The following is a 57671-nucleotide window of genomic DNA, read 5'->3' as shown; positions in this document are numbered from 1 at the left end:
ATGGGTTATCAAACGGCCTTTTTCCATGGGGCGGCAAACGGCTCGATGGGTTTCCAGGGCTTTGGCAATATCCTTGGATATAAAAACTATTACGGGCGTACAGAGTATAATAATGATGCTGATTTTGACGGCATCTGGGGTATTTGGGACGAGCCGTTTTTCCAATTTATGGGTCGTACTATCGGCACACAAAAACAGCCGTTTTTAGCAACGCTGTTCAGCCTGTCGTCACATGATCCTTTCCAGATCCCTCAAAAATATAAGTCCCGCTTTAAAGGCGGACCGCTGCCGATTGATAAATGTGTGCAGTATTCAGACAATGCTTTGCGCCGGTTTTTCAACTACGCCAAAACCCAGCCCTGGTACAATAACACTATTTTTGTAATCACTGCCGATCATACAAGTCAAACTTATTATCCCGAATACAGCAAATCCATTAATCGCTTTGCTGTGCCTATCCTGTTCTTTAGCCCAAACCCAGCTTATGGATTAAAAGGCGTGCGTACAGATCTGGCGCAGCAAATGGATATTTATCCTTCTATTGTAGATTTGATAGGCTACCATAAACCATTCCGCTCATGGGGTCGTAGTTTAATCAGCAACCTGCCAACAGAAACACCGCGGGTAATCAATTCAACCGGTAACATCTGCCAGTTTATGCAGGGCAATTACATTTATTTGTTTGATGGGAAAAACATCACAGGCATTTTCGCTGCAAAGGATAAAGGGCTGGAGAAAAACCTGCAAAATGGCAACATCAACGCTGAAATGAATAAAGGTATGGCCGATTGTAAAGCCCTGATACAGGATTATGCGGATAGGATTGTGAATAAGAAGCTGAATCCGTAGGCTAATCAAGCTTAAACTAACCAAGGGACGACTCACCCCGAACATCGCTGCGCTCGTTCTCGCCCCTCTCTCCGACTGCGTCGCATAGAGGGGCGAGAAACAATTTTTCACCCTCTTTGCGGCTTGCCGGAGAGGAGGATCAGCCATCCGCTAAACAGCGGAGTAAAGCCGGGGTGAGTCGCAGCCTACATACAAAGTCGGCTGCAAGTTCCCCCTCCCTTCATTTCCAAACCTCTTCCAACCAAAAGAATTATTCACTATATTGGAGACTTAATTAGTTGACAATGACCTTCAAGCCTTTCTTCACATTTTGCCTTGCATTGGCATGCCCTTTTGTTTATGGCCAGCAAAAAGGATATTACCGTAGCCCCGCTATTTATAAAAACACGGTGGTGTTTACCGCCGAGGGCGATCTATGGAAATATGATATCACCAGCGGCACATCAACCCGGTTAACCACCAATAATGGTGTTGAACAAAACCCTGCAATTTCGCCAGATGGCAAGCAAATAGCGTTCACCGGCGAATACGAAGGCGTTGCCGAAGCTTATGTAATGAACATCGACGGTGGTGTGCCCAAACGCCTCACTTATGATTTTGATGCTTATGATATGCACATCTCCTGCTGGACAAAGGACGGCAAAATACTATACCGTACCGCCATCAACAGCTCGTTACCTATGCCGCAACTGGCAAAAATAGATCCTTTTACCTTAAAAAAGGAAACCGTTCCATTATGGCAGGCCTCCATTGGCTGCTACGATGAAGCCGGCGTACTGTACTTTACCCGTTTCCCCAACCAGGGGAGTAAAACCAAGCGGTACAAAGGCGGCCTGATAGAACAGGTTTGGAAGTTTGATGGCAAACAGGAAGCCGTTAGCTTAACAGGCGATTTCGATGGCACCAGCACCACCCCAATGCATTATAACGGCCGGGTTTATTTCTTATCGGACAGGACCGGCACCATGAATATCTGGTCGATGGATAAGGATGGTAAAGATCTTAAACAGCAAACCCAATCAAAAGGATGGGATTTGCAAAGCCCTTCTATCTACGAGTCAAAAATTGTTTACCAAAAAGGCGCCGATATATGGCTGTATGATATCAGTACCAATACTGAAAAGATGCTGGACATTAGCCTCGTATCTGATTTTGACCAGCGTAAACCCAAGTGGGTTAAAAGCCCAGTGGGCAGTATAAGTTATTCGGATATTTCGCCCAATGGTAATTATGTAGCCATTGTAATTCGCGGCCGAGTATTTGTATCACCTGCAAAAAGCGACCGCTGGGTTGAGATAAGCCGCAAAAGTGGTATCAGGGTTAAAGATGTGCATTTCATCAACGACAAAAGCCTGGCCGTGCTATCAGACCAGGGCGGCGAATACGAGGTATGGAAAATGAACGCCGATGGCAGCGATACTGCCAAACAGCTTACTAAAAACAGCAAAACCATTATCTCGCAGTTCGCGGTATCTCCTAATGGCAAATTGGTGGCCTATAATGATAAAAATGAAGTACTGCGCATAGCCGATGCCGCAACCGGCGAGGTGAAGTTTAAATACGATAAATCATACGGCGGCACCAATGAAATGGTATGGTCGCCCAATAGTTTGCTTTTAACGGTATCACAAAATATTGAGAACACCAGCATACAGATCAGCGTAATTGATACCCGTACCATGAAAATAACGCCGGTTACCACCACCAGGCTTAACAGCTATAGCCCGGCCTGGTCGGCAGATAATAATTGGTTGTATTTTGTGAGCGAGCGTAGCCTGAGATCGAAAACCCGGTCGCCATGGGGCCCAAGATCTCCCGAACCATATTATACGCAGGTAGGCAATATATACGCCATGCCTTTAGATACCGCTGCCAAATTTCCCTTCACACAAACCGATTCCTGGTTAACCGATTCTGTTTTTACCGCCTTAGCTAAAAAGGATAAGCCAAAAACAAATGATAAAAAAGCCAAAACTAAAGAAGCGCCCGCCAAGGTTTATGATTGGGAGCTGGCTAAAAATTCATTATACCAGGTGCCGGTAAAAAATAATAACATCGCGTCTGTCGCTGTAGCAAATGGGTATTTATATTGGCTGGATACCGGCCCGGACGGCGAGGACGACGGCGGCAAATTATTCGCACTTAAAATTGAGGAGAGTAAAAAGTATGAGCCAAGCGAAGTAGCAGCCAATGTTACCGGCTTTAATGTATCGGCCAGCGGTAAAAAGATCCTCATTAATTTCACCAACAAAGTATTAGCCGTAGCCGATGCCAATGGGGCGAAAGTTGATGTGGATAAAAGCAAAGTAGAACTGAATAACTGGGCTTTCACGGTTGATCCGCAGCAAGACTGGCTGCAAATGTTTAACGACGCATGGCGCATGATGCGCGATTACTTTTATGACCCCGACCTGCACAAGGTTGACTGGCTAACCGTAAAAAAACAATACGAGCCGTTGATGGCCCGAGTTACCGATCGTTACGAATTAGATGATGTGCTGGCCCAGATGGTTGGCGAACTATCGGCCCTGCACACGTTTGTATACGGCGGCGATAAACGTACCGCGCTGGATAAAATACAAACCGGCATGTTAGGTGCTAAACTGAGCAAAAACGCGAACGGCTTTAAAATAGAACACATTTATAAGGACGATCCTGACTATGATTTTTCATCGCCCCTGGATAAACCACAATTGAAGATTAAAGAAGGCGATATTATTACTGCGATAAACAACGTACCCCTAAAAGATGTAAATGACGTTGGCGAACTGTTAGGCAATAAAGTAGGCATCCCTGTAAAGCTAAACCTGCTGGATAAAAACAAAAAACCTTATGAGCAGGTGGTGCAGCCATTCTCGGCAAGGGAGGCCGAGAAGTTAAGGTACGATGAATGGGAATATACGTGCCGCCTTAAGGTTGATACTGCCAGCAAAAACGAGATTGGCTATATCCACCTGAAAGCGATGGGTGGCGACGATATGGACGCCTTTGTTAAGCAGTTTTATCCTGTATTTAACCGCAAAGGTTTGATCATCGATGTACGCGAAAACTTTGGCGGCAATATTGATAGCTGGATATTGGAAAAATTAATGCGCAAAGCATGGATGTACTGGCAAAATCGTTCGGGCGGTCCGTTTGGCAATATGCAGTATGCGTTTGCTGGTCACATGGTTTTATTGTGCGATCAGCAAACCGCATCTGACGGCGAAGCGGTGAGCGAAGGCTTCAGAAGATTAGGCCTGGGTAAAGTAATTGGCATGCGCACCTGGGGCGGCGAGATCTGGCTTTCGCAGGATAACCGCATGGTTGATAACGGCATAGCCTCTGCCGCGGAAACCGGGGTATACGGACTGGAAAGTAAATGGCTGATAGAAGGCCGCGGTGTGGAACCTGATATTGTGGTTGACAACCTCCCTTATGAATCGTTTAAAGGCAAAGACGCCCAGTTAGATGCCGCGTTAGAGTATTTGAAAAAACAGATTAAAGAACACCCGGTTGAGATACCTAAAGCGCCGGTGCACCCGGATAAGTCGTTTAAGTATTGATAGCAAAATTGGGTTTTGATAATATTATTTTGTGCGGGTTCAGATAAAAGGGCATATTATAAAAACTCCATTCTTTACCTGTCATGCTGAGGTACGAAGCATCTATTCATCAGTTTGCAAAGCGAACATGCATGATGCAGAATAGATCCTTCGTTCCTCAGGATGACAAATCTTTTTAATACGTTAGGGGTGGGTTCTATAACGCAATGATAAAAATTTCACCTTTACTTCTTCCCCGCCAAATTCAATACAAGGCCATTATCCTTAGGTATTACTCTAAAAACAGCGCCGTTATCGGGCTTTGAAAAAGAACCAGCCAGGGCCGATACCGTATAATTCAATCCCTCAAAACTACATTCAATTCCGTCGGTCCCTACTTTAGTAAATGGCAGTTTAACAGCATCCGCGGTAGTCATATCCAGGTACCATTTCACAGGCTGTTTGGTAATTACTTTTATGTTCACGGTGCGGGTATCTAAATCCATCACCAATGTGCCGTCAAAAGAAATTATGGGCCAGCTGATGTGCAACTTACCCGGCTCCTTATCGGTAATTACGGGCTTACCGCCGCTTATCAATGTTTCTTTGCCATCAATGATCGCTTTAAACCTAAGGCCGGCAATTTGCGATGGTTTGCTCCAGATGTAGCCATCTACAAAAGGCAGCGTAAAAAAAGTACACTCATTTGAGGTGGCTACCTTGGTTTCATATACCGATGGCAGGCTTTCATTAAATAAATGAATATCCCTGAAACTCAGGTTACCGTTTTCCCACAATAAATTAACCCGGTAAAAACGGCTGTTGAACCAAACCGTTTTACGGTCGCTACCCGGCAAATCTTCATTTACGGTTACAGCTGTTGATGGCGTAATTTTATAGTGAGCTTTAAACCACCTGCCCGATTCGGCCAACGTTTCTACTTTAACTTTCTTTGCATCGCGCAGGCGGGCAATTAATGGCATTTGAATGCCAAAACCCTTGGCCATGGCATCCCAGGTAAAAGAGTTTTCCTGCCCGGCCTGGGTGTAGGCAAACTCCATATCGGCACCCTGCACAAATTGTTTAAAATACCAGTTAACCCAGGTAGAATCGCCTCCCCCATCTTTATAAACAGGCTCCAGGGTAATCACACCCTGCCGCGTTGTACCCAGGCCGTTATCATATTGCCTAACGGGATCGCTGCCCAGCATTCTGAAAATAGGGACCGGTACCTGGTTATCTTCGTTTTGTGCCGGCATGTATGAGTTAATTTTGCTTGGATAATAAGCCTGGTTCCAATAACCGCCCCACATGGTGTAACCGTCGGTACCATATTGGTCTTTACAGTTTGCCGATGCCACAATATGGTATTTGGTGTACATATAAGCCAACGTATGCGCATCTATAAACCACGATGCTACCGATTTGGGATAATAACCAAAAATCTTTTTAAAATCGGCCATGTATACATCAGTTAGCTTTTCACGCTCGGCAGGTGTATAACCTGTAGCAAAGCCGATGTTGGCGCGCCAGTCCCATGGGTAACGACCGCGCCATTTCATACCGGCTCGCTCAACCATTGGCTGCGGAATTTCCCACCATGCGCCAATTTCAAACGAGTTGCGTGGCAAACTTTTTAAAAGCTTTTGATAGCGGGCGTCCATCAACGCGTCATACTGCAACAAAAAGGTACCACCCAGGTGATATTTTTTCATCATCTCTACCTGTTTCACCACGGTTTGATAAAGCACGTCCTGGGTAATAGCAGGATCTCGTGGTTCCAGCAAACGTATAAAGTTGACGATATTGACAATTTTGGGGTGATCTTTTATTGGTTCTCTTTCAGGCTTATCAGCCACTTTAAAAGAACAAATAACAGTGGTGATCATTCCCAAAAATGCGAATGTCACCCAGTTAACGATAGCCGTACTTTTTAATTTAGTCATACAATGTAGTTAAACACGGCTTCCGCAGGGTTGGGGTACCGGTTAGGTTTTTTATAGATGTTTTACAGTTTAACAGGCAATTTATAAAAAGGTGGGAGATTTGCTGTCCTGTACTATCTTTTGAAACGGAATACTACCGAAGCGGCTTATCTATTTTAGATACGAATATTATATTAGCACCCATAACTTCAACCGAGATGAAAAACGAATACAAATTATTGATATCAGGATTTGTAGCAATAACGCTTTGTGACGCCATTGGCTCCATTGCATCACGTCAATTTGTTTTTAATTACGCTATTTTAGCGTTCATTTCTTTTACCATATATGCTGTGTTTGGTTTTTTAGGCACAAGAAGCAAAAATTTAAAAACAGGCATATTCATTGCAGCATGTGTAGGCTTTTTTGATTCGACAATAGGCTGGGGAATTTCAACAATACTTCATGCAAACACTGGCAATGTGCAAGTCCACCTCACCCCAGTAATCTGGCTCACCGGCATGGCATTTACAACAATAACCGCAGCATTATCTGGCCTAATTGGCGGTGTGTTCACTAAAATTATAAAGGGCCGAAGCTAAAATTACTTTTTTCTGCTTCGCAATACCAATATCACCAGGAACGCTATTAATGGGGTAGTAAAAATGGCAAGCAAAATTGAGCCCCAATAGCCTAAAGCAGTATTTCTACCATAGTTACCTATCGCTATGAGTAAAAAAAACCAAATACTAAAACTATTAAAAGTTCTGGGGCTCCAATATTTAAAAAGGCTAATGTCATGATAAGGGTTTTGATACAAGTAAAGATATCAAAGTAAATAGGTTAATAGTTATCCCTTGATAAATTATACTGATGTAATAAGTTGAGCTCCGCTGGAGCTCTAAAAGTGGTATTATAATGTCTCTACAAAGCTTTCCCCCATGGGGTGCCTTTTTGGGCTTTTAATGTTGTGCCTTTATAAATTAAAATCCGACGGATAAGTTGTTCCAGAGGAACAAAAGCTTTGTAGAAATTTACACGCAAAAAAAATGTGCTCCGGCGGAGCACAACTTCTAAAATAAAATAGGTGGTAAATAGGGGCCCATATTTACCACCTATTTTCGCCTCGTTAATATTTTTTACCTATATCCCCAGCACCTGTTTCAATTTCACATACCCGGTTTTACTTACCGGGATCTTAGCACCCGATTTAAGGATGGCCAGGTGAGCGTCTTTTTCGTAAGGATCTATACGGGTAATTTGTTCTATGGCGATGATGTAGCTGCGGTGTACGCGCACAAACTTTCTTGAATCGAGGGTTTGCTCAAAAAAGCTCATGGTTTTATTTTTGAGGTATGATCCATCTTTGGTAATCACGCTCACATAATCGTCATCGGCCATCAGGTATTCAACATCGGCAACCGGGATAATTTTAACTTTGGTACCTGTTTTAACCACAATACGCTCATGTTGTGATGCCGATTGGGTAGCGGCAGTTTCCAGCAACTCTTCGGTTTGTTTAGCAATAGGTTTTTGAGGGGCTGATGCCAGGAATTTTTCAACAGCTTTGTTAAAGCGATCTTTACTAAAAGGTTTCAGCAGGTAATCAACAGCGTGGGCCTCAAATGCCTTTATAGCATACTCATCAAAAGCGGTAGCGAATATTACGGCAGGTGGGTTCTCTACTAACTCCAGCATTTCAAAACCGGTAATTTTGGGCATCTGGATGTCAAGAAAAACCAAATCGGGCTGGTGTTGCTGTATGGCTTTTAAACCTTCAAATCCATCATTACATTCGCCTATGAGTTCAATTTCATCTTTAAAACCAAGCAGGTATTCCATTACAACCATGCGGGCCAATGGCTCATCATCAATAATTAACGCGCGCTTCATACTTGAGGTACTTTTATTATGGTTGTAAATATATCATCATTTGCGTGAGTTTCCATCAGATCGTTACGGGCATATAACAAATATAGCCTGCGTTGTACGCCACGCAAACCAAAGCCGGTGCCCTTTTTGGGTCGGGATGTTTGCGGGTCATAAGGGTTTTGCACCATAATCACCAGGTAATGATCGTCCATTTCGCCGCGGATACTTACCGTTACCTCGCCGGTAGTATCATAAAGGCCAAATTTAATGGCATTCTCTACCAGGGGTTGCAACAACATACTTGGCAGCAAGGCCTGAGCACATTTGTCATCGCAGCTGATCTCGGTTTGCAAACGGTGACCGAAACGCACTTTTTCTATCTCCAGATATAAATTTAAGTGGGCAAGCTCATCGCAAAGCGGTACTTGTTGCTGATCGTCTTTTTTAAGGGTGCCGCGCAAAAAATCGCTTAACTGATGGATCATTTTTCTGGCCTCATCGGGTTTAAAACCTATCAGCGCGTTGATTGAATTAAGGCTATTAAATAAAAAGTGGGGCTGCAGTTGCTGGCGCAGGTTGTATAGCTCGGCATCGCGGGCCAGTTGTTCGGCTTCGGTTTTGCGCTTGAGTGTTTCTTTCTGATCGAGCTGCGAATACCACAACAGGCTGATCATAGCCATCCACCCTATTGCCAAAAAGTTGGTGAAAAACCTAACCGTGAGCGACAGGATCACAAAGTTGATATATACCTTATCGGTGTTTAACAAAGGCAGCAAATACCGGCAGCCAGCGGCACAGGTGCCGGCCAATGCCACTACCCATATAAAAAGGTTAATGTAGCTGCCCTTGCCCGGCTGGTAGTAGCGTAAATTGTTATTGATAAGCCAACAGGCCCCGGCAAGTAAAATGGCGCTCAGCAAACCATCAATAGTAGCGGTAAACCACAAAAAGCCAAAACTATGGATGATATAAGTTTGCAACGCGGCCCATACAAAGCCGCATGCAACAAATGCACCGTATAACCTTGAAGCAGAAAATGATGGTGTGGCCAAAACTAAGTTTCTCTCTGTTTAATTTTATTAATTAATTCCGTACACCAAGCAGGGCGGCCTTGTGGTGTGCCCAGGCAATGTAAAGGTCGGCATCCGGTGTTTCGTGGATGTTGTAATACAATTCGGTACCATCGGCAGGTTCGCTGATGCGGTTTAGTTCGGCCACATCAATAAATTGCCATTTAACGGTTTGTTTCTCTATATTTTTAAAGCTATCCTGGTTGGCATGGCCAATCTTATTTGCTTTTTCAAAGGCATTTAGCTCGGTTTCGGCTTTAATGAGGCGTAACTGCTCATCAAATTGCGCCTGATGATCGCCATCGCCGCTTATCACCCTGAAAACTAATTTTGCTACGTACCAGTTCATGTTATTATGTTATTATGTTTTTATAGATAGATTAATAACTACGGATATCAACTCCTGCAAAAATAGACACCCCCTTTAGCACCAGTATTTTACCATTAACGTTTGATGCAGTGCTTTTTATTCGCTTATCATCAACACTGGCAAAAACGGCGGCCAAATCTGATACTACCTGCCAGTTGGATGGTACGATGATTTTGGTACCACCAAAAATCTGGGTGATATCAAGGTACACCCTACCATTAATATCGGCTTGTGTAAAATCAAGTTCGGCGCCACCAAAAATGTTCACAATATCGCCACCTTTAAAGTTTTTACTCAGGATGGTTTTGTTAACCCCACCGAAGATGGATACGGTATCCAGGTAATCATCCCCATTATGGTGACCAAAAGGCGGCGTATTTGGTGATGTATAAGGGTCTTGCTGTGGCGGCGGTGTTTGATCGCCATCTTTCACGGTATAATCAACTTCGGGTGTTGTGCCAAAATCAAACTTTGGTTTCTCGGTTTTATTCCAAAAATCGGTATCGCCGTATTTTTTTTCCCATTTGCCACGGTGCTTTGTCCATTCGGCATCGCCATGTTTGCCGCGCCTTACTATCAGCCACATACCGAAACCGATGATAGCAATTGGCCAAACAACACGACTTGCATCCGGAATATTATTATCAAACAGAAAGATAACTCCTAAAAACACCATGATGGCCCATGATGAGTTTTTGAAATTGTGTTTGCCGCCAATGTAAAGGCCCCAGGCAATCAATATCATTGGCCAGCTAAACAACCAGCCAGGCAGAAAAAAGAAGGTAAGCTGTTTTAACAGCAATAAGCCCCCAACAACAAGCAAAATAATGCCGGCCATGGCTTTTCCTTTGTTGGGGTTGTTCGGAGAATTTATATCGTTGTTCATTTGGACTTTGCTATTTTAAATCATATCCAAAACTAAGGTAACATTATAGTTGAGCCAAACAAAAACTGGCGACATATTTAAAGAAATCGGTAAGAGTGCATGTTTTGTCGGTGAAAAATTTTGCTCTTCGATACGCGCTGCTCAACCAGCGACTTATTGGCCGCTTGAAATTCTCCGATCACAATATTGCCGGCTATTATAATCCACTATTATCGCTAAAATGCCGCAGTTTTATAAACCATGAACCAGGCGGTAAATTTTTATCAATCCCACCTGACATCTGCAATATCACCCAATAAATCAACTGATTATCAAAGTCATTACAGCGTCTAAAAACACTACAGGGTTTATTTTTTAAAACCAAAAACTATTTTTCAGGTTAAATTAACTATGAAAAAGACAATTTTAAGTTTAAGCCTCATCCTGTTTGCGACTTTGGGTTTTAGTCAGATTCTTAAACCTGTGAAAATTGATAGTGTGGTTACAGTATCACTTCCGGCAAACTTTATTAAGAAAGATACATTAGGTCAACAAATATATCAGGCAACTGCATCATTAGGATTTGTTGTTGTTATTAAGCAGCAAAACGCGGCAGATAACAAGCCCCTGAAAAAAGAAAAAGACCTTAAAAACGTATTTAAAACTTTTGCCGATGGCATCCAGAAACAATCGCACAATGGCAGTATCATGAACCCGCGCGATACAACCATTGGCCCTTTAGAGGCCCGTATTTTTACACTCAGGGTTGATAATAGTGGTTCAACAGGCGAAGCCCCCCAATTAAGGCAGTTCATATTGCTTTACACGCAGGATGCCACTTATACGTTTGAATACTTTTACCCCGAAGCTCGTGCCGAACTGGCCAAAGCGGAGTTAAAAGAGTTTTCGAGCTCAATAAAGGTATCAGATGTTAACCGTAAGGACCAGTATTTATCAAACGCCAAGGGCATGTCAACGCCGGTTAAAATAGGTTTGTATGGCGGTGTTCCACTAATTATCATTATCGCCATAGCAACATCTATCCGCAGAAAAAAACGCCTAGCGACCGAAGCTTAATATCAGCCTTCGGCGTTAAAATTTCATTAAGGTTATGCAAAATATTGGCTTAAACAGCCTTTGAGAGGCCGGGAAATCCCGGCCTTTTTTTGTGTAAACTATTTGAACTATATACACTTGGGCAATAATTAGCTAATGCAAAAAAATGATTATGTTTGGGAAAGGTTAACTAATTAGTTTCAATTAAATGTCGAAAAGCATATTTCGTAAAAAATCGGTTGCTAAAATATTACATGATGTTGAATGCGGTTTCGGCGATGGTGAGCACCCCGGGAGTGCTTCTACCCAACTCAAAAAAGAATTAAACGTACGCGATTTAACCTTGATGGGTATAGCCGCCGTAGTTGGTGCCGGTATTTTCAGCACCATTGGCGAAGCATCTTTTCAGGGTGGCCCCGGAGTTAGTATCCTTTTTGTAATCACCGCAATCACCTGCGGTTTTTCTGCTTTATGCTATGCCGAATTTGCATCCCGCATCCCTGTTGCGGGCAGCGCCTATACTTATGCCTATGCCTCGTTTGGCGAACTAATTGCCTGGATCATTGGCTGGGATCTTTTAATGGAATACGCCATCGGCAACATTGCTGTGGCCATTTCATGGAGCACCTATTTTGTGAACTTATTGGAAGGCTTTCACATTCATATGCCTGCCTATTTGTATACAGATTACCTATCGGCATTTAAGGCACACAATGAGGTGGCCCGGCTTACCGCCGCTCATGACCTGGCAAGCATTACCGATACGCTTAAAATAAACGCGTCGGCTTGGGCTACGGCTCCGGGTTTTGGCAGCTTTAAGTTTATAGGTAACATACCTGCATTAGCTATTGTTATTATTATTACCTACCTGGTTTATATAGGCATCCGCGAAACTAAAAAGGCCACCAACGCCATGGTTTATTTAAAAATAGCCATTGTTTTAGCGGTAATTGTTATCGGCTTTTTTTACGTAACTCCTGCCAACTGGCATCCATTTATGCCAAACGGTTTTGGCGGTGTTATGAAGGGTGTATCGGGTGTATTTTTTGCCTATATTGGTTTCGACGCCATATCAACCACGGCCGAAGAATGCGAAAGACCACAGCGCGATCTGCCACGTGGTATGATCTATTCCCTGGTAATTTGTACCGTGTTGTACGTTTTAATATCGCTGGTGCTTACGGGCATGGTAAGCTATAAAGACCTGCAGGTTGGCGATCCGCTGGCCTATGTATTTGCCAAAGTTGGGTTACACAATATTAGTTACGTGATATCCATCAGCGCTGTTATTGCTACGGCAAGCGTACTGTTGATATTCCAATTAGGGCAGCCGCGTATCTGGATGAGCATGAGTCGTGATGGCTTGCTGCCGAAGGTATTTTCAAAGATTCATCATAAATATCATACACCATCTTTTTCAACCATTGTTACTGGTTTTGTGGTGGGTGTTCCGGCTTTATTCCTTAACCTTACCGTGGTTACAGATTTAACCAGTATTGGTACCCTGTTTGCCTTTGTATTGGTGTGTGGCGGCGTGTTGTTGCTTCCGCGCGAATCTGCTGTGAAAGGAAAATTTCATTTGCCTTATATTAATGCACAGTGGATAGCGCCTGTTGTTTATATTGTTTGCCTGGTAATTTTCTGGAAACAATTTCTTGGCCTGTTCTCGGGCGAGAACATCCACCAAAAATTTCCTTTCTTTTTGTTCATCATCCTATCAACCAGTTTAACAGTATTAGCTTTTGTTAAAAAGTTATCGCTGATTCCTGTTTTAGGCTTGCTGAGCTGTTTTTATTTAATGGCCGAACTCACTTACGATAGCTGGATACGTTTCCTGGTATGGCTGATAGTGGGCCTGGTTATTTACTTTACCTATAGCTATAAAAACAGCGCCTTAAACAAAGAAGGTAGCGCGATTGGTGAGTAGCGATGTGGTGGTGAATGGTGAGTAGTGAAAGGTAAGTTTAGTCTTTTTTTATTTGTGGCACTCAGCTAATATTTTCAACCATATAATTCTTTGTTTATGTGGACCTGTCCCATTTGCGAACGAGCATTTTCAAATACCAATCAGGTACATTCCTGCCGTGAACGCGATCTTGGCGATTATTTGAAAGGAAAATCTGAACATACCGTTGAGCTATTTGATCACCTCATCAACGAGTACCTGCAAATGGCTCCCATTAAGGTTTACCCCACCAAAAGCATGATAGCGCTTGGCTTAAAAACTAATTTTGCCTACGTAACCCAGTTAGGCAAAAACTTTATCGACGTAGTTTTCCCCTTCCATGAAATTTATGCCGATAACCTATGCTTCAGCAAAATAAAAACCGTTCCGGGTACTAATCAGCACAATCATTATTTCAGGATGTATTTGAAAGAAGATTTGAATGAGGAGGTGAGGGGGTTTATGAAGATGAGCCTCAGCCTCACCTAAATCCTCTCCAAAGGAGAGGACTTTTGATTTGCGTTAGGGCAAGAAGTTTATAGCTAAAACTGACATCTGCAAACAAAAAGCCTGAATGAATAATCAACCTGGCAAAGTTTTATATTCTTCCATTTGTAATTAATAGCCAATCTGCAATTCCAAACATTTAGATATTTACTAAAAATCTAAACCTAATGGAAATCGGTAAAAAACTGGGATTTGAAACTGCTGATGTATTACTATGGGAGATACTTAAAGCCAACTCAAAAGTAAACAGACATAACCCAACTCCTGCCGAAAATATCCTATGGCAACTTTTAAGAAATAATAGTACCGGACATAAGATCAGAAGACAACATGCGATTGATGGATATATTGCCGATTTTGTATGCTTGGGCAAAGGCTTGGTGATAGAAGTTGACGGAGATTATCACTTATATACCCAAGAACAGGATCAGTTAAGAACAGCGATTTTAAATGAGAAAGGTTTTGATGTGATTCGTTTTAGCAACAATGATGTGATCACAAAGCCCCAATCCGTATTCATAAATATTAAAGCCAAACTGGATGCGCAACCCAACAGAACCTTAACCTAATTGAATTAAAGTCAATAATTTAAGATAATTTTAAACAAAAAAGCCAGGCTGAAGAATCAACCCGGCAAAATCTTCTAAACCTTGCAATTCAAAGTCCTCTCCTTTGGAGAGGATTTAGGTGAGGCTCTTAATTTACCCTATGTATCTCTATAGCCTCAGGTATGGAAAGCATCAAAGGAACCTTCTCAACCGTTACGAAGCTCAGGTCGAGACCGAAGCCGCGCTCTTCTGAAAGACTTAAATGTTTCAGGTAACTATACAAATCCATCACAAAACGTTCGTAAAACGACAAGCTGTGTGAGCGGGAGAACAGTTTTTCGATCACTACAAACCTAAAATCGCCTACAATTTTGTGCTTGTTTAATGATTTGTAGTTGCTGGTAATATCTACCTCGCCTTTTTTTACCAGGTCTTCAACAACACGTCTGAATAACAGGTTTATTTGTTGCTCAACCCTAAAGCCAAGTTTAAAGTCGATACGGATCAGTTTGTTCGGGATCAAAAAGTCTACCTCGTATTCGCGTTTGTAAGGCTCATCCACCACATCAACGTGTACCAGCCAGTAAACATCTGCACGTTTAGGCGATTTTTGTAAAATGGAATAGATAATTTTCGATTCAATTTCCGAGTTAAAATTGGCGCTGGTTAAATACACCAGTTGTGAAGCATACTTGGGAACGCTTTCGTCGGCACTTAGTTCATTAATGATGTTATAGTAATCATCAATACTTACAAACTTCACATATCGGTTACGGATTTTGCGGGCGGTGTGCCATGTCCACATAACAATGAACAGTATTAAACCAATTGATAGCGTAAACCAGCCACCATGTAAAAACTTAACCAGGTTACCGGTAAGGAAGGTACCTTCAATAACCAGGTAAACCGCCAAAAACGTATTGATAATATAGGCAGGTACCTTTTTGCGTTTCAGGAATTTTGATACAAGTATGGTGGTCATGAGCATGGCCACGGTAATACTTAAGCCGTATGCCGCCTCCATCTTATCAGAATGGCGGAAAATTAATACCACCCCGATACAGCCGGCCCACAGCAACCAGTTAACGCTTGGTACATACAACTGCCCCTTTTGTTCTGATGGGTAGTTGATACGCACTTTGGGCCAAAGGTTAAGCCTAACGGCCTCGGCAATCAGTGTAAACGAACCCGAAATTAAAGCCTGGCTGGCAATGATAGCCGCAACGGTAGCGATACCGATACCAAATACTAAAAACCACTCGGGCATTATTTTGTAAAAAGGGTTATTGATGTTCAGGTCCATGATGGCTCCGTTACTTTGAAGCAACCAAACCGCCTGGCCAAGGTAGTTTAAAATTAAGCAGGCCTTAACATATACCCAGCTGATACGGATATTTTGTTTACCGCAATGGCCCAAATCTGAGTACAATGCCTCGGCCCCTGTGGTACATAAAAATACGGCGCCTAATATAATGAACGCGCTGTGGCTGCTGCTTGAACTTAATAACTGGTATGCGTAATACGGATTTAACGCCCTTATTATCCCTGGCGATTTAGCAATATAACTGATACCCAATACGCCCATCATGGTAAACCAGATAAACATAATTGGCCCAAAAGCTTTACCCACCAGCGATGTACCAAACTGCTGTATAATAAACAGCGCGGTAATAATGGCAATTACAATTTGTACGGTTGGTAAGTGTGGAATTTTGGTTTCTAAACCCTCTATAGCCGATGATATGGTAATAGGCGGGGTAATAATACCATCGGCAAGTAGCGCGCAACCACCTACAACGGCAGGTACAATGAGCCATTTTGCTTTACGACGTACCAGCGAGAACAGGGAGAATATCCCACCTTCACCTTTATTATCTGCGCGCAACGTAATAACCACATATTTTAAGGTGGTTTGTAATGTTAGCGTCCAAACAATGAGCGAAACCCCGCCAAGTATTAATGTTTCTGAGATGTGGTTTGTACCAACGATGGCTTTAAATACGTATAATGGAGATGTACCAATATCACCGTAAATTATTCCTAAACTGATAAGCAGGCCGGCAGCCGACAGTTTTTGCAGATCTTTATGATTTGACACTATGTGTTAGTTTGAGATCGCAAAAATATCATTTTTTTACATTTCAAAGTCAATTTAACAGAATACCGCAGGCAATTATTAGGTTTTTTATTAATAATGTAAATTTTACACCCGTTTAACATTTAATAATGAAGTATTTGAAAACGAGGAACATGTATTAATGAAAAAAATTAAAATTTAAACCAGGAATCATTTTAACAACCTTTCATTTTTGTAAAAAAACATAAACATAAATTAGCTTTTTTAGCAAAACTTAAATAGCTGTTAAACGTATAAGGGTTTTAAACATCTAAACTAAAAAACAGTGCCCATTGTTAAATTTTGTTAAAAAGTTTTACAAAAACGCCAATTTTATAGGCGATGAGGGCATTATTTATACTTTTGTAAAGTAAACTAATAATGAGGCGGAAAATCACTTACTCTTTTACTTTCACTTACGCATGGTTCGTATTAATTGCGATGGCAATTTTTATGAATTTTGCTTTTGTGGCAGCAGCGGCGCCTCTTAAAACTACCGCGCATATCCCTAAAGGTGACACCACCTATTTGCGCATGACCAAAAATAAAAACAGTAAGCCATCTTATTTAAAAAACGGATTACACCTGGTGCTGCCTCCTTTAAAACCAGCAGTAACATCAACCCAAAAAGTTACCGTATCCCGCCCGGATGATAAATTGCTTAATGATGTGCAGTTATATCCAAACCCGGTAACCGATCAAATCAATCTTAAATACACCGTAAGCCGCAACTCCAACGTAACCGTTAAGATTATGGACGTGCTGGGTAACGATATCACCACCGTATTTAACCAACGCGTTGAAGGCGGCGACCATGCCATAGCCTACCAAATCAACAACAAACTTAGCCGTGGATTTTATTTCGTGCGCGTTGTAGCCGGTACAGAATCTGTTATCAAGAGAATTTCGGTATTATAGTCATTGGTCATTGGTCATTGGTCATTGGTCATTGGTCATTGGTCATTGGTCATTGGTCATTGGTCATTGGTCATTAAGGCAAGTCGATTCTGCTGATGTTGTTTCAAAATTCTCAAATAAAAACTAATGACTAATGACAAGCGAAGCGACAATGACCAATGACGCGAAGCATAATGACTAATGACAGCGAAGCGCAATGACTATTTTTTTTTAGCTTTGGCGTTTACGCATACATCATATGAAGATAATTGCCATAGGCCGCAACTATGCCGAGCATGCTAAGGAATTAAATAACCCGGTGCCTACCACTCCGGTTATTTTTATGAAGCCCGAAACTGCCATTTTAAAAGATAACAAACCATTTTATCATCCCGATTTTTCGGAAGATATCCACCACGAGATTGAGATTGTATTAAAGGTAAGCAAGGAAGGCAAGCACATCAGCGAAAAATTTGCTGCCGGTTATTATGATGAAATTGGACTTGGGGTTGATTTTACCGCCCGCGATATACAAAGTAAACATAAAGAAAAAGGCCTTCCATGGGAATTGGCCAAAGCGTTCGACGGTTCGGCCCCCATCAGCGCTTTTGTACCCAAAGCTAAATTTGCAGATATCTATAACGTCAATTTTAAGTTAGATATCAATGGCGAAACCCGCCAGCAAGGCAATACCAGCAACCTTTTGTTCTCTTTTGAAAGCCTCATCGCTTTTGTATCCCGCTACATCACCCTCAAAAAAGGTGACCTGATTTTTACAGGAACCCCGGCAGGTGTGGGCAAAGTGGCCGTTGGCGACAGACTTGAAGGATACTTGGAAGATGAAAAAATGCTTGATTTTCTGGTGAAGTAAACTTTTGCAAGCGGAAATCACGCAGACGACTCACCCCGACGAGGCTACGCCCGTCTGCCCCTCCTCCGACTGCGTCGCATAGAGGGGCGAAAAAAACAAAAAAATGGGTTCACCCTCTATGCGGCTTTAGCCGGAGAGAGGGTCGGCCAGCGAAGCGTTGCCGGGGTGAGTCGTCGCCAACATACAGAGCTGATTGCAAAACATATGTCAATGGGCACAAATCAATAACAGAAAATAATTAGCAAAACCCCCAATCAGCCTTTTAAGCATGGTAAAAAAAAGAATCATCATTTTCTGCATATTACTTATAAGCATCTATACAAACCTTTCTGCGCAAACCATACAAAGCAGGGCTTACCCGCAAAACTATTTCCGCTACCCGCTTGATTTGCTTCCGCACACCACCGCCGGTTCTTTTGGCGAATTAAGACCGGCGCACTTCCACTCCGGGCTCGATTTTAAAACCAACCAGCGTATTGGTTACCCGGTTTACGCGGTGAATGATGGCTATATATCAAGGGTGAGGGTACAATATGGCGGTTTTGGCAGGGTTATATATATTACCCATCCTAACGGTTACACTACTGTTTATGGTCACCTATCAGCATTTACACCGGCTGTGGCTACTTTGGTAAAGGCTTACCAGTATGAGCACCAAACCTTTGAGGCCGATTTTAAATTGCAGCCTACACAGGTACCGGTTTGTAAGGATGATGTGGTAGCTATATCCGGTAATGCAGGCGCATCTGCCGGGCCGCATGTACACTTCGAGATCAGGGATACCCAAACCGAAGAAACCATTAATCCGCAGCTGTTTGGCTTAACCATTCCCGATCAGGTACCGCCTACCATTACTTCCATCGGCATTTATCATTTGAACGGCAACCCCTTCAGCGAAAAAACGCCGCGCGATTTTATGGCCGTTACCGGTGCAGCCGGTAATTATCACCTTGCCAAACCGCAAGTATTACACTTGAGCGGCAATATTGGTTTTGGCATCAATACCACCGATATGAATAGTACATCGGCCAATCATAATGGCATCTACTCGTTGGAGCTAAAACTTGATGGGAAAACGGTGTACACTTTTGCTGTTGAGCGTTTCGCCTTCGATCAAACACATGCCATTAATGCTTATATCGATTTTCCGGCGTATGAGCAATCGCGCAGGTGGATGCAGAAATGCTTTATTATGCCAGGCAGCCACATTTCATTGTATCCCCAATCCGTTAACCGGGGCATCATCACCTTTAATGATAACGCTCTGCACCATGTGGAATACGTGGTAAAAGATGTGGCCGGCAATACATCGTCCTTAAAGCTAAAAGTACAGGCAAGTCCGTTTACCGCAACAGCCAATAAAATAGCAGGCACCTTATTTCACTACGATAAAAAGAGCGAGTTTAGTACCGATAAGGTAAAGGTTACCGTTATGCCCGGCAATTTGTACGATGACCTGGATTTTATTTATTCCAACTCGGCCAAACCTGTTGGCGGCTATTCGTCCATCCACCATATCCATAACCGACTTACCCCTATTCATGAAAATTACGACCTATGGATAAAGCCCGAAGTTGATTTAGGCAAATATGCCGATAAAGCCGTAATAGTGAGCACCACCATGGGCTGCGTAGGCGGCTACTACCAGGATGGCTGGGTAAAAACGCAAACCAGTACGTTTGGCGATTACTTTATTAAAATAGACACCATTCCGCCGGTGATCCATCCGCTCAACATTCAAAATGGCAGCAGTATGAAACTGGCTCACAGCATCAACTTTAGGATGAGCGATAATCTATCGGGCATAAAAAGCTATTCCGGAACTATTGATAATAAGTGGGTTTTGATGGAATTGGATTATAAAACTAAAATTTTAAGCTATACCTTTAGCGGCGATATTGCGCCAGGTAAGCATACGTTTAAACTTACCCTGGTTGATAACAAAAATAACTTTGCAGATTTTACCGCAGATTTTTACAGATAAATATTAAAAGCATGTCAACATTGAAAGAAGGCGATAAAGCCCCCGATTTTACAGCTAAAGATCAAAACGGAAATACCGTTTCGTTGGCCGACCATAAAGGCAAAAATATCATCCTTTATTTTTACCCTAAAGATGATACCCCCGGCTGTACTGCCGAATCATGTGATTTTAGGGATAACTACCAATCATTACTAAGCAAAGGCTATGATGTAATTGGTGTAAGCACCGACGACGAAAAATCGCACAAAAAATTCGAGACTAAATACAACCTGCCCTTTACACTCATTTCTGATACCGAAAAAGCTATAGTTGAAGCCTACGGCGTTTGGGTGGAGAAAAACATGTACGGCAAACAATATATGGGCACTGCCCGCACCACCTTTATTATTAATGGCGATGGCATCATTACCCATTTAATTAGTAAAGTTGATACCAAAAATTCATCACAACAAGTGCTGGATCTTGTTAAATAATAAGTGTTAAAATAACAACAATTATTTTTTAGATTAGCAGCTCCTTTAATTTCCTAAATTTTAATGAAATCAACAATTCAAGAATTAGAAAAAACCGCGTCGCAAATTAGGCGCGACATTGTACGCATGGTACATGCTTGTCAATCTGGCCACCCTGGTGGTTCATTAGGTTGTACAGACTTTTTTACCGCACTGTATTTTGAGGTGATGAACCACGATCCTAAATTTAACATGGATGGTATTGGCGAAGACCTTTTCTTTTTATCAAATGGCCATATTTCGCCGGTGTTTTACAGCACCTTGGCACATGCCGGTTATTTTGATAAAGCCGAGTTGGCAACCTTCCGTAAACTGAACACCCGCTTACAGGGCCACCCTACTACGCATGAGCATTTGCCGGGCGTACGTATCGCTTCTGGTTCATTAGGCCAGGGTTTGTCTGTAGCCATCGGTGCTGCTTTAGCCAAAAAATTAAATGGCGATAAAAGCCTTGTATTTACCTTACATGGTGATGGCGAGTTACAGGAAGGCCAGATTTGGGAAGCCGCCATGTTTGCCCCACATAACAAGGTTGATAACCTGATCTCGACGATTGATTTTAACCGCCAGCAAATTGACGGACCAACCGAAAAGGTATTGTCGTTAGGCGATTTACATGCCAAATGGGTTGCCTTTGGATGGGATGTTTTGGAAATGAAAGGTAATGATATGGCCGATGTGGTTAAAACACTGGAGCTTGCAAAAAGCCGTACAGGACAGGGTAAACCTATCATGATATTAATGCATACCGAAATGGGATACGGCGTTGATTTTATGGTTGGCACACACAAATGGCATGGCGCTGCTCCAAATGACGAGCAACTTGCATCTGCATTAGCACAGTTAGAAGAAACTTTGGGCGATTATTAAATAGTTGTCAGTTTTGAGTACTGAGTTTTGAGTTTAACTCATCTCCTCAAGTTCAAAACTGCCTATCAACAAATAATAAAAACTCATTACTCAAAACCCATCACTCACAACTCAAATGAAAAAGTATACTTATACAGATAAAAAAGATACCCGCTCGGGCTTTGGTGCCGGGCTGCTGGAAGCCGGCAAAAAAAACGACCAGGTTGTTGCTCTTTGCGCCGACCTTATCGGTTCGTTAAAAATGAATGATTTTATTAAAGAATTTCCTGAGCGTTTTGTACAGGTTGGTATTGCCGAAGCAAACATGATTGGCATTGCCGCTGGTATGACTATCGGTGGGAAAATCCCTTTTACAGGTACTTTTGCCAACTTCTCTACCGGCAGGGTTTATGACCAAATCCGTCAATCGGTAGCTTACTCAAACAAAAACGTTAAAATTTGCGCCTCACACGCTGGTTTAACTTTGGGTGAAGACGGTGCTACCCACCAGATTTTAGAAGACATTGGCCTGATGAAAATGTTACCGGGCATGACGGTAATTAACCCTTGCGATTATAATCAAACCAAAGCGGCTACTATGGCCATTGCCGAACATGAAGGCCCGGTTTATCTGCGTTTTGGCCGCCCGGTTGTTCCTATTTTTACTGATGCTGATCAAAAATTCGAGATCGGAAAAGCATGGATGGTGAACGAAGGTGCTGATGTTAGTATATTTGCTACGGGTCACCTGGTTTGGGAAGCTATTTTAGCAGGCGAAAAATTAGCAGAAGAAGGTATTGATGCCGAGATCATCAACATCCACACTATTAAACCTTTGGATGCAGAAGCGGTATTAAAATCAGTAGCCAAAACCGGTTGCGTGGTAACTGCCGAAGAGCATAACCGTTTAGGTGGTTTGGGCGATAGCATAGCACAATTGTTAGCTGTTAATAACCCTACTCCACAAGAGTATGTGGCTGTAAACGATAGCTTTGGCGAAAGCGGTACACCAGAACAACTGATGACTAAATATGGTTTAGATGCAGACCATATTGTAGCGGCCGTTAAAAAGGTTATCGAAAGAAAAAACAAAAATGCTTAATTAGCATTTAACTATAAAAATTATAAAATGTCGGTGCAGGTAGAAGATTCAGAGATTTTAAGCAAGTTCAGGGAAGAGAAAACGCGGAACGAAGCGTTTAACCTGCTGCTTAAAAAATACCAGCAAAAAATTTACTGGCATGTAAGGCGCATGGTTATTGATCATGACGACGCGGACGACCTTACCCAGGATATTTTTGTTAAAGTTTGGAAAAACCTGCTTGGTTTCAGGAATGACGCGCAGCTTTATACCTGGATGTACCGCATAGCATCCAACGAATGCATTACTTTTTTGAATAAAAAGAAGCAAAAAAATAATGTTTCGTTGGATGATGTTAATTACGAGCACATGGCCGATACACTGGCCGATTCGGCGTATTTTAATGGCGACGCGGCACAGCGTAAACTACAGGAAGCATTGCTAACCCTGCCAGAAAAACAAAAGCTTGTTTTTAACATGAAATACTATGAGGATATGAAATATGAGGAAATTTCTGACGTGCTGGGTACAAGTGTGGGTGCGCTAAAAGCATCTTTTCACCTGGCAGTCAAGAAGATAGAGGCTTATTTACTGTCAAAAGATTAATTTCATAAAATTTTCATAATCACGTTAAACCTTTTAGCACTTTGTTCATCTATAGTTGTGTATGAAAAGCGATATGGACAATAGGGAATGGCTGGATGATTATACATCATTGAAACAGGTTAACGCAAATAACCCGTTCATGGTGCCGTCTGCCTATTTCGATGAATTAGCGCAGCACATAACATCACGCATCAGGCTGGAAGAGCTTAAAAACTCATCTACAGGATTTAACGTGCCTGAAAATTACTTTGAACAATTAAACAGCAACATACAAAGCCGCATCAATATCCAGGCGGCTTTAGGTACTGATAATACCGGCTTCACTACACCCCCAAATTTTTTTGACGAGCAGGCAAGCCACATCCAAAGCAGAATTGCCATTGAGCAATACGTGAATAATGAGGCTGAAAGCTTTACCGTTCCTGAAAATTATTTTGGCGAACTGGACGACAATATCCAAAGCAGGTTAACTATTGAGCAGTATGCCAATAGCGGGGATGAAGTTTTTGCGGTACCTGCAAATTATTTTGATGAACTAAGCAACAACATTCAAAGCCGTATAGCTATTGAAGAGTTGATGAGCAGCGAAGCCGATGGTTTTGAATTGCCGGCAAACTATTTTGATAAACTTAGTCAAAGCATTTTAGATAAAACCGTTAACCAGCAGGATAAAGAGGAAGTTGAAGAAACAGATAATGTGATCAACTTTCAGGAAGCGGTTAAAAAGAAAGAAAAAGGCCTTGTACGCCGCATGTTTGCATCACATACCATTAGATATGCTACCGCGGCCTGTTTTGCTTTGATACTGGGCATTGGCGTGGTGTTTAAAAGCGCTACCCCGGCAACAACAGATCACGCGCATACTTATTTGCATGAGGAACTTTCGACAGTGCCGGTAGCCGAAATCAAAAACTACCTGCAATTGCACATGGATGCAAGCGATACCCGTGCGTTGATGGATGGATCGCAAAAAGTTAACAGCCAGAGTTTGGATGAAGATCTGTCGGATTATATAGATACTAATTAATTGAGGAGTTTTAATGCGTAACCTGATCAGGCATATTTTTGTAGTACTTTTTATTGTAGCAACCGCTCATCACTGCTTTGGGCAAGCCAATTCGCTTGTACCCGCCGGCAGAACAGCACCCGGTGCAAACCGGGTAAAAAAGGGAGCCATCGGTAAAAAGCTGGAAGCGGCGCGTAATAATTTTATTAGTAAGCAACTTGATCTATCCGATGAAGAATCGACTAAATTTTGGCCTATCTACCAAAAGTACCAACAGGAACTTACCGCTGTACGTATTTTAAAACGCCTCAATAACTCCAGCGCCGCATCTAACGGAACTGAGCAGATAGACAGGGAAATTTATTACGAAAGTCAGTTGGTGGCCATACGTAAACGCTACAGGGATTCCTTTTCAAAAATCCTTCCACCCGAGAAAGTGAGCAAGCTTTACAAAAGCGAACAGGAATTTAACGACGAACTCATCAAACAACTCAGCGAACGCAGCGAAAGAGCAGGAAATTGATTATTGGTTCATTTGTTCACTGGTTCATTAGTTCATTGGTCTTAGCTGGATTATAAATTCGTTTAATACTGATTAAATGGTGAGTTTTGCTGACTGTTAATTCCCGTACTCAATAATTCAATAATTAAAAATGCCAACTCTTCGTCAGCTTTTTTTGGCTAATAACGCGCAAACTACCAACTTTCCGTTGTTGCTGGAATTTGAGCGTGCCGAAGGAATTTATATGTACGATGCCAGGGGAAACGCTTTTATTGACCTGATATCGGGCATTGGGGTAAGCAGTCTTGGGCACGGCAACCCTAAAGTTAAGGAAGCCATTAAAGAGCAGGTTGATAAATACATGCACCTGATGGTTTATGGCGAATTTGTGCAAACACCACAGGTACTTTTTGCCGAAAAATTAATATCGGTATTACCAGATAATTTGCAATCTGTTTATTTCACCAATTCGGGCGCGGAGGCTGTTGAAGGCGCGTTGAAACTGGCTAAGCGTTTTACAGGCCGTAGCGAGATCATAGCATGCCACAACTCCTACCATGGCAGTACCCAAGGGGCGTTAAGTGTGATGGGTAACGAAGAATTTAAGCAGGCCTATCGCCCGTTGTTACCAGGGGTTAGTTTTATCCATTTTAATAATATAGATGACCTGCAACTGATAACCGAGCAAACTGCTTGCGTGATCATCGAAACCGTACAAGGTGAGGCAGGTATTCGCGTTCCTGATTTTGCATACATGGAGGCCTTACGCAAACGTTGTGATGAAACCGGCACTTTGCTGATATTAGATGAAATCCAGGCTGCTTTTGGGCGTACAGGTAAGTTGTTTGCCTTTGAGCACTTTGGCATTGTGCCCGATATTTTGCTGCTGGCAAAAGCTTTGGGGGGCGGCATGCCTGTTGGAGCGTTCATCGCATCAACCCCAATTATGGATGCCTTGAAAGATAATCCCATCCTTGGGCATATCACCACTTTTGGAGGGCACCCGGTATGCTGCGCCGCCGGTTTAGCGGCATTGGAAGTTTTACTTGAAGATAACCTGGTAATTGGCGTAGCCGAAAAGGAAGCTCAATTCCGTAAACTGTTGGTTCATCCGGCTATCAAGGAAGTACGCGGCAAAGGCCTGATGTTGGCCCTTGAATTGGCCGACTTCGACCTCAATAAAAAAATCATAGATCGCTGCATTGAAAACGGCGTTATTACCGATTGGTTTTTGCATTGCAGCAATTCCATGCGTCTTGCCCCTCCCCTCATCATTCAGCCCGATGAAATTGCAATGGCATGTGAGGTGATTATTGAAGCCATTGACTACTACACTAATTCGCCGCTTTAACTCTTTTCCTACTTTTAACTAACTGATAAGTTTTGGCACGCAGGCGTTGCGCTTCGTTGGCCAAATTTGCCGTACTGGTAATATCGGGCATCCCATCATCCTGGTACTTTTCAATAATGGGTAACGTTGCCACCACTTTTAAAACGGTGTGATAATCTTCAATTTTAACCTGGTTACTATCAATGTGAGCCCGTAAGTTGGTGAACCGACTTATTTTATTCATATATTTAGATTTACTATCAGCAAGCACAGCCTTTAACTCGTCTCTCAGCACCGTATCCTTAAGCGTTTTTAAAGACTCGTTTGCCGATGTATAATATGCAATTGATTTTGCACTATACCCATCAAACTTTTTCAAGCTATCGGGTATCCCGGCATGAAAGTGCTGTAATTCGATCTCTAACTTTTGTAACACGGAATCTTTTTTCTCCAGATCACTATAAATTTCTTCCATCATCGATTCACGCGGTTTGAATTTCGATATAAAACCGGAACTTGATTTTTCATCTTTTAAGGGTTCAGGAATTTCGGTTTCTGGCGTGGCCGAATCTTTAGCAGGCTGCTGTTTACAACCGATACCTAAAACTACGGCTGCAACAATTGGAAATAAGGCGGTCAATTTCATATTTAAAGATATGCGCTATTTGATTGTTTAGCTAAAAATTGTTACTGATTTAATTTGACAGGCCGATGGCACATCAACCCAAAGTCAAAAACCACAACTTACTGGTTTTAAACCCTTAGGTTTGTTACCTTTGCGGCCATTAATTTTCAATTGCACATGGCACAGTTCAGCGACCGCATAGCACGCTTAAAATCAACAATCCAACCTTTACGAGATCAGTTAATTCAGCACGAATTATATAAAAACATCAACTCATTAGATGAATTGACCGCTTTTATGGATCACCACGTATTTGCGGTTTGGGATTTTATGTCGCTATTAAAATCGTTGCAACAAAGGCTTACCTGCACTACTACCCCATGGATGCTAACCGGCAATGCCAATACACGTTACCTGATCAATGAAATTGTAACCGGCGAGGAAAGTGATGTAGATGAGCAAGGCAACCGTACCAGCCATTTTGAATTATACCTGCGCGCCATGCAACAAGCCGGCAGCGAGGCTACTGCCATTAACAACCTGTTTAACGAGCTAAACTTTGGCAAACACATTGATGAGGCTTTAATTATTGCCGAAATCCCTTTGGCGGCCCGCAACTTTGTACAGCACACTTTTGAAGTGATCAATAACAACAAAAGCCACGTGCAGGCAGCGGTGTTTACCTTCGGTCGTGAGGATTTAATTCCGGATATGTTTGTGAGCATTGTAAAAGAAATTAGCCAACAATTGCCGGGTAAGGTTGATATCCTGCTTTATTACCTGGAGCGCCATATTGAGGTCGACGGTGATCACCATTCCAATTTAGCCTACGAAATGACCGCCGAACTTTGCGGCGAAGACGATCAGAAATGGGAAGAAGCAACTATCGCCGTTCAGGAAGCATTGCAGGAGCGCATTAACCTTTGGGATGGAATATTTGCGGCCATCAATGCGCAAGTAATAGCGGAGTAAAAGTTATATTTGATCATTGCTTATCAAATGGCAAGAAAATCGGCTTAAATTTCAATTTAAAGATCCGTTGAACATAGGTAGTGAGTTATCAAAAAAAGAATGAATTACAGTAAATAAGCCTTTACTGTATTGTATTTAAAATTCGTACCTTTAATCATGAAACAAGAAGAGTATCTTACTAAAAGGATCGTAGTTCGCGCTGCCAGAAGGGGGATGAAAGCTGCATCTAAAGAGACTGTTGAAGTGATGGGATATAATGTGGTGGCTGAAAATGGACAAGTAGTGAAAAAATTCTCAGACGGCTCCCAACAGATAATTGGCACTATCGCCGTTTCTGGCAGCACTGGCCCCATCAAATTAGATTAATGTCCCGCACGCAGCCCGTACGACAACTCCGTATGCGTGTTTTTGCTGGCCCGAATGGCTCAGGCAAAAGTACCGTAATACAAAGTATCCAAAAATATAAAGCTAATAACAAACCGATAGACTTCGGTTATTATATCAACGCTGATGATATAGCAGTTGCCTTAATTTCGGGCAAAGGCTTTAGTTTCCATCGTTTTAAAATCACGGCAACCCATAACGAGTTTCGGGATATCGTGGGCGCATCGGGCTTGTTGAGAGATGGTTTTTCAGCAGCCGATCTCATAACAACCTACAGCCTCGATAACAATTTTATTTTTTGCTTAAAGGTAGAAAACATAGAAAGGCTGGCGCAAATGATTGCCGATTATCTGCGCAAAAAGTTACTGAGGGAACAAAAGCGATTTTCTTTTGAGACTGTCTTTTCTCATTCGGGCAAACTTCAGATCATGAGGGATGCCGTAGCAGCGGGGTACAAAGTTTACCTTTATTTTGTTTCGACAGAGTCGGCGGAGATTAATAAATTCCGGGTTGAAGCGAGAAAAAAGAAAGGAGGGCATGATGTCCCTCCGGAGAAAATAGCGCAACGTTATGAACGGGCGCTTGGCTTCCTCCATGACGCCGCGCAATTAGCTTACCAGGCTTATTTTTTTGACAATTCAGAAGAAGGCGGATTTTTTAAACTTTTTGCGCACTTTAAAGTAGTTGGCGGCAAAAAAGTATGGGACGAAATCAAGCTGGAGGATATTCCGGAATGGTTCAAAATCCATTATCTGGAAAAGGTAGGCTGATAGTTCGTTTTTTCCTTTTAAACCTTTAAGGAGCAAGTTTATTATACATCTATCATGGTTCACACTTATTAGTAAAATATCAATGATTTAACCATATGAAACGCAGGTTCGGCCCAGCATTCGCTATACTTTTTTTGCTCACGATGTGCGGATGCCGGGAGAAAAACTCAACCAACGCCAACGACGCATTTATGTTATGGGCCAACCAAAAACTGGATAAGAATGTGCGTGCTATCCATGGCAGGTACTGGCAATCGGCGCATTTTAGTCGCGAGTACATTGTTTACCTGGAATTGGCACCAACGGTGCAATGGAAATTAGAGTTCATCAAACAAAATAATCTGCATATTACAAGCGATACTCCTACACCACCACAAGATGCACCATCCTGGTTCATCAATAAAAAAGGATTAAATATTTGGCACACAAAACCAGATAACGGTAGTTTATATGAAGAAGATCCGCAGACCGGGCATTTTTTTATTTATGAGAAGCAGCTGTAATTGATTTCGAATTTTGTCTGAACCGGGATTAAACAGACTTATTAGATTTTTGGAATTTTGACTAACTTGTAACCCATTTTCTGCAAACTGCAAACTGCAAACTGCAAACTGCAAACTGCAAACTGNACTGCAAACTGCAAACTGCAAACTGCAAACTGCAAACTGCAAACTGCAAACTGCAAACTGCAAACTGCAAACTGCAAACTGCAAACTCACAATCTACAACTTATTCAACTCATCCATCAAAACCTTGCTTACCCTATTAAAGTAGCGCCGTACGCCAAAGCCCATTACCGTTTGAATGCCGCGGGTGGCGTTGGTTAAAAATACCTCGTCGGCTTCGTAAAGGATATCGGGGTTAATTTGGGCTTCGGTGATGTCCATTTTAGCGTTTCGGGCCAGTTTGATCACAACCTGGCGCATTACGCCTTCAACACAACCTTCGCTTAGCGCAGGGGTGTATAAATGATTTTGATAGTTGATAAATATGTTAGAGCTGCTGGCTTCGCACAGGAAACCATTTTGATTTAGCAGAAACACATCATCCAGCTTGTTTTGTGATTTATAGATGCCCGCCATCACATAAATAAGCGAGTTGCAGGTTTTGATGTTTGACAAGTAGTTTGATGGCTTAGGTAACTCCGTAAACACATCCATAATCAAACCTTTCTCGTTCAAAAAATAACGGGGTTCGTCAGATTCTGTTAGCTCCAGGCAATAACCCATCTTGTTTTGGCTTGGTGTGTACAAGCCTTCGGCATCCCGATAAACAGTTAACCGCAGCCGCCCATGCTTTACCTTGTTACGCCGGGCAAGTTCCTCTACAATCTCCTTTAAAAACCAGGTATCCATCTGCGAGTAACCATCAATTTTAAGGGCCTTCATGCCGCGTTGGAGGCGATCGGCATGCAGGTCGGCAAATTTCAATTGCCCCTTCATCAGGCGCATGCTTTCAAACAATCCATCGCCATATTTAAAAGCGCGGTTTGCTATGGTCAATAGCGGGCTGTTTTGAGGAAGAATTTGTCCGTTAAAATTGATAAACACAGGCGTCATGTAGATGTGCGAATTTCAGATGTGCAAATGTGCAGATTTTTAAATCAGATTAAATTTATAAATGCCATACTGTTACACAAAAACCATGCTTATATTAACAGATAATGAAGTACTATTCCTGGCTACTTGTATTTGATTGATTATCAGCAGCCGTGTATTTACGCCATTTTAGCAGTACGCTTTCAAAATCTGGCGGTAAAGGCGATTCAAACAGCACCTGTTTCTTTTGTGTGGGGTGCAAAAAGCCCAGCACCTGCGCATGCAGTGCCTGGCGCGGCATCAGCTCAAAACAGTTTTCAACAAACTGCTTGTACTTGCTGAATACGGTCCCCTTTAAAATTTTATCGCCGCCGTAGGTAGCATCACTAAACAAGGGATGCCCAATATGCCGCATGTGCGCGCGGATCTGGTGGGTACGACCAGTCTCCAGCTGGCATTCAATCAGTGTAACGTAGCCCATACGCTCCAACACTTTATAATGCGTTACAGACCACTTTCCCTTCTCCGGGTCGTCATATATCGACATCACTCTTCTATCGGCAATGCTGCGGCCTATATAGCCCGTTACCGTTCCGTCTTCAGGCAAATCTCCCCAAACTAAAGCAACATATTTACGGGTGATGGTATGGTCAAAAAACTGCTTGGCCAACCAACTCATTGAGCGTTCGTTTTTGCTGATCAGCAACAAACCCGATGTATCCTTATCAATACGATGAACCAGGCCCGGCCGGCCATCGTTACCCGGCAAAGTTGGCAATTGCTGAAAATGGTATACCAAGGCGTTCACCAAGGTACCCGTGTAATTGTTGTAACCCGGGTGTACCACCATACCTGCGGCTTTATCAACCACCAGTACATCATCGTCCTCGTAAACGATATTGATGGGAATATTTTCGGGATAAACCTCGGTATCGCGGGGCGGATGCGGCAATACTACCGAAATTACATCCAGCGGTTTTACCCGGTAACTGCTTTTTATGGGCTTATCGTTTACCAGTACATTACCCAGCTCAATGGCATTTTGGATACGGTTACGCGAGGCGTTCTCCACCCGGTGCATCAAAAACTTATCAATACGTAGCAGCGACTGACCTTTATCAACTACTACGCGCAAGTGTTCAAATAAATCCTGTTCTTCCTGCTCTATCAGCTCGGGTTCGTATGCCATTTGAGGGCAAAAGTAATCGTTTTTTATGGTAGGTTAAACGTAATATTGCAATAGCATTAAGGGCAGGTTATTTTTATGAATATCGATCTTGAAATTTTTAGTCCGGTTCAACAGATCAATGATCGGTTATTTGATGAACACGAGGTAAAAGTTTTCATTAAACGCGACGACCAGATACACCCCATGATATCGGGCAATAAATGGCGCAAATTAAAGTATATCTTAAAAAACGCTCAAAATCAGCACAAAAACCACCTGGTAACTTTTGGGGGCGCATACTCCAATCACTTGCTGGCCACAGCTGCCGCTGCCGCCAAATTCGGTTTTAAAGCAACCGGTATAGTACGTGGTGAGGAAGTTAATAACGATACTTTGTTTTTATGCAAACTTCACGGCATGCAGTTAATTTTTACCGATAGGGAAAGCTACCGCGATAAACCAGCACTGTTTCAACAATATTTTGACAGCGATGCAGAAGCTTTTTTTATTGACGAAGGAGGATCATCTACAGAAGGAGCCTTGGGCTGCAGCGAATTGGTAGATGAACTAACAGAGCACTATGAGCATATCTTTTGTGCCTGCGGAACCGGAACCACCGCGGCCGGTATTATCAACGGCTTAACACATCATCGGCTTAAAATCAATTTTAACGCCATACCTGTATTTAAAAATGGTGGTTTTATAAAGGAGGAGATTGACAAATTCTTAACGATCCCTGCAATATATGATTTGCACACCGACTACCATTTTGGTGGCTATGGTAAGACGAATGACGAACTTATTAAATTTATTAAGCAATTTGTAGCAAACACCGGTATAGTGATTGAACCTGTTTACACCGGCAAAATGATGTACGCCATTTACGATTTGATTGGCAAAGGCCATTTTAAACCAGGCAGCAACATATTGGCGATACATAGCGGCGGAATTTGGGGATTGTTAGGGCTGAAAGATAAGTTTTAGAAGCATAAACCTGTTAAAAAAGCCGCCAAAGGTTGCCCCCGGGCGGCTTTAAACTATCAATTATTGATTCAACCAAAAAGATTCCCAACCTCCGATAGAAGTACGATTACAGGTCATGGCCTGGGTGCCATTCTCAGACGATATGTATTTGCCGTTGTTACCTCTGAAAGAAACTGTGCCATTGCTGTTGTTAACCCAATCAAACTGCTCCCACGGACCGATAGAAGTACGGTTACAGGTTATAGCCTGAGTGCCATTCTCAGACGATACGTATTTACCCTGGCTTTGCAGAGCGACTTTGCCACCGCCTGCATCAACCACCGTAAAATGCTCCCAGCCACCCGCGGTTGTACGGTTGCAGTTCATGGCCTGTGTGCCATTTTCGCTGCTTACGTACAAACTATTGCTTGAACCTTTAAAGGTTACCGATTGCCCGATAGGTACCGAACCACCGCCGGTACTAACAATGGGCTGGGTAGGCCGTGTAGCTGTAAGCCCAATTTGGCCTTTCAGCATTTTGCCACCATCGCCGGTTAAGCGCAGGTAGTAGTCGGCAGAGCAGGCTGTACCATCTTCATCCAACGATAGAAAGTTTGAGCCTGCCGGTACAAAGGAAGCGTTTTCGGTTGTTTTGGCAATCTGGTTACCCTCGTTGTATTCATCAAACATGGATATATAAAGGCCTTGAGCCCCGCCTCGTATCAGGTTGTAAAACTGTGTCCACATCAAATCGCCGTGCACCCGCTGGCGCAATTGCAAATCGCCGGGCAAAACGCAAGGCTGGTAATCAATTCCATTGGCATTACAGTAAGCCTGATCGCCAACCTGGTGATCATTGTAAAAACTATTTGCCTCGGCAATGGTGCCTATTTTACCAATCATCCATGGCGATATCATATTGAGGGCATTATACGTTGCTAAAAAACCGGGCCTTACCTCGCTGGCTGTCGTATCGCGCCAATAGGCAGGTACCCCACCTATTACGTAACAACCCTGGCTTTTAAACCAGTTGATTACATCTAAACAAACCGCGGCCGACCATGGATGCCCATCGTCATTAAATCCAAATCCCCAGATACATACTACCGGCTTGCCGTTCTGTTTAGCATAGGCCGACGAGGAAGTATAAGCCGACATTTTGTTTGTCCAGTCGGTTTTAATTTCCGACTGCATATTTGTCCAGTAGCCAACATCATACATGATATAAAATTTACGACCAGTTGCCTCTGCCGCTGTTTTTACTTTGGCAGTTATGGCATCACGCACCGGGCCTTCGCCACCCGTTGGATTAAAACGTTGCAGCGCGGCGCAGTCAATACCATTTTGCTGCATCCACAAAAACTGGGTGTTTACCGTTTGATCGGTATAAGACGAGAACAACTTTGCCGGTTGCCCGTTGTTAAGATTTGCAAAAGCAGTTTGATAAGTGCTGGTATATTCGCGTACATCCGGCCATGATTTTATACGGATGCTGGTTGAATTTGGTGCCTGATTGTTCGGGTCGGCCCAGTGCCACCATAGGTTTATTGGCGAGCCATCACCAATTGCGGCAAACCACCCCTGGTAACCTACCGTTACTTTGCCCACAACATCACCCGCAGGCGATGATGTAATACTTTGTTTTTTTACTAAACCATTAGTTGCGGTTTCTTTATTTACGATGTTTTTTTTTTGGCAGGCACTTAATATGCCCAATACAAGCAGAAAATTGATGACGTATTTTTTCCTGGTATTCATAATTATAGGTTTTGATGATTGATTGAGTTGGGTTTATAAAAACAGGTGTTACTGTAATTAACCTAAGGAGGTTTAAAAACATAAGTAAGCATAGGTAATTAAAAGTTTAAGGTTTACAGGAAGGCATCCTGGGCAGCTTTCCTGGTATAATTGGTTTATAGTTGTAAATAACACAAGGCGGTATTAATAAATACTTAATAAAACCTTAATCATTGTCGCTATAGTTAATTTGCCCATTGTCATTTTTTAGTTTCGAGGCGAAACAAACCTTAAAAGAGAGGGTAAACAAAACTTTTTAAGATATAAACAGGATGGTTTTGTGATAAAATATGGTATACCAATATCGGCTTTGGTACAAAAACCAACTTTAAACAATTTAAACATACTTTTTAGCCAATCGGTTCAAAAACCGCTTAATTTTTGTTTTTTAAGGCTTTTTATTAAATTTGTTTAAATCCAATTGATATGTACAACCTACTTGTTTCTCCCCAAAATGTACAGGCTTCGTTAAATAAGCATGTACTTGCCGATGGCTTCGATCTCACTTTTGACATGGAAAAAAGTAAGGGTGTTTATATTTATGATTCCAAGTACGATCGTACCCTGCTCGATTTTTTTACCTGCTTTGCATCTGTGCCATTGGGCTACAATCACCCCAAAATGGTGAACGATGAAGAATTCAAAAAGAATCTGATGCTGGCGGCCTTAACCAACCCATCAAACTCAGATATATACACCACACAATATGCTCAGTTCCTGGAAACGTTTTCGCGTGTGGGTATACCAGACTACCTTCCGCACGCTTTTTTTATAGCAGGAGGTTCCTTAGCAATCGAAAACGCCCTTAAAGTGGCTATGGATTGGAAGGTGCAAAAAAACTTTGCCCGTGGGTATACCAAAGAACGTGGATTTAAGGTTATTCACTTTGAGCATGCTTTTCATGGCCGGTCGGGCTATACTTTAAGCTTAACCAATACCTTGCCTAATAAAACCAAATGGTTTGCCAAGTTTGATTGGCCACGCGTATCTGTACCATACATGAACTTTCCTTACAGCGATAGCAACCATGATGACCTGTTGCAAAGGGAACAGTTGTCGGTAGCACAGATCAGGAAAGCATTTGAGGACAATAAAGACGACGTTTGCGCCATCATTATTGAACCCGTACAATCTGAAGGTGGCGACAATCACATACGCAAAGAATTTTTAGAACAACTACGCCTGCTGGCCGATGAGTACGAGGCGATGCTGATTTATGACGAAGTGCAAACCGGCGTTGGCCTTACCGGAAAATTTTGGTGCCACGAACATTTTGGCGAAAAGGCACGGCCGGATATTATCGCCTTTGGTAAAAAGATGCAGGTTTGCGGCATTCTTTGCAGCAACCGTGTTGATGAAATTGAGAACAATGTTTTCAGGGTTTCATCGCGCATTAACTCAACCTGGGGTGGTAGCCTGGTTGATATGGTACGCTCCTCAAAAATTATGGAGGTTATTGAAGAAGACAACTTATGTGAAAATGCTGCCAATATGGGCGAATATTTACAAAATCAATTAAATGATATTGCCGCGAGGGTGCCAATAATAAGTAATGTACGCGGGAAGGGCCTGCTTACCGCCTTTGATTTTCCTGATAAAAATAAAAGGGATACGTTTATTAATAAGGGTTTGGAAAATAATATCATGTATTTAGGCTGTGGCGATAAAAGCATCCGCTTTAGGCCTGCACTTATTATTGAAAAAAGCCATATTGATACAGGGCTTGAAATGTTAGAGAAAATATCCAAAAACCTGTAATAGCTTTGCAGTAAGCTATTGATAATAACTTATCCTACAGGGTAAGTAGTTTTGTATTTAATATATGTTTTAATGGCCAGGCTGGTCCAAAAAAGCCGAAACAGTTAATATATGCTATCTTTTCACCAAAATACGCCTTATTTTTAGTTATTATTCCGATTAGATTTGTCTCATCCCAATTAGAATAAATTCTAATTTCATCATGAGCAAACATATAGAGAAATTAAAAAAACAACTTGTTGAAGTAGCCGAAGTTGTTAACTCATTTCAATCAGAAGCAGTACAGGTAAGGATCATTGACAGGCTACTGGATGTGATGATCGAATCAGAAAGAGCAGATGCCGATGGCTCTGAAATTTTCAGCAAAAAAGGCCGAAAAATGCGTTTAGATGATGAAAACGCGGGAATTCCTGGTCGTAAAAAACCAGGCGCAACTAAAATTTTAAATCAACTATTAAGCACCGATTTTTTTGATATTCAACGTTCTATCTCTTCGATAGCCAACTATTGCAAAGATCAGTTCGACTCTGATTTTAAAACATCAGAGCTATCTGGAATACTATTAAAGCTTGCTAATGAAAACAAACTGAGAAGGGAAAGAAGTATCGAAAACAATCGCTTTGAGTATATTAAAGCTTAAGTATTTAAACTTATACTATAAAATAAGCCGCCATTTGTGAATAAACTGGCGGCTTATTTATTTAAAGTTAAATAATATATTATTTTAAAGCAAAAAGATCATCTACTCCTAAAATTTTCCGGCTTGTAAATCCTTCCGCGTATTTAACACCGATGCTTTTTCCAAACTCGGCAGCACGGGCGGCAACTACGTTAATAAACTCTGGCGTAGATATATAGGTTTGCGGTTCATCACTCCACTCGGGGTTAAAAAACTGTGAGCCGTAAGCGTAAATGCTTTCTATCTTTTTATCCCAATACTCGGTAACATCTATCAAAATATCAGGTTTAATATATCTATCCTGTATAAAATGTAATACCAGTTCTGGTCGCCAGGCATCCTGTGCATTACCGGCACTATCAAAAGTTTCTATTTTACGTAAGCCTGCAAGAAAAGCCGATGCTTCTACCAGATCATTAGCGCGCCCATGATCGGGGTGCCTGTCATGATAAGCATTGGTAATTACAATACGGGGCTGATATTTGCGAATAGCTTCAATTACCTTTACCTGATACTCGCGCGTGTTTTGAAAAAAGCCATCGGGCAGGCCTAAGTTATCCCGTACCGCCAGGCCTAAAATATCTGCAGCGGCGGCAGCCTCCTGGTCGCGAATCTCGGCAGATCCGCGGGTACCTAACTCTCCACGTGTAAGATCAACTATGCCCACTTTATGCCCAAGGGCCACGTGTTTTAAAATAACGCCAGAACAACCCAACTCGGCATCATCCGGGTGTACAGGCAAAACTAAAATATCTAATTTCATGTATGGTTAATAGTTAATGAGCGGCAGCTAATAAACGCTCTATTTTCTTCCTGATTTTTGACGCCGTGGGCTTTGTAAAAGGATAATAAAAATCGGTTACGTGACCGTCTCTGTCAATCAAAAATTTATGAAAATTCCAGCGGGGTACAGACGACAGCTTACCATTTTCCTTTTTGTTGGCTAAAAACTGGTATAGGGGGTGGGCGAATGAGCCTCGTACCCTTATCTTATCAAATATGGGAAAGTTTTTTGCTCCCGAACTTTCACAAAAGGCGGCGATAGCGGCACCATCTAAAGGTTCCTGGCCGCCAAAATCATTTGAGGGAAAAGCGAGAATTTCAAAATCGGCATCCTTAAAAGTTTCCTTCAATTCGGCCAGATCTTTAAGCTGTGGGGTAAAACCGCATTGCGAAGCGGTGTTTACAATCAATAGTACCTTATTTTTATAGGCCGATAGGCTTACATCATCACCGTTTAACTTTTGAACGTTAAACTTGTGAACACTTGAGTTATCCATTATTAGTAGTTAGTGGAATTATATCCGGCCTGGGTAAGTATGGCCTCGATATCTCTCTGCTCCTCAGGATCGTAAGTTTCTTTAAGGTTGTGACCAAACAAGCTGGCTACGGATTGAAACATAAAGGCTTTAAAGCCTCCTTTAAGCTCTTTCACCATAGTATAGCTGGTTGTGTGGGTTTCCCGGTCAATCAGCTTAATTAAAACTTCGCCCTGACTAATTGTCAGATTTTTAATTTCCTTATCAAACAATGCTTTTATTTCACCTTCGCAGGTGTTAATCAATTCTTTCTGTTTCTTTTTATCGCCGGTAAGCGCCAAATCGCGTTGCAGTTTCTGGTACCTTTGGCTTGCAAACTGCGCGTAAGGCCACACTTTAAGTACATTATACCTTAACCTACGAAAGTTATCCCTATCGGCATCACTGGCAAAAATACGGGTATCAACTATCCTTATCGGATTGCAAACCACCCAAGGCACTAACTGACCGTCAAGTTCTGTTAAAGCAACTTTTATGGTATCGTTTTTGCCCATAACCATAGGAGCAGGTTTATCTGTTTGGGCTTTTACCTGGCCCATTAAGCAACAAAACAGCAACAGAAAACCAATTAATTTCATATTTTTACTTAAAACAAAATTAAAGGATTTTTTTGTGGTATTTTACTTTAAACTGTAATAATATTTTTTAATTACAAGTTTATCAAGTTTATACCGTCTATATCATATATGAAAGAGATAGTGATTGATCTGGAAGCCGAGAAGAATGAGATCTTAAAACGATACCGTGCTTTGCTGCGTGCCTGTAAATCTACCTTGCAAAAGGGCGATAAACGCATGATTCGCAAAGCCTTTGATATGGCCCTTGAAAGCCATAAAGATATGCGCCGTAAAAGCGGCGAGCCATATATATACCACCCTATTGCCGTTGCCCAGATAGCCGCCGAAGAAATTGGCCTGGGCACTACGTCCATAGTGTGCGCCCTGCTGCATGATGTGGTTGAGGATACCAACATGACGCTGGATGATATTGAAATGGAGTTTGGTAAAAAGGTGGCCAAAATTATTGATGGCTTAACCAAAATATCGGGCGTGTTTGATACAAACAGTTCATTACAGGCCGAAAATTTCCGTAAGATGCTGCTTACCCTGGCCGATGATGTTAGGGTGATACTCATAAAACTGGCCGACCGCCTGCACAACATGCGTACCATGGAGTTTATGCCGCGCGATAAGCAGCTTAAACTATCGTCAGAAACTGTGTACCTGTACGCCCCGCTTGCGCATAGGCTGGGCTTGTACGCCATCAAATCTGAACTGGAAGACCTTTCCATGAAATACATGGAGCGTGAAACTTACCAGTTCATTAAAAAGAAACTAAACGAGAAAAAGGCAGAAAGGGAACGCTTTATCCGCGACTTTATTGAACCGGTGAATAAAGCCCTGCAGGCGCAGGAAATTCATGCTGATGTATTTGGGCGACCAAAATCTATCCATTCCATCTGGAATAAGATGAAGAAAAAGTCGATCCCTTTTGAAGAGGTATATGATCTTTTCGCCATCCGTATTATTTTAGATAGCGCGCCCGATCAGGAAAAGGCCGATTGCTGGAAAGCCTACAGCATAGTTACCGACCAGTACCGGCCAAATCCTGATAGGTTACGTGACTGGATCTCATCGCCCAAAGCCAACGGGTACGAATCACTGCACACCACGGTAATGGGCCCCCGCGGACAATGGGTAGAGGTGCAAATCCGCACTAAGCGAATGAACGAGATTGCTGAAAAAGGTTTTGCAGCGCACTGGAAATACAAAGAATCATCAACAGATAGCGGTCTTGATCTTTGGGTACAAAAGGTGCGCGATATGCTTAAAAACCCCGATACCAACGCGCTCGACTTTATTGACGACTTTAAAATGAATTTATTCAGCGATGAAATTTTCATTTTTACACCCAAAGGCGCACTGATACAACTACCGTTAAATGCAACAGCGCTCGATTTCGCTTTTGAGATCCATACCGACGTAGGTGCAAGTTGTATTGGTGCCAAAGTAAATCATAAACTGGTGCCGCTAAGCTACAAACTGCAAAACGGCGACCAGGTAGAGATCATTACATCGGGCAAACAAACGCCCAAGGAAGATTGGTTAAACTTTGTAGTTACCGCCAAGGCTAAGGCAAAAATAAAATCGGCCTTAAAAGAAGAAAAACGCAAAATTGCCGAGGATGGTAAAGAGATTTTAGAGCGTAAAATGAAATCGCTCAAAATCACTTACAATTCTGAAAACCTGCATAAGCTAAGTTACTTTTTCAAGCTGCAATCAACCCAGGATCTGTTTTATAACATCGCTAAAGGTGTTATAGATATGAAGGACCTGAAGGAATACCAGGCATCTGAAAAAAGTGTAGATAACAAGCCGCAGGATAAGATAGAGCAGGAACAGGTTCAAAGCCTAATCCGCAACCTTAAATCAAAAGACAGCGATATGCTGCTTATTGGCGAGGATATGCAAAAAATTGACTACAAACTGGCCAACTGCTGTAACCCTATCCCCGGCGATGATGTTTTTGGTTTTGTAACCGTAAGCGACGGCATTAAAATACACCGCACCAACTGCCCTAACGCTGCCAAACTGATGGCCAATTACGGATACCGCATTGTAAAAGCTAAGTGGACCAATCAACAGGAGCTTGCATTTTTAACCGGTTTAAGAATTACCGGTATTGATGAAGTTGGTTTAATTAACAAACTAACTACAGTAATATCAAACGACTTCAGAGTAAACATTCGCTCCATCACTGTTGACAGCGATAACGGCATTTTTGAAGGTTCACTGATGATTTACGTAAACGATACCGAGCACCTGGAAAACCTGATTAAAAAAATAAAACTAATTAAAGGCGTAACCGGGGTGAATAGGTTTGACTCGGTAATTGAGAAAGCTTCTTAAGGAAGAGTCAAGAAATTAGAGTCAAGAATCAAGACAGGAAATTAAAAAGAGTCAAGAATTAAGAGTCAAGAATCAAGACAGAAAAAATAGTATTGAGTTCTTTTCCCTATTTGGGTGTATTTAAATTTTCTAAATAAAATTCAAATACTGGAACATAAAACGTCTTAATTCTTGATTCTTGACTCTTGACTCTATCTTAACTAAATAATTAATAACTTTGCCTGCTTAACAGACTATTATGCCCCAACAGGATACTATAGCATTGGTTAAAAAGATTTTTGAGGCTTACCTTGAAAATAAAAACCTGCGCAAAACGCCAGAACGTTTTGCTATACTCGAAGAAATTTATTCCCGTACAGATCATTTTGATGTGGAGTCGTTGTACATCCACATGAAAAATAAAAAATACCGTGTAAGCAGGGCTACTGTTTACAATACGCTGGAGTTACTGGTATCGTGCGATTTGGTTACCAAGCACCAGTTTGGTAAAAATATGGCCCAATTTGAAAAATCATACGGCTACAAACAGCATGACCACATCATTTGCATCGACTGCGGCAAAGTAGTTGAGTTTTGCGACCCCCGCATTCAGCAGATCCAAAGTATGATGGGCGATATTTTAAAATTTGACATTAAACACCACTCTTTAAACCTTTACGGTAATTGCACTAAGCTGCGTGAAGGTAATTGCGATAGGAAGATATAATTCGCCATGGATAAACCTATTTTAAGCAAGCAGGCGTTTTGGGACGTTGATATGAATAGTATCGACTATGAAAAAAATGCGCGTTTTGTAATAGAAAAGGTTGTTGACCGGGGATCATTTGAGGACTTTATTACACTCAAAAAATTTTACGGCGATGATAAAATTAAAAAAGAAATTGTAAATGCTAAGTGGATTGGTGATAAAGAAATTTATTTTTGCTGCGCTATCTTCGATCTTGAACCTAAGGACTTTAAATGTTATATCAAGAAACAGTTGAACCCGCAACTTTGGGTTTACTGACAGAATTAATGTCACTGCCAGAACTGGAGCAATTCAGGCTGGTTGGCGGTACAGCATTATCTTTACTTTTAGGACATCGCAATTCTATTGATCTGGATTTATTTACCGACGAACCTTTCGATAGCGATTTACTCACCTACAAATTGTCTGACACTTTTCCTCAATTTTCTGCCAAGGAAAAAAAAGGGACACGCTTATTTTTCACTTATATAAACAACGTAAAAGTAGATTTTGTACATACGTTTGAAAAGTTCACTTTTGCTAGTAATACAATAGAAGGTATTAGGTTCGCATCGTTGGAAGAAATTATCGCATTGAAATTAAACGCAATAGCGGGGCGGGGAGCAAAAAAAGACTTTTGGGATTTACATGAATTACTTGAACATTTTTCCTTTGATCAAATGTTTTCATTTTATCAAACGCGATATCCAAGCAATTCAACAATGATGATAATTAAATCCATCCCTTACTTTATTGAAGCTGACATGGATTCAGATCCATATAGTTTTAGAAAATTAAAGTGGGACACAATTAAAAAAGAGATCATACTAAAATTTAATAGATATATACAAACGATAAATTAATGGCTGTTGACGTATTATTAGGCCTCCAATGGGGCGATGAAGGTAAAGGAAAAATTGTTGACGTGTTAAGCGCTGGTTACGACCTGATTGCACGTTTCCAGGGCGGCCCTAATGCCGGGCACACTTTGGAGTTCGATGGTAAAAAATTCGTACTGAATACCATTCCTTCAGGTATATTTTTTGAAAACACGATGAACCTTATCGGTAATGGTGTTGTAATTGACCCTATCACCCTTAAAAAGGAAATAGATAAGCTGAAAGATGCCGGTCATGACCTGTTAGCTAAAAAGAACCTGCAAATTGCTAAAAAAGCACACCTGATATTACCCACCCACCAATTGTTGGATGCCGCTTCTGAAAAGAAAATGGGTGATGGTAAAATCGGATCGACATTAAAAGGTATCGGTCCAACCTATATGGATAAAACCGGCCGTAACGGTTTGCGTATTGGTGATATCACTTTACCAGATTTTAAAGAGCGCTACCAAAAATTAGTTGATAAACATACAGCCATGCTTACCGCCATGTACGGCGAAGTAGCGGATTTTTCTGAGCGCGAAACTTTGTTTTTTGAGGCCATTGAGTTTCTTAAGCAATTCCCGCTGGTTGACTCAGAGCATTTAGTTAACGATTATATTAAAAAAGGTAAAAAAGTTTTAGCCGAAGGCGCGCAGGGAGCTATGCTGGATATTGACTTTGGTTCATACCCTTTTGTTACTTCATCAAACACTACCGCGGCTGGCGCTTGTACTGGTTTAGGTATAGCTCCGCAACAAATTGGTGACGTAATTGGCATTTTTAAAGCTTATTGCACCCGTGTTGGTGGTGGCCCCTTCCCCACCGAACTTGAAGACGAAACAGGCGAAGAATTACGCCGTATAGGCCACGAATTTGGCGCTACCACAGGCAGACCTCGTCGTACCGGCTGGATTGATCTGCCGGCTTTAAAATACGCTATCATGCTTAACGGTGTTACCCAATTGGTAATGACCAAGGCAGATGTATTGAGCGGCTTTGATAAAATTTACGCTTGTACCCACTACAACTATTTAGGCGAAAAGATTGATTACATGCCGTATGATATCTGTTCGGTAAGCCCGGAGCCGATCCTGAAAGAAATTGATGGCTGGAATGAGGATTTAACTGGCATTACCGAGTTAAACGAAATCCCTCAAAAACTACAATCATACATTGATTACCTGGAAGCCGAGTTAGGCGTACCGGTAAAATATCTTTCTGTAGGACCAGACAGGAAACAAACCCTGGTATTACATTAATAGTGTTGCCTTAGAGTAACAGGCATCCACATAAATCTTTTTTAAAAGGCCGGGCAACCGGCCTTTTTTCATTTACTTGGTTATTTTTGCACGGTGATAGTACAGGTGAATGATCTGCCGGTTTTTAAGAATAAGGCCCTGCAATGGGCATCGTCATTTGACGCGGTTTGTTACCTCGACTCCAACAATTTCAATGATCCTTACAGCAAATTCGATATGCTGATTGCCTTTGGCGTTAAGGAAGAAATAACCGCTTACACCGGCAAGGCCTTCGATGAGCTGGAAGCCTTCCGCAAAAACAACTCCGGATGGGTCACCGGCTTCTTTGGATACGATCTGAAAAATGAAGCCGAAAAACTATCGTCCAATAATGCAGATCACCTGCAATTTCCAGACCTATACTTTTTTGCGCCATTGCATCTTATTGTCATCAAAGGCAACGATGCAGAGATTATAAGTAATGATGCAGATGAACTATTGAGTCAGATTGATCAACAGGAATTGGCTTCGTACCCTTTGTCAAATGCAGTAACCTTAAAAGCGCGATTTACTAAAAAAGAATACATCGAGGCTGTAGAAAACATTCGGGAACACATTAACCGGGGCGACATTTACGTAACCAATTTTTGCCAGGAATTTTATGCGGAAGAAATACAGATTAACCCGTTAGCCGTATTCCTGGAACTTAATACCATTTCGCCCAACCCATTCTCCACTTTTTTTAAATGGAAGGATAATTATATCCTTGGGGCATCGCCAGAGCGTTTTTTGGCAAAAAGAGGCCACAAACTCATTTCCCAACCTATTAAGGGTACGGCCAAAAGAGATTTGAATAATGAGGCCGACGAACTGGTAAAACAACAATTGCGCAATCATCCCAAAGAGTTACAGGAAAACGTGATGATTGTGGATCTGGTGCGTAATGATCTTACCAAATCGGCCAAACAGGGAACCGTAGCAACCGAGGATTTATTTGGCATTTACACCTTCCGCCATCTGCACCAAATGATCTCGACCATTACATGCGAGCTACAGCAAAGCATATCGCCCGTACAGGCCATTAAAAATAGTTTCCCCATGGGCAGCATGACCGGTGCCCCCAAAGTGAGCGCTATGCAACTGATGGAGCAATATGAGCGCAGCAAACGTGGGGTATACTCCGGCGCGGCAGGCTATTTTAGCGCCGATGATGATTTTGATTTTAATGTGGTGATCAGGTCGTTGTTATATAACGCTGATAACGAATACTTATCATTCCATGTTGGCAGCGCTATTACTTATCATGCAGAAGCGGAAAAGGAATACGAAGAATGTTTGTTAAAAGCTAAAGCTATTTTGGAAGTGTTGGGTGGGTAATCCCAGACTTACGAAGTTTTAAAAACTTCGTAAGTCTTTCGTCGCTTTTGACATCTTTACCCCAATCCTATAGCCTCAACGTGATATTTTTCTCTTATTTCCCTCCAACCACTATCCTATACCCCATTCTAACCTTTATCTCCGATCCTACCGCGAAGAATGCCGAAACCGGCGATTTGCTCAAAAACGGCACAAAAGCTTTGCCATAAAGACCGGCTACATCGGCGTCAAAAATATAGTCTCTAACTTTGCCGGTTTGCCACGAGACATGTTCAACCTGATACTCCATTGTGGCCGTAGGAGTTAGCTTATTATAACCCCAGTAATGCTCAAAAATAAACTCCTCCGGGCTACCCGGCTCAATATCTTTTAATTCATCACTGGCCGTTGCGCCAAGTCTGTTCCATTGGTTATTAAATTTCCATTCGTACAAAAAACGGGTATGGGTATTTTCCATCGGGGTGATGGAGTGCCGCATGGGCATGGTGTGGTAATGCTCTTTGTATAAATTATTGGCAATAAGCGTGATCATGGCTTTAGGCACAATCTCACTTACAAAAACGGCACCGCGTTTCCACTCGGTGCCATTAAAATGCTTTACATAAAAACGCAGGTTAACTTCCTCAAAGTTTACGTGCAATGGCCATTTAATGCCCATTACGCTGGTATCCCTAAATAAAAAGCCAACCATACTCACCAAGGCTTTACCTTTCCACAAATCGAGCTCGGTACCGGGCGGAAGGTATTGATCCAGTATCACCGGGTCAACCTCGTAATTAAGCATCACCAGGTTATTCCATTGCGCTTTTAAAAATTGACGTTTGGGCATTTTGGGTGAATGGAGAGTTGTGAATAGTGAGTGGTAAAAAATATAAGATGAAGAGCAACCACTCACCGTTCACTATTCACCACTCACCGGCTTATTTTTTATAATACTTCATCGCCTCTGGTATGAGGTTTTGAATATTGGCTATACGGGTTGCATCGGCAGGGTGTGTGCTTAAAAATTCGGGCTGCGCGCCGCCTTTGTTTTGGGCTGCCATACGCTGCCAAAAGGCTATTGCATTGTGCGGATCGTAACCGGCCATGGCCATAAAAGTTAAACCTAAACGGTCTGCTTCAGATTCCTGGGCGCGTGAATAGCTTAGTAATTTTAACTGCGTACCTACGCCATACAATGTACCTATAGCAGATTGGGTAGCCTGAGATTTATCGGCAGTTGCAGCACCTACCAAAGCGCCACCACCTTGTACCAGCATCTCTTGCGAAATCCGCTCGGCAGAGTGCCTTGCAATGGCGTGGCCAATTTCATGTCCCATTACTACAGCCAGGTAAGCATCGGTATTAGCAACGGGCAATAAACCACTATAAACCGCTACTTTACCACCAGGCATGCACCAGGCGTTAACTTCGCTGCTTTGAATGAGGTTAAATTCCCAGTTAAAGCTGTATTGATCGCCATAACCGTTTGCCTTTAAATAACTTTCAATGGCGGCGGCAAGGTTACTGCCAATACGTTTTACACGCTGGGCATCGGTACCGTTATTGATAACCTTTGTTTTAGGATCGGATAATAATTGGGAGTAGCTGGCAGCCGCCGACTGGTTTACTTCGGCATCGCCTACCAGGCTTAGTTGTCTACGGCCGGTAAGTGGCACTGTTGAACACGAGAACAGGGTAATAGCTGTAGCTATTATCAATAATGCAGGTTTGAAAATTTTCATAATGATCAGGCAGTTTTTTTCTTCAAAAAATTAACTTTCGATTCGGTGCCTTTTAGTAAGCGTTCGATATTTTTTTGGTGCGTTACCAGTATCAGCATGCAAATACACATCCCATAAATTACCACCGACCTAATGGAGGTGGGAAAAACAAACGACACTCCTATTGGATATGTAAACGCCGCCGCTATTGAGCTAAGCGAAACATACTTGGTAAGCAATAACACTACCACAAATACCACCACGCATAATAATGCGGCATGCAGGTGAATAGCTAAAATCATTCCAAACAATGTAGCAACACCTTTACCGCCCCTAAAACCGGCAAATATTGGGAACAGGTGCCCCATAACCGCCGCCACACCCAGGGCCAGCGCGTAGTTCATGTACGATGATGAATTGTATGGACCGGTGGTAGATACACCGATAAAAAAAGCGAGGTTGGTGGCTGTCCACCCTTTTAAAATATCGAGGAACATTACGGGGATACCGGCTTGTTTGCCTAATACCCTGAAGGTATTGGTTGCGCCCGCGTTACCGCTGCCGTATTCGCGTACATCAACACCATAAAATGCCTGCCCTATCCAAACCGCTGTAGGGATAGATCCGCATAGATAGGCTAAAATAAGCGCTGAAACAGAATAAACGTTTATCATTGCCCTGCAATATTACAAAATTGAAACCGGACTAAAGTTTTTATCATGCTAAAATCTAAAACCACAACAATGATTTTAAAAACTTTAAAAGCTAAAATTTGAACCAATTGTTTTTAACAAACAATGTTTTTACTTTATGGCCTTTAAACTCAGATCGAGACTTTTTACAGAGTGGGTTAACGCCCCTACAGAAATATAATCAACCCCACAGTCGGCATATTCACGGATATTATCTATTGTTATACCGCCAGATGCTTCGGTTATAAACCTGCCATTGATGATGTTAACCGCCTGCTTAAGTTCGACATAGTTAAAATTATCTAACAAGATACGGTTAATGTTGCCGGTTTGCAAAACCTGTTCTAATTCGTCAAGGTTACGTACTTCTATTTCAATAGCCAGTTTTTTGTTCTTATCTGCCAGGTATTGGTTGGCGTTTTCAATGGCCTGCCTTATGCCGCCGGCGTAATCAACATGATTATCCTTAATCAGGATCATATCATACAGTCCAAAGCGATGATTAACACCGCCGCCTATTTTTACAGCCCATTTTTCGAGGTAACGTAAACCGGGTGTGGTTTTACGGGTATCTAAAACTTTTGTGTTGGTGCCTTTTAACAGATCAACTATATGGTGGGTTTTTGTAGCAATTCCAGACATGCGCTGCATACAATTCAGTACCAAACGCTCGGCCACCAAAATGCTTTGGGCGCTGCCTTCTACTTCAAAGGCTACATCCCCGTATTTTACCGCTGCACCATCCTGTATAAAAACATTTACCTTAAGGGCAGGGTCAACAATATGAAATATTTCTAAAGCAAGTTCAACACCGGCTAAAATGCCATCATCTTTTACCAAAAGCTTTGCTTTACCTACAGTATCTGCCGGAATAGTTGATAACGAAGTATGGTCGCCATCGCCAACATCTTCCTTTAAAGCATTTATTATAAACGGGTCAATCAGTTCCTTATCCAAACGAATTACTTTTTAGTATGCCTCAAAAGTAAGGTTATTTGGACAAAGGACAAAAAGACAAAGGAGCAAGGATATTGGAGCAAGGACAAAAAGATAAAGGAACAAGGATAAAAAGACAAAGCAGAAATAGGCAAAGAAAAAATCTTGCTACTTGATACTAAATACTTGATACTAAAACCTACTTCACTTTCTCATCCTCTATCCTAAACTCAACAATGCTCATGCTGCCGTTAATGTTTTTTAGGGTGAAGGCTATTCGGTATTCCTTTTTATCCGTAGTGGTTAAAATATATACGCCAAGGGTAATACTGCTGCTGGAGTTTACTTTATGGAGTAATTTGATGCTTTGAGGTTTATTTTTGGCGAAAAAGTCTTCGAGTATGGTGGCTGCTTTTTCTCTGGGATAAGTGTTTTCATCCTCCATTAAGGTGATATCAACATTGGGAGCAAATAGTTTAGCTATTTCTTTGGCGTTGCCCTGTTTTATGAGGTTGGCCACGTTATCAATAGCATCGGCCGATGCTTTGGTGCTAACAAGCAATAAAAATATAAACGATGACAGGTAAAGGAGTTTCATATAATGAATACGTGATAAAATAACTTAATGTTACATCGTTAAAAAACTACAAACCGGTTGTTATAAGGTGATGTAGCTATATAACTGCTTAGGCGCTCAATTATTGTATTAATAATCAGCAAGATGCGCGCATATGCTTAAATTCAAAAATTATAAGCATAAGTACGGTGTTGCCTTTATATTTGCAATGTGGAAAATAAAAAAAAACTCGCATTAATCATCCTTGACGGCTGGGGTTATGGCCGCAACGATCAGTCAAACGCTATACTTGCAGCCAACACCCCTTTTGTTGACTCGATACTGCAAAATTATCCAAACTCAAAGCTGGAAGCATCGGGCACAGCGGTAGGCTTACCTGCCGGCCAGATGGGCAACTCCGAAGTTGGGCACATGAATTTAGGTGCCGGCCGTGTTGTTTACCAGGAGCTTGGCCGTATCCATAAGGCGGTTGATGATAACGAATTGCCAACCATCCCGGTATTGAAAGATGCCTTTGAATATGCCAAACAAAACAATAAAGATGTGCATTTCATTGGCCTGGTATCTGATGGCGGGGTTCACTCCCACATCAGGCACGTAAAAGGTTTATGCGATGCCGCTAAACAGTTTGATTTAAACAATGTATTTATCCATGCCTTTTTAGATGGCCGCGATACCGACCCTAAATCGGGCTTAGGTTTTGTTACCGAACTGGAAGAGCATATTGCCGGTACATCTGCAAAAATTGCCACGGCTATCGGTCGTTACTATGCCATGGACCGTGATAACCGTTGGGAGCGTGTTAAATTAGCTTACGACCTGATGGTTAACGGCGAAGGCGAAGCCACACAACACATTACCGACCTGATCAAAAAATCATATGAAGATGGTGTTACCGATGAGTTTATTAAACCTATTGTTAACGTTGATAGCAACGGCAAGCCTGTTGCAGTGATTAAAGACGGCGATGTGGTAATTTGCTTTAACTTCCGTACCGATCGTGGCCGCGAAATCAGCATAGCTTTAACCCAAAAATCATTCCCTGAATATAACCTGCACCCGCTTAACATCCGTTACATCACCATGACCCCATATGATGAAACGTTTAAAAATGTACAGGTGGTTTTCAACAAAGAAGACCTGACCAAAACCCTTGGCGAAATTTTACAGAATGCCGGTAAAACCCAGATCAGGATTGCCGAAACTGAAAAATATCCACACGTAACCTTCTTCTTCTCTGGTGGCCGCGAGCGCGAGTTTGAAGGCGAAAAACGCCTTTTAGCACCATCGCCAAAAGTAGCTACTTATGATTTACAGCCAGAAATGAACGCAGCTGGTATCCGCGATGCCATCATCCCGGAGTTGGAGAGCGGCTGGCCCGATTTTGTTTGCTTAAACTTTGCCAATACCGATATGGTTGGCCACACGGGTGTTTTTAGCGCGGTTGTTAAAGCTGCCGAAACTGCCGATAGCTGTGCCCAGGCCGTTGTTGAAGCCGGTTTAGCAAATGGCTATAGCTTTATCATCCTGGCCGATCACGGCAACGCCGATTACATGATCAATGAAGATGGCAGCCCTAATACGGCGCACACCACCAACCTGGTACCATGTATTGTTATTGATAAAGATGTTACACATGTAAAAGATGGCAAACTGGGCGATGTTGCCCCAACCATTTTAAAAATACTGGGTGTTGAAATCCCTGTGGAAATGACCGGTAATGTATTGGTGTAAACTAAAACTAACTTATATAGCCGCCCTTACGGGCGGCTTTGTGCTTTTATTGGGCTTGCAATCATGCAGGCCAGATAAAACACAGCCTAACGGCACTTTAAAATATTTTGATATAGCCGGTTATTTTAAGGCCGATACTTCAAAGCTGCAGAAACTCAACCCTGCGGTTAACAAAACCGTAACCCATAACGGTATAAGTGAAAACAAAACGGTACACATACCTAACTGGGGCCAGGAGCTGAATCTTTTTATCCAGTCGGACATTAATCGTCCGGCCTGGAAAAACAGTTACAATGTTTTGAATACTGATTCGCTGATTATTTATACCGCGAAGACTCCCGACTTGCGCACTACCAAAATAATGATCAGGAAAGATAACGGTAAAGTAAAATGGCTGGTGATATTTAACCATACCAAAAATCTGCTTTACGAAACCGTTGAAAAACTAAGTTATTTCCCCGATTCGGCCTACCAGATTGCAAAATCACAGCATGTTAAATTGATGGGCAAGAATTTGTATGTGGTAAAGGGGGTTTTGAAGAAATAAGGATTTACAACGTTCCTACCCATGATAAGTTTTTTTTAGCCGGCCGGTCATCCTGAGCCTGTAGAAGGACGTGCGCAGAGGCTTTCCGCCTGCGTGCTTCGACAAGCTACTTATAACGTGTCATAAAAATGTTGTCATCCTGAACGCAGTGAAAGATCTTCTTAATTAGAAAAGTAGGCAATTTACAGGGCGAAGAAGATCCTTCGTTCCTCAGGATGACAGGGAGGAGAAGATGGTTTTACGTCATTTCCACTTTCAGAGGCCCGGATTTTATTCCTCAGGATGACAGTGTGGAGAAGATTGTTTTATATTAATTCCACTTTCAGAGTTCGCGGACTCTACAACTCAGCATGTCGTATTTCTCAGCAAATCTTAGTGCTTCACCATGGCAGTAGAGCTTGCCTGTCCCAGTTTATCTTTAGCCTGATCTATCAGCACAGCTATATCATTGCGGCCGGGATTAGTGTTCAGGATTTTTTCCAGATCGGCAATGGAGGCCTTTAAAGAGTTGATACCACGGCTTTTATCAAAAAACTTAGAATTTGTTTGCAGTTTAAACAAACCGTAGTCGCGGTAAGCTATCCCCCTGTTTTGGTAGTATTTACTATCGCTTGGATCATTATTGATTGATATGGCTTTGGTAAGGTCTACTATGGCCCCTAAAAGGTATAGTTCCCTATCGGCATCTTTAGTTTGGTTATCCTTGCCCAAATAGCTTTTTGCCCTGGCCCTGTAATAGTAAGCTGTAGCATCGGCAGGTTTAATGGCAATAACGCGCGTGTAAGCGGCAATTGATTTTTTGTAGTTATCGCTGTGGTAATAAGAGTAACCCAGCATCCACAAGGCGTTGGCGTTGGTTGAATCGGTAATGCACGCTTTTTCAAGGTGTGTTACCGCCGACCGGAAATCGCCATCCATAACAGCCTGCTGCCCCATTTTTACATAAGCGCTTTGTGCCAGTGTGGTTTCAATGGTTGACAATAGCAGGAAGGGTAAAATGACTGAAAGCCTCATCAAGGGATTAATGGTGAACAAAATTGTATATCATTAACTAACTTTACTTCAAAATATTATGCCAAAATTCAATTTATTTTCAAAATTACCACTGGCATGCAAATCCGGGAAGCGATACTATGACTTTTTTTCATCTTTAGCAACAAAATCTGCTTTATTTAAACAAAAACAGAATACTCTGTAACCAACACATAAACAGTACGTTAACAGTCTAAATTGATTGTTAACAATTATTAAGCTAACTTGGCACAGCTCTTGAAACATAGTACCGCACAGGTTTTCACCATGATATCCCTGTAATTTACAGTCTGTTTTAGTTAACAGGCTGACAACATGACGTTATTTTCTACACAAAAAATATATAATGAGTTTCGATCCATTTGATTTTAAAAACGCTTTACCGGTTATAAACGAGGATTCGGAGTTTTTCCCTTTGATGTCTACCGAAGACGAGGAGGAGATGAACAACGAACAACTGCCGGAAGTACTGGCCATATTGCCATTGCGCAATACGGTATTGTTTCCGGGGGTGGTTATCCCAATAACTGTAGGCCGCGATAAATCAATTAAACTTATCCGCGATGCCAATAAAGGCAACCGCATGATTGGTGTTGTTGCCCAGCAGGATGTAAATATTGAAGATCCAAATTTTGAACAGTTAAACAGCGTCGGTACTATCGCGCTTATCATAAAAATGCTGCAAATGCCCGATGGCAACACCACCGTGATATTGCAAGGCAAAAAGCGTTTTATATTAAAAGATGAAGTACAGGCTGAGCCATACATCAAAGCTACGGTTGAACCTTTTAAGGAAACTAAAACCAAAGAGGATAAAGAGTTTAAAGCCATGGTATCATCTATAAAGGATATGGCCATGAGCATTATTCAGTTATCGCCCAACATACCAAGCGAAGCCGGTATCGCTATCCGCAATATTGAAAGCACTTCATTTTTGATCAATTTTATATCATCAAACATGAATGCTGATATGGCGGCCAAACAACGCCTGTTGGAAATTGCCAACCTGCGCGAAAGGACAACCCTTGTGTTGGAACACTTAACGCTTGACCTGCAAATGCTTGAACTTAAAAACCAGATTCAAAGCAAGGTACGGGTAGATTTAGATAAACAGCAACGCGATTATTTTTTAAATCAGCAATTAAAAACCATACAGGAAGAATTAGGCGGCAACACTCCCGATTTGGAAATTGACAGCCTGCGTCAGCGCGCCGTTAAAAAGAAATGGGCGAAAGAAGTTAAAGATCATTTTGCCAAAGAGCTTGAAAAACTGGCTCGCACCAATCCAGCCGCGTCGGATTATTCGGTACAGATCAATTACCTTGAATTGTTGCTTGATTTGCCATGGAACGAGTTTACCAAAGATAACTTCGACCTTAAGCGCGCCCAAAAAGTTTTGGATAAAGATCACTTTGGTTTAGATAAAGTAAAACAACGCATCATTGAATACCTGGCCGTGCTTAAATTAAAGCACGATATGAAAGCCCCTATCCTTTGTTTGGTTGGCCCTCCGGGAGTTGGTAAAACATCCTTGGGTAAATCTATCGCCAAAGCTTTGGGCCGTAAATATGTGCGTATGGCTTTAGGCGGTATCCGTGATGAGGCCGAGATCAGAGGTCACCGTAAAACTTACATCGGTGCTATGCCGGGCCGTATTATCCAGTCGATAAAAAAAGCAGGTGCGGCTAACCCTGTATTTATTTTAGATGAGATTGATAAAGTAGGTAACGATTTTCGTGGTGATCCATCGTCGGCCTTGTTAGAGGTGCTTGACCCTGAACAAAACGGTACTTTTTATGACCATTATGTAGAGATGGATTTCGACCTGTCGAACGTAATGTTTATCGCTACGGCAAACTCACTAAGCACCATTCAACCGGCTTTGCTGGATAGGATGGAAATTATTGAGGTAAATGGCTACACCATTGAAGAGAAGGTAGAAATTGCCAAGCAACACCTGGTACCTAAACAACGCGAAGCCCACGGCTTAAAGTTGAAAGATGTAAGCCTTAAAAACGACATTTTAGAAAAGATCATTGTTGATTATACCCGCGAAAGTGGTGTACGTTCTTTAGAGAAAAAGATAGGCTCGGTTGTACGTGGCGTGGCTAAAAACATCGCGATGGAGGAAGAGTACAACCCGGCAGTCAACAAAAAAGACGTTGAGAAAATATTAGGCGCGCCTATTTTTGACAAAGACCTTTATGAGGGTAACGACGTAGCGGGCGTTGTAACCGGCCTGGCCTGGACATCTGTTGGCGGCGACATCTTGTTCATTGAAGCAAGTTTAAGTCCCGGTAAAGGCCGCTTAACGCTTACGGGCAGCCTTGGCGATGTAATGAAGGAATCTGTGACCATTGCACTGGCTTATTTAAGGGCCCATGCCGGTTATTTTGATATCAACCCTAAATTGTTTGATCTTTGGGATGTACATGTGCACGTACCGGCAGGTGCTACCCCTAAAGATGGCCCATCGGCAGGTATTACCATGCTTACCGCCTTGGTTTCGGCATTTACGCAGCGTAAGGTAAAACCTAACCTTGCCATGACGGGCGAGATCACCTTACGTGGTCGTGTACTGCCGGTAGGTGGCATCAGGGAAAAAATACTGGCTGCCAAACGTGCCAATATTAAAGAGATCATTCTTTGCAAATCAAACCAGAAAGATATTTTGGAGATTAAGGAAAGCTACATTACCGATCTTAGCTTCCATTACGTAACCGATATGCGCGATGTGATAAAACTGGCGCTGTTGAATGAAAAGGTAAGCGAACCGCTTGACCTTACGATTAAAGAAGAAGAGAAGAAAGCTTAACAATGTGAACAAAAACGGCGCCAGACAGGCGCCATTTTTGTTTGTGATAAACACTGAATTTTCTGTTTTGTAAACCTGCATTATGTCAATCTGCTATCCCTACTGAAACCTTTTATCCACCTTTAGCGTAATACGACCTTGAATTGTATATTAATTCAATACACCTAAAGAATGAAGAAATTTTTTACTCTTAAAGCTATTTTTCTATCCCTTTTCATTTTAACGCATTTAAGTTCATCGGCACAAATTGTTGAGCCTAACATGAGCGACACTGTTAAAAGAGTACACCCGGACACTACAAAAAAAACAGTAATTGATTCGGCCAAAACCGATACTACTGTAGCAGAACCAAGCCACCAACGTGCGCAAACCGCTTTTTTTGAGGTAGGCGGTCCCGGTTTGGCGCTTACCGTTAACTACGATGCCCGTTTTGGAAACCGCCGCGATGGATTTGGCTACCGCGTAGGTGCAGGCTATTTTGCAACCGATGGTAACAACGTATTTTCGGTTCCAATTCAAATTAACTACCTGTATGGCAAAGGCCGCAGCATGGTTGAAATTGGTGGTGGTACAACCTTCCTTAACTCGCATGGTAACCCCAACGGCAAAACATTTATTTTTGACCGCATTACCGGTTTCATAGGCACAGCCACCATTGGCTACAGGTATCAGCCCGAAGAGAAGGGCATTAACCTGCGCATAGGCTTTGTACCCATATTTTATGACGAAGGTATTATTGCCGCAGGTGGCATAAGCGTTGGCTACACCTTCAAATAATTAGATAAAGACTGATCACATATACAGGGTTCCTGCACATAACGCGGGAGCCCTTTTTATTTATACACAAAGCGAAATCGCTTTTAAAAACCTATCACCTGATTTTGGCTAAAGCCACTATGTTATAATGCCATTTTCCGCCCCATAAATGGGACGGCAATGAATTGCCACCTCAATCAGAGTTTGATTTCATTGCCGTTTGGCTTTAGCCAACGGTGTACGTGGTTTTAGCCAAAAATTCAATTTTGCATTTTAAAAGCGATTTCCCTGTTTATACACACGTATGGCGCAGTATAATCAACTCAAATTTTTATATTAGTCGCCAATATATTAATATCCTAAATGTTTAAAAAGCTATTACTTACACTGGTATGCCTGTTGGGCAGCTTTGGTTTATTTGCCCAAACACACAGCCATGAATTTGGCATCCAAACGGATAATGACTCCTACCTGGGCCAGGGATCTGACAGGTATTACACCAATGGCATTTTCTTTTACTATCGTAAAGCGCTAAAAACCGATGGCAACAGTAAGCTTCAGAATAAGATATTAGGCTTTGAGTTAGGGCAAAAAATGTTCAACGCGCAATCAGGCTATGTTCGCGACCAAACGGATGTGGATAGACCATTTGCTGCCTACACGTACATTGGATCGACACTTAATTTCTTATACAAAAACGAAAGCACGTTGAAACTGGGTGCCCAGATAGGCATTGTGGGCCCGGCAGCCGGCGGCGAACCTGTACAAAAGCTAATTCACAATACCTTCGGTTTTTACACCCTAAACGGCTGGCAATACCAGGTGCAGAATGATGTAGAGCTTAACCTATCGGGCGAATACAACAAACTACTGGCCCGCGCATCATGGATTGATTTAAGTTTGGCCAGTTACGCAAATCTGGGGACCGGTTTTAACGGCGCGGGTGCTGGTCCGCTTATTCGTATTGGTAATTTTAACCAGCTATTTAACTCGGTAAGTACCCAAAGTACGGCATCAGTTGCCGAGCAAACCGGCTTACTACACAAACACGAAATTTTCTTTTACTACAAACCGCAGGCAAACGGCGTGCTATACGATGCCACCATACAAGGCGGCCTTTTCCACACCCACGACCCAAACAGCCTGGAAATTTTGGGCACCAAAAAACCATTCATATTTAGCCAGCAATTTGGCGTCGCCTTTACCACCAGCAGGTTTACGTTTGATGTAGCCGCCATTTTCCACACCCGCGAAGTAGAAACCATGGTTCACAAACACCAATGGGCGGCGATTACAGGAGTGTATAGGTTTAAATAGATGTGCAGATTTTTTAGATGTGCAAATTTCAAATGTGCAGATATGCAGATGAGGGATCGGATGTGCAAATTTCAGATGTGCAGATATGCATGTCTCGTCCTGAAATAGGTTTACTAAATTAGTAAATCATTTAAATCATGATCAGGCGAGAAATAGTATCAAAGAAGCAGCA

At 42.1% G+C, this 57671-nt stretch carries 54 protein-coding genes (1 of these 54 running past the window's edge); 35 read left to right on the top strand and 19 right to left on the bottom strand.

The features are described 5' to 3' along the window. Together QWZ17_RS10080 and QWZ17_RS10075 are read left to right on the top strand one after the other, a co-directional pair. On the top strand, window positions 1–849 hold the 3' portion of the coding sequence (locus QWZ17_RS10080) for an LTA synthase family protein (RefSeq protein ID WP_290305072.1). Its footprint begins 1083 nt before the window's first position; 849 of the gene's 1932 nt are visible here — the last part of the coding sequence; its start codon lies beyond the left edge, outside the window; it ends in the stop codon at window positions 847–849. Window positions 850–1133: 284 nt separating this feature from the next. Beyond that, window positions 1134–4394: a S41 family peptidase gene (locus QWZ17_RS10075; protein ID WP_290305071.1), complete on the top strand. Its 3261-nt coding sequence runs from the start codon at window positions 1134–1136 to the stop codon at window positions 4392–4394. Between the two features lie 224 nt (window positions 4395–4618). On the opposite strand, the gene QWZ17_RS10070 is transcribed toward QWZ17_RS10075, so the two are convergent. Continuing rightward, the gene (locus QWZ17_RS10070; protein WP_290305070.1) at window positions 4619–6319 is read right to left on the bottom strand and encodes a DUF3863 domain-containing protein; all 1701 of its coding nucleotides are present in this window, start codon (window positions 6317–6319) and stop codon (window positions 4619–4621) included. Between the two features lie 197 nt (window positions 6320–6516). Here QWZ17_RS10070 and QWZ17_RS10065 point away from each other — a divergent pair, with 197 nt between their 5' ends. Further along, window positions 6517–6900 carry a hypothetical protein gene (locus QWZ17_RS10065; RefSeq protein WP_290305069.1) on the top strand — a complete coding sequence of 128 codons (384 nt, stop codon included), beginning with the start codon at window positions 6517–6519 and terminating at the stop codon, window positions 6898–6900. Window positions 6901–7441: 541 nt separating this feature from the next. Here QWZ17_RS10065 and QWZ17_RS10060 read toward each other — a convergent pair. From QWZ17_RS10060 to QWZ17_RS10045, 4 genes are read right to left on the bottom strand one after another with little or no spacing between them, the layout of a single operon-like run. Further along, on the bottom strand, window positions 7442–8191 hold the full coding sequence (locus QWZ17_RS10060) for a LytR/AlgR family response regulator transcription factor (RefSeq protein WP_290305068.1): 750 nt from the start codon (window positions 8189–8191) through the stop codon (window positions 7442–7444). After that, window positions 8188–9222, bottom strand: a complete 1035-nt coding sequence (locus QWZ17_RS10055; protein ID WP_290305067.1) for a sensor histidine kinase — start codon at window positions 9220–9222, stop codon at window positions 8188–8190. The genes QWZ17_RS10060 and QWZ17_RS10055 overlap by 4 nt, the downstream gene beginning before the upstream one ends. Window positions 9223–9253: 31 nt before the next feature. Next, entirely contained in the window at window positions 9254–9589 is a 336-nt protein-coding gene (locus tag QWZ17_RS10050; protein ID WP_290305066.1) for a DUF4288 domain-containing protein, read from the bottom strand. 31 nt (window positions 9590–9620) lie between these two features. Further along, window positions 9621–10496: a LiaF transmembrane domain-containing protein gene (locus QWZ17_RS10045; RefSeq protein WP_290305065.1), complete on the bottom strand. Its 876-nt coding sequence runs from the start codon at window positions 10494–10496 to the stop codon at window positions 9621–9623. 390 nt (window positions 10497–10886) lie between these two features. Here QWZ17_RS10045 and QWZ17_RS10040 point away from each other — a divergent pair, with 390 nt between their 5' ends. From QWZ17_RS10040 to QWZ17_RS10025, 4 genes are all read left to right on the top strand, one after another. Further along, the gene (locus tag QWZ17_RS10040; RefSeq protein WP_290305064.1) at window positions 10887–11552 is read left to right on the top strand and encodes a hypothetical protein; all 666 of its coding nucleotides are present in this window, start codon (window positions 10887–10889) and stop codon (window positions 11550–11552) included. A 187-nt stretch (window positions 11553–11739) separates the two neighbouring features. Next, the gene (locus QWZ17_RS10035; RefSeq protein ID WP_290305063.1) at window positions 11740–13458 is read left to right on the top strand and encodes an amino acid permease; all 1719 of its coding nucleotides are present in this window, start codon (window positions 11740–11742) and stop codon (window positions 13456–13458) included. Window positions 13459–13554: 96 nt separating this feature from the next. Beyond that, window positions 13555–13965 carry a DUF5655 domain-containing protein gene (locus QWZ17_RS10030; protein ID WP_290305062.1) on the top strand — a complete coding sequence of 137 codons (411 nt, stop codon included), beginning with the start codon at window positions 13555–13557 and terminating at the stop codon, window positions 13963–13965. A gap of 185 nt (window positions 13966–14150) precedes the next feature. Next, window positions 14151–14552 carry an endonuclease domain-containing protein gene (locus QWZ17_RS10025; RefSeq protein ID WP_290305061.1) on the top strand — a complete coding sequence of 134 codons (402 nt, stop codon included), beginning with the start codon at window positions 14151–14153 and terminating at the stop codon, window positions 14550–14552. A 127-nt stretch (window positions 14553–14679) separates the two neighbouring features. Here the strand turns inward: QWZ17_RS10025 and QWZ17_RS10020 are convergent, their stop codons facing one another. Beyond that, window positions 14680–16629, bottom strand: coding sequence for a KUP/HAK/KT family potassium transporter (locus tag QWZ17_RS10020; protein WP_290305060.1), 1950 nt, complete (start codon window positions 16627–16629; stop codon window positions 14680–14682). Between the two features lie 399 nt (window positions 16630–17028). Here QWZ17_RS10020 and QWZ17_RS10015 point away from each other — a divergent pair, with 399 nt between their 5' ends. The 10 genes from QWZ17_RS10015 (at window position 17029) to QWZ17_RS09970 (ending at window position 26306) form a co-directional block, all read left to right on the top strand. Then, a complete protein-coding gene (locus QWZ17_RS10015; protein ID WP_290305059.1) occupies window positions 17029–17565 on the top strand; it encodes a T9SS type A sorting domain-containing protein in 537 nt (178 codons plus the stop codon). 238 nt (window positions 17566–17803) lie between these two features. Beyond that, a complete protein-coding gene (locus tag QWZ17_RS10010) occupies window positions 17804–18415 on the top strand; it encodes a fumarylacetoacetate hydrolase family protein (protein ID WP_290305058.1) in 612 nt (203 codons plus the stop codon). 268 nt (window positions 18416–18683) lie between these two features. Further along, window positions 18684–20399: a M23 family metallopeptidase gene (locus QWZ17_RS10005; RefSeq protein ID WP_290305057.1), complete on the top strand. Its 1716-nt coding sequence runs from the start codon at window positions 18684–18686 to the stop codon at window positions 20397–20399. A gap of 11 nt (window positions 20400–20410) precedes the next feature. Further along, window positions 20411–20872 (top strand): thioredoxin-dependent thiol peroxidase, encoded by a 462-nt coding sequence (gene bcp / locus QWZ17_RS10000; protein ID WP_290305056.1) that lies wholly within the window; start codon window positions 20411–20413, stop codon window positions 20870–20872. Window positions 20873–20935: 63 nt separating this feature from the next. Further along, complete coding sequence (locus QWZ17_RS09995) at window positions 20936–21781, top strand: transketolase (RefSeq protein ID WP_290305055.1); 846 nt, start codon at window positions 20936–20938, stop codon at window positions 21779–21781. A gap of 115 nt (window positions 21782–21896) precedes the next feature. Then, a complete protein-coding gene (locus QWZ17_RS09990; protein WP_290305054.1) occupies window positions 21897–22862 on the top strand; it encodes a transketolase family protein in 966 nt (321 codons plus the stop codon). 27 nt (window positions 22863–22889) lie between these two features. Continuing rightward, on the top strand, window positions 22890–23447 hold the full coding sequence (locus tag QWZ17_RS09985) for an RNA polymerase sigma factor (protein ID WP_290305053.1): 558 nt from the start codon (window positions 22890–22892) through the stop codon (window positions 23445–23447). Between the two features lie 73 nt (window positions 23448–23520). After that, complete coding sequence (locus tag QWZ17_RS09980) at window positions 23521–24474, top strand: hypothetical protein (RefSeq protein ID WP_290305052.1); 954 nt, start codon at window positions 23521–23523, stop codon at window positions 24472–24474. 13 nt (window positions 24475–24487) lie between these two features. After that, window positions 24488–24976 (top strand): hypothetical protein, encoded by a 489-nt coding sequence (locus tag QWZ17_RS09975; RefSeq protein WP_290305051.1) that lies wholly within the window; start codon window positions 24488–24490, stop codon window positions 24974–24976. Between the two features lie 130 nt (window positions 24977–25106). Beyond that, entirely contained in the window at window positions 25107–26306 is a 1200-nt protein-coding gene (locus QWZ17_RS09970) for an aspartate aminotransferase family protein (protein WP_290305050.1), read from the top strand. On the opposite strand, the gene QWZ17_RS09965 is transcribed toward QWZ17_RS09970, so the two are convergent. Next, the gene (locus QWZ17_RS09965) at window positions 26290–26931 is read right to left on the bottom strand and encodes a hypothetical protein (protein ID WP_290305049.1); all 642 of its coding nucleotides are present in this window, start codon (window positions 26929–26931) and stop codon (window positions 26290–26292) included. The two genes, QWZ17_RS09970 and QWZ17_RS09965, sit on opposite strands and share 17 nt — an antisense overlap. Window positions 26932–27087: 156 nt before the next feature. Between QWZ17_RS09965 and QWZ17_RS09960 the strand changes: the two genes are divergently transcribed. From QWZ17_RS09960 to QWZ17_RS09945, 4 genes are all read left to right on the top strand, one after another. Continuing rightward, a complete protein-coding gene (locus tag QWZ17_RS09960) occupies window positions 27088–27882 on the top strand; it encodes a DUF3050 domain-containing protein (RefSeq protein ID WP_290305048.1) in 795 nt (264 codons plus the stop codon). Between the two features lie 156 nt (window positions 27883–28038). After that, window positions 28039–28248 carry a hypothetical protein gene (locus QWZ17_RS09955; protein WP_290305047.1) on the top strand — a complete coding sequence of 70 codons (210 nt, stop codon included), beginning with the start codon at window positions 28039–28041 and terminating at the stop codon, window positions 28246–28248. A 32-nt stretch (window positions 28249–28280) separates the two neighbouring features. Further along, window positions 28281–29036, top strand: coding sequence for an ATPase (locus QWZ17_RS09950; protein ID WP_290305046.1), 756 nt, complete (start codon window positions 28281–28283; stop codon window positions 29034–29036). A 95-nt stretch (window positions 29037–29131) separates the two neighbouring features. After that, the gene (locus tag QWZ17_RS09945) at window positions 29132–29539 is read left to right on the top strand and encodes a hypothetical protein (protein ID WP_290305045.1); all 408 of its coding nucleotides are present in this window, start codon (window positions 29132–29134) and stop codon (window positions 29537–29539) included. Between the two features lie 219 nt (window positions 29540–29758). Here QWZ17_RS09945 and QWZ17_RS09940 read toward each other — a convergent pair whose 3' ends face one another. Both QWZ17_RS09940 and QWZ17_RS09935 read right to left on the bottom strand, forming a co-directional pair. After that, window positions 29759–30595 (bottom strand): aminotransferase class IV, encoded by an 837-nt coding sequence (locus QWZ17_RS09940; RefSeq protein WP_290305044.1) that lies wholly within the window; start codon window positions 30593–30595, stop codon window positions 29759–29761. Between the two features lie 112 nt (window positions 30596–30707). Continuing rightward, window positions 30708–31763 carry an RluA family pseudouridine synthase gene (locus QWZ17_RS09935; protein WP_290305043.1) on the bottom strand — a complete coding sequence of 352 codons (1056 nt, stop codon included), beginning with the start codon at window positions 31761–31763 and terminating at the stop codon, window positions 30708–30710. 75 nt (window positions 31764–31838) lie between these two features. On the opposite strand from QWZ17_RS09935, the gene QWZ17_RS09930 reads away from it, so the two are divergent. Then, window positions 31839–32726, top strand: a complete 888-nt coding sequence (locus QWZ17_RS09930) for a 1-aminocyclopropane-1-carboxylate deaminase/D-cysteine desulfhydrase (RefSeq protein ID WP_290305042.1) — start codon at window positions 31839–31841, stop codon at window positions 32724–32726. Between the two features lie 60 nt (window positions 32727–32786). On the opposite strand, the gene QWZ17_RS09925 is transcribed toward QWZ17_RS09930, so the two are convergent. Then, entirely contained in the window at window positions 32787–34463 is a 1677-nt protein-coding gene (locus QWZ17_RS09925; RefSeq protein WP_290305041.1) for a hypothetical protein, read from the bottom strand. Window positions 34464–34928: 465 nt separating this feature from the next. On the opposite strand from QWZ17_RS09925, the gene lat reads away from it, so the two are divergent. Both lat and QWZ17_RS09915 read left to right on the top strand, forming a co-directional pair. Next, window positions 34929–36260, top strand: coding sequence for an L-lysine 6-transaminase (lat, locus tag QWZ17_RS09920; RefSeq protein WP_290305040.1), 1332 nt, complete (start codon window positions 34929–34931; stop codon window positions 36258–36260). Between the two features lie 202 nt (window positions 36261–36462). Further along, window positions 36463–36900, top strand: coding sequence for a hypothetical protein (locus tag QWZ17_RS09915; RefSeq protein ID WP_290305039.1), 438 nt, complete (start codon window positions 36463–36465; stop codon window positions 36898–36900). 79 nt (window positions 36901–36979) lie between these two features. Here the strand turns inward: QWZ17_RS09915 and bshB1 are convergent, their stop codons facing one another. The 3 genes from bshB1 to QWZ17_RS09900 are packed head-to-tail and all read right to left on the bottom strand — an operon-like array spanning window position 36980 to window position 38836. Next, window positions 36980–37702, bottom strand: a complete 723-nt coding sequence (bshB1, locus tag QWZ17_RS09910) for a bacillithiol biosynthesis deacetylase BshB1 (RefSeq protein WP_290305038.1) — start codon at window positions 37700–37702, stop codon at window positions 36980–36982. A gap of 13 nt (window positions 37703–37715) precedes the next feature. Continuing rightward, window positions 37716–38219, bottom strand: a complete 504-nt coding sequence (locus QWZ17_RS09905; RefSeq protein ID WP_290305037.1) for a glutathione peroxidase — start codon at window positions 38217–38219, stop codon at window positions 37716–37718. A gap of 2 nt (window positions 38220–38221) precedes the next feature. Next, window positions 38222–38836, bottom strand: a complete 615-nt coding sequence (locus tag QWZ17_RS09900) for a DUF4294 domain-containing protein (protein ID WP_290305036.1) — start codon at window positions 38834–38836, stop codon at window positions 38222–38224. A 108-nt stretch (window positions 38837–38944) separates the two neighbouring features. On the opposite strand from QWZ17_RS09900, the gene QWZ17_RS09895 reads away from it, so the two are divergent. The 6 genes from QWZ17_RS09895 (at window position 38945) to QWZ17_RS09870 (ending at window position 45390) form a co-directional block, all read left to right on the top strand. Continuing rightward, window positions 38945–41167, top strand: coding sequence for a RelA/SpoT family protein (locus tag QWZ17_RS09895; RefSeq protein ID WP_290305035.1), 2223 nt, complete (start codon window positions 38945–38947; stop codon window positions 41165–41167). Between the two features lie 238 nt (window positions 41168–41405). Continuing rightward, window positions 41406–41873 (top strand): Fur family transcriptional regulator, encoded by a 468-nt coding sequence (locus tag QWZ17_RS09890; RefSeq protein ID WP_290305034.1) that lies wholly within the window; start codon window positions 41406–41408, stop codon window positions 41871–41873. A gap of 6 nt (window positions 41874–41879) precedes the next feature. Then, on the top strand, window positions 41880–42173 hold the full coding sequence (locus QWZ17_RS09885) for a DUF6922 domain-containing protein (protein ID WP_290305033.1): 294 nt from the start codon (window positions 41880–41882) through the stop codon (window positions 42171–42173). After that, a complete protein-coding gene (locus tag QWZ17_RS09880) occupies window positions 42128–42757 on the top strand; it encodes a nucleotidyl transferase AbiEii/AbiGii toxin family protein (protein WP_290305032.1) in 630 nt (209 codons plus the stop codon). Before QWZ17_RS09885 ends, QWZ17_RS09880 begins: the two co-directional genes overlap by 46 nt. Then, window positions 42757–44034, top strand: coding sequence for an adenylosuccinate synthase (locus QWZ17_RS09875; protein ID WP_290305031.1), 1278 nt, complete (start codon window positions 42757–42759; stop codon window positions 44032–44034). The genes QWZ17_RS09880 and QWZ17_RS09875 overlap by 1 nt, the downstream gene beginning before the upstream one ends. Before the next feature lie 93 nt (window positions 44035–44127). Next, a complete protein-coding gene (locus QWZ17_RS09870) occupies window positions 44128–45390 on the top strand; it encodes an anthranilate synthase component I family protein (protein ID WP_290305030.1) in 1263 nt (420 codons plus the stop codon). Window positions 45391–45484: 94 nt separating this feature from the next. Here the strand turns inward: QWZ17_RS09870 and QWZ17_RS09865 are convergent, their stop codons facing one another. The 5 genes from QWZ17_RS09865 to QWZ17_RS09845 all read right to left on the bottom strand — a co-directional run bounded on the left by QWZ17_RS09865 (window position 45485) and on the right by QWZ17_RS09845 (window position 49319). Then, on the bottom strand, window positions 45485–46219 hold the full coding sequence (locus QWZ17_RS09865) for a YqjF family protein (protein ID WP_290305028.1): 735 nt from the start codon (window positions 46217–46219) through the stop codon (window positions 45485–45487). Between the two features lie 91 nt (window positions 46220–46310). Beyond that, window positions 46311–47114 carry a M48 family metallopeptidase gene (locus QWZ17_RS09860; protein WP_290305027.1) on the bottom strand — a complete coding sequence of 268 codons (804 nt, stop codon included), beginning with the start codon at window positions 47112–47114 and terminating at the stop codon, window positions 46311–46313. A 5-nt stretch (window positions 47115–47119) separates the two neighbouring features. Next, window positions 47120–47767, bottom strand: coding sequence for a glycerol-3-phosphate 1-O-acyltransferase PlsY (gene plsY / locus QWZ17_RS09855; protein WP_290305026.1), 648 nt, complete (start codon window positions 47765–47767; stop codon window positions 47120–47122). Window positions 47768–47896: 129 nt separating this feature from the next. Beyond that, a complete protein-coding gene (gene nadC / locus QWZ17_RS09850; RefSeq protein ID WP_290305024.1) occupies window positions 47897–48742 on the bottom strand; it encodes a carboxylating nicotinate-nucleotide diphosphorylase in 846 nt (281 codons plus the stop codon). Between the two features lie 178 nt (window positions 48743–48920). Then, complete coding sequence (locus QWZ17_RS09845) at window positions 48921–49319, bottom strand: DUF4783 domain-containing protein (RefSeq protein WP_290305023.1); 399 nt, start codon at window positions 49317–49319, stop codon at window positions 48921–48923. 189 nt (window positions 49320–49508) lie between these two features. Here QWZ17_RS09845 and gpmI point away from each other — a divergent pair, with 189 nt between their 5' ends. Then, window positions 49509–51032, top strand: a complete 1524-nt coding sequence (gene gpmI, locus QWZ17_RS09840; RefSeq protein ID WP_290305022.1) for a 2,3-bisphosphoglycerate-independent phosphoglycerate mutase — start codon at window positions 49509–49511, stop codon at window positions 51030–51032. Then, on the top strand, window positions 51019–51579 hold the full coding sequence (locus QWZ17_RS09835) for a hypothetical protein (protein WP_290305021.1): 561 nt from the start codon (window positions 51019–51021) through the stop codon (window positions 51577–51579). Before gpmI ends, QWZ17_RS09835 begins: the two co-directional genes overlap by 14 nt. A gap of 372 nt (window positions 51580–51951) precedes the next feature. Here QWZ17_RS09835 and QWZ17_RS09830 read toward each other — a convergent pair whose 3' ends face one another. Then, window positions 51952–52593, bottom strand: coding sequence for a tetratricopeptide repeat protein (locus tag QWZ17_RS09830; RefSeq protein ID WP_290305020.1), 642 nt, complete (start codon window positions 52591–52593; stop codon window positions 51952–51954). Window positions 52594–52957: 364 nt separating this feature from the next. Between QWZ17_RS09830 and lon the strand changes: the two genes are divergently transcribed. From lon to QWZ17_RS09815, 3 genes are all read left to right on the top strand, one after another. Next, the gene (lon, locus tag QWZ17_RS09825) at window positions 52958–55426 is read left to right on the top strand and encodes an endopeptidase La (protein WP_290305019.1); all 2469 of its coding nucleotides are present in this window, start codon (window positions 52958–52960) and stop codon (window positions 55424–55426) included. Window positions 55427–55597: 171 nt separating this feature from the next. Continuing rightward, window positions 55598–56203, top strand: a complete 606-nt coding sequence (locus tag QWZ17_RS09820) for a hypothetical protein (protein ID WP_290305018.1) — start codon at window positions 55598–55600, stop codon at window positions 56201–56203. A gap of 342 nt (window positions 56204–56545) precedes the next feature. Continuing rightward, on the top strand, window positions 56546–57499 hold the full coding sequence (locus tag QWZ17_RS09815; RefSeq protein WP_290305017.1) for a lipid A deacylase LpxR family protein: 954 nt from the start codon (window positions 56546–56548) through the stop codon (window positions 57497–57499). The last annotated feature ends 172 nt before the right edge of the window (window positions 57500–57671 follow it).

Source organism: Mucilaginibacter flavus, assembly GCF_030409315.1.
GTDB classification, from domain to species: domain Bacteria; phylum Bacteroidota; class Bacteroidia; order Sphingobacteriales; family Sphingobacteriaceae; genus Mucilaginibacter; species Mucilaginibacter flavus.
Note: the sequence above shows the minus strand (reverse complement) of the source record. Positions and strands in the feature narration are given on the sequence as shown.

Coding starts and splice junctions, on each gene's coding strand:
- QWZ17_RS10035 (WP_290305063.1), top strand. CDS start 11,740: ATGTCGAAAAGCATATTTCGTAAAAAATCGGTTGCTAAAATATTACAT.
- QWZ17_RS09925 (WP_290305041.1), bottom strand. CDS start 34,463: ATGAATACCAGGAAAAAATACGTCATCAATTTTCTGCTTGTATTGGGC.
- QWZ17_RS10010 (WP_290305058.1), top strand. CDS start 17,804: ATGAAGATAATTGCCATAGGCCGCAACTATGCCGAGCATGCTAAGGAA.
- QWZ17_RS09960 (WP_290305048.1), top strand. CDS start 27,088: ATGGCACAGTTCAGCGACCGCATAGCACGCTTAAAATCAACAATCCAA.
- QWZ17_RS09930 (WP_290305042.1), top strand. CDS start 31,839: ATGAATATCGATCTTGAAATTTTTAGTCCGGTTCAACAGATCAATGAT.
- QWZ17_RS09985 (WP_290305053.1), top strand. CDS start 22,890: ATGTCGGTGCAGGTAGAAGATTCAGAGATTTTAAGCAAGTTCAGGGAA.
- QWZ17_RS09975 (WP_290305051.1), top strand. CDS start 24,488: ATGCGTAACCTGATCAGGCATATTTTTGTAGTACTTTTTATTGTAGCA.
- QWZ17_RS09965 (WP_290305049.1), bottom strand. CDS start 26,931: ATGAAATTGACCGCCTTATTTCCAATTGTTGCAGCCGTAGTTTTAGGT.
- QWZ17_RS10070 (WP_290305070.1), bottom strand. CDS start 6,319: ATGACTAAATTAAAAAGTACGGCTATCGTTAACTGGGTGACATTCGCA.
- QWZ17_RS09890 (WP_290305034.1), top strand. CDS start 41,406: ATGCCCCAACAGGATACTATAGCATTGGTTAAAAAGATTTTTGAGGCT.
- QWZ17_RS10045 (WP_290305065.1), bottom strand. CDS start 10,496: ATGAACAACGATATAAATTCTCCGAACAACCCCAACAAAGGAAAAGCC.
- QWZ17_RS09885 (WP_290305033.1), top strand. CDS start 41,880: ATGGATAAACCTATTTTAAGCAAGCAGGCGTTTTGGGACGTTGATATG.
- QWZ17_RS10060 (WP_290305068.1), bottom strand. CDS start 8,191: ATGAAGCGCGCGTTAATTATTGATGATGAGCCATTGGCCCGCATGGTT.
- QWZ17_RS09980 (WP_290305052.1), top strand. CDS start 23,521: ATGGACAATAGGGAATGGCTGGATGATTATACATCATTGAAACAGGTT.
- plsY (WP_290305026.1), bottom strand. CDS start 47,767: ATGATAAACGTTTATTCTGTTTCAGCGCTTATTTTAGCCTATCTATGC.
- QWZ17_RS09875 (WP_290305031.1), top strand. CDS start 42,757: ATGGCTGTTGACGTATTATTAGGCCTCCAATGGGGCGATGAAGGTAAA.
- QWZ17_RS09970 (WP_290305050.1), top strand. CDS start 25,107: ATGCCAACTCTTCGTCAGCTTTTTTTGGCTAATAACGCGCAAACTACC.
- lat (WP_290305040.1), top strand. CDS start 34,929: ATGTACAACCTACTTGTTTCTCCCCAAAATGTACAGGCTTCGTTAAAT.
- QWZ17_RS09995 (WP_290305055.1), top strand. CDS start 20,936: ATGAAATCAACAATTCAAGAATTAGAAAAAACCGCGTCGCAAATTAGG.
- QWZ17_RS09940 (WP_290305044.1), bottom strand. CDS start 30,595: ATGACGCCTGTGTTTATCAATTTTAACGGACAAATTCTTCCTCAAAAC.
- QWZ17_RS09945 (WP_290305045.1), top strand. CDS start 29,132: ATGAAACGCAGGTTCGGCCCAGCATTCGCTATACTTTTTTTGCTCACG.
- QWZ17_RS09845 (WP_290305023.1), bottom strand. CDS start 49,319: ATGAAACTCCTTTACCTGTCATCGTTTATATTTTTATTGCTTGTTAGC.
- QWZ17_RS09990 (WP_290305054.1), top strand. CDS start 21,897: ATGAAAAAGTATACTTATACAGATAAAAAAGATACCCGCTCGGGCTTT.
- QWZ17_RS09955 (WP_290305047.1), top strand. CDS start 28,039: ATGAAACAAGAAGAGTATCTTACTAAAAGGATCGTAGTTCGCGCTGCC.
- QWZ17_RS10065 (WP_290305069.1), top strand. CDS start 6,517: ATGAAAAACGAATACAAATTATTGATATCAGGATTTGTAGCAATAACG.
- bcp (WP_290305056.1), top strand. CDS start 20,411: ATGTCAACATTGAAAGAAGGCGATAAAGCCCCCGATTTTACAGCTAAA.
- QWZ17_RS09815 (WP_290305017.1), top strand. CDS start 56,546: ATGTTTAAAAAGCTATTACTTACACTGGTATGCCTGTTGGGCAGCTTT.
- QWZ17_RS09835 (WP_290305021.1), top strand. CDS start 51,019: ATGTATTGGTGTAAACTAAAACTAACTTATATAGCCGCCCTTACGGGC.
- QWZ17_RS10075 (WP_290305071.1), top strand. CDS start 1,134: ATGACCTTCAAGCCTTTCTTCACATTTTGCCTTGCATTGGCATGCCCT.
- QWZ17_RS09820 (WP_290305018.1), top strand. CDS start 55,598: ATGAAGAAATTTTTTACTCTTAAAGCTATTTTTCTATCCCTTTTCATT.
- QWZ17_RS10050 (WP_290305066.1), bottom strand. CDS start 9,589: ATGAACTGGTACGTAGCAAAATTAGTTTTCAGGGTGATAAGCGGCGAT.
- QWZ17_RS10015 (WP_290305059.1), top strand. CDS start 17,029: ATGAGGCGGAAAATCACTTACTCTTTTACTTTCACTTACGCATGGTTC.
- QWZ17_RS10005 (WP_290305057.1), top strand. CDS start 18,684: ATGGTAAAAAAAAGAATCATCATTTTCTGCATATTACTTATAAGCATC.
- QWZ17_RS09830 (WP_290305020.1), bottom strand. CDS start 52,593: ATGAGGCTTTCAGTCATTTTACCCTTCCTGCTATTGTCAACCATTGAA.
- QWZ17_RS09935 (WP_290305043.1), bottom strand. CDS start 31,763: ATGGCATACGAACCCGAGCTGATAGAGCAGGAAGAACAGGATTTATTT.
- QWZ17_RS09880 (WP_290305032.1), top strand. CDS start 42,128: ATGTTATATCAAGAAACAGTTGAACCCGCAACTTTGGGTTTACTGACA.
- QWZ17_RS09860 (WP_290305027.1), bottom strand. CDS start 47,114: ATGAAAATTTTCAAACCTGCATTATTGATAATAGCTACAGCTATTACC.
- QWZ17_RS09865 (WP_290305028.1), bottom strand. CDS start 46,219: ATGCCCAAACGTCAATTTTTAAAAGCGCAATGGAATAACCTGGTGATG.
- QWZ17_RS09895 (WP_290305035.1), top strand. CDS start 38,945: ATGAAAGAGATAGTGATTGATCTGGAAGCCGAGAAGAATGAGATCTTA.
- lon (WP_290305019.1), top strand. CDS start 52,958: ATGAGTTTCGATCCATTTGATTTTAAAAACGCTTTACCGGTTATAAAC.
- QWZ17_RS10040 (WP_290305064.1), top strand. CDS start 10,887: ATGAAAAAGACAATTTTAAGTTTAAGCCTCATCCTGTTTGCGACTTTG.
- QWZ17_RS10025 (WP_290305061.1), top strand. CDS start 14,151: ATGGAAATCGGTAAAAAACTGGGATTTGAAACTGCTGATGTATTACTA.
- QWZ17_RS10030 (WP_290305062.1), top strand. CDS start 13,555: ATGTGGACCTGTCCCATTTGCGAACGAGCATTTTCAAATACCAATCAG.
- QWZ17_RS09950 (WP_290305046.1), top strand. CDS start 28,281: ATGCGTGTTTTTGCTGGCCCGAATGGCTCAGGCAAAAGTACCGTAATA.
- bshB1 (WP_290305038.1), bottom strand. CDS start 37,702: ATGAAATTAGATATTTTAGTTTTGCCTGTACACCCGGATGATGCCGAG.
- QWZ17_RS09915 (WP_290305039.1), top strand. CDS start 36,463: ATGAGCAAACATATAGAGAAATTAAAAAAACAACTTGTTGAAGTAGCC.
- QWZ17_RS09905 (WP_290305037.1), bottom strand. CDS start 38,219: ATGGATAACTCAAGTGTTCACAAGTTTAACGTTCAAAAGTTAAACGGT.
- QWZ17_RS09900 (WP_290305036.1), bottom strand. CDS start 38,836: ATGAAATTAATTGGTTTTCTGTTGCTGTTTTGTTGCTTAATGGGCCAG.